Genomic DNA, 57,671 nt, shown 5'->3' with positions numbered 1-57,671 from the left:
TCAGAATCTCTCTCCGATTAGTCATAACGTTAAAACCAACTATTGTATCTTCATTCAAGGGTAACATTTCAAAGTCAAGTGTCCATTTCTCTTCTATTGTAAATGGCAGCTCTTTGGTAAATGTAAAGGCCGTCTTTTCTTTTACTGACTTCAAACAATAAAGCAATTTCTGTTTGCCGCTTTCAAATGAAACAATGGTGACAAAAGCATTGAATTTTTCATCTTGGTCAGACATGACCTCCCACCCCCGTAAAAATTTTGTTGAATCCGGAGCCTCACTTACGTTTACCACAAATCGTTCAATCTGATTGAGTAACGACACTTCCCGAAAATTCTTTTCATTATCATCGCCCTGGAGATAGTTCTCCCATTGCTGGAAGAGTGTTTCATATTTCTGGGCAGTCCCTGAAATAGAAAAGAACACCACAAGGAAAAAAAGAAAAAATAAACGATTAGGCATAAACCAATATTTTTAATTATCTATATTTTTAAATATTTTTGCACAACATTTATTTTTCAAAAAAAACGAATAATAGCATGCAAACCAACAAACACATAAAATCCGACAACAAAGAAAACAAAAAAATGTCTCGCTTACTAAGAATAGCTATTGGAATAGTAGTAGGTGGCACTTTAGGATATGCATACTATCATTTTATCGGTTGCACCTCCGGCAGTTGTCCTATTACAAGCAGGCCCTGGAACAGTACAATCGCAGGCATGGTTTTAGGATTAATCTGGACAATAAAGTAAAAACAATACTTGCCAAAAAGATGTTAGGCCTAGGATAATTTGAAATCCAATAGGTATGGCAATCCAATCATTATCCCTGAATTTCCTACCCTGATAATGTCAGTTTTAAATAAAAAGAAGGACACATTAACACCCAAAAAACGTTCTGCCCCCTGTTCAGACCAACGTATTAGAACGAAACAGGGACGACAGAACGCCTGCCATAAATAACAAATTAATAAGGATTTACTCCCAATTCAAAATAACCTTACCACAATTTCCTTCTTCCATGATGTCAAATCCCTTTTGAAATTCGTCAATTGGAAAACGATGTGTAATTATTGGAGAAATATCCAACCCCGACATCAACATCTGTTCCATATGATACCATGTTTCAAACATCTCACGTCCATAAATCCCTTTTAACATTAAGCCTTTAAAAATAATTGTATTCCAATCAACAACAGTAGAAGAAGGAAGTATGCCGAGCAAAGAAATCTTACCCGAATTGTACATATGGGCCAGCATTTGGTTGAAAGCCTTTTCCGATCCTGAACACTCCAATCCTATATCAAAACCGATCATTCCCAGCTCACGAATCACATCAGACAAATTTTCCTTCAGCGGATTAATTACTTTGGTAGCACCCATCTTACGTGCAATTTCTGCCCGATATTCGTTCATTTCTGTGGCCACCACATATCGGGCACCTGCAAACTTAGCAACAGCAACACTCATGCTTCCTATCAGGCCTGCACCGGTAACCAGAACATCCTCCCCTATCAATGGAAATGATAGAGCTGTATGCGTTGCATTTCCCAGCGGGTCCATGATGGCAACAATATCGTCCGGGATTTGCGAATTAATCTTCATCACATTATTGGAAGGAACCTTCACATACTCGGCAAAGGCACCATCTATATTAACCCCTATCCCAACAGTTTTCTCACAGATATGCTGCCTGCCCCTTCGACAGTTCCGGCAATATCCACAGGAAATGTGACCTTCACCGGTAACACGGTCTCCCACTTTCACATTGGTCACTTCTGATCCTACGGCAGATACATATCCCACATATTCATGCCCGATAATCATGGGGGTTTTGATGGTTTTTTGTGCCCACTCATCCCATTTGTATATGTGAAGATCCGTACCACATATGGCTGTTTTTGTTACGTTGATTATAACATCGTTATGACCTGGTTCAGGGATGGGAACCTCCTGCATCCATATCCCTTTTTCGGGTTTCAGCTTTACCAGAGCTTTCATTGTTTTCATCACTATAAAGTTTATCTAATTTATTGGTCTGATGGAACTCGCATGGCCCATCGCTTTTATAAACATCCTTATTAAGGCAATTGTCCCATATTCGATTACGCCTTCGACATTAGCACACTCTCTTTCCCCAAAGACATTAAGATAGAGTAGGCTCAGGTAGGAATAACCCGGATGACGATTTTTCAAACAGACCATTCCCAAGCGAATTACCCGGATCTCAGAAGAAAGAGATCCAGAAAGGAATGGCCAAAGTAAAATATCCTAATTATCCCGGATGTTCTGAGCTTTATCAATTGCTTAAATAAGCATTTAGGGAAATAACCTAGCCTTTAGCAAATGTAGAATCATTCACCATCTCAAAAAAAAACAATCATCATGTTTGACGTAAGAATAATGAACAATTATTCAGCAAGCTTCAGTTCTATTGGTTCCCCATCTAATTCAGCTTGATTGATACAACTAAGATATTTATAAAATTCAATTTGCGATCTCAGAGGAGAAGTTCCTTTCTTTGGTTTCTTCAATTTGTTATTTAATTCATTATCTAGGATTCTGGCAGCACTAGTATCTTTCCACTGAATAAGAAACATATCAATCAGTTGTTTTTTCAGCTTCTCATCATATACCGGACAAGCCACTTCAACTCTTCGGTCGAGATTGCGAGACATCAAGTCGGCCGAAGCAATGTATACTTTTTCTCTTTCGCCGGATCCTATGATGAAGAATCGGCTGTGTTCCAAAAAACGGTCAATAAGACCGATGCAAGGGATCGGCTCCACCTCTTTATCAAAATCAGGAAACAAAGAAAACATGCCCCGCACATTCAATCGCACATCCACTCCTGCTCTTTTGGCCTGATACAATTTCTGAATCATTTTATAATCAGCCAGATTATTCAGTTTAATCCACAACCGGGCATCCCCACCTTTTTGGGCTACCATAATCTCTTTATTAATCAGCTGGGTTAGCTTACGTCTGAGATAAAAAGGGGAAACCCATAGATGGTTATATCTGGATATCCGATAATTTCGGTCGAAGAAATTAAATACCGAGGCCACCTCTCGGGCGATACCGTCGTGAGCAGTCATCAACAGATGATCACTAAAAACCCTTGCGGTATCTTCATTAAAATTACCGGTTCCCACACATGCATACCGTACCAATTGATTTTCCTCTTTTCGTGTCACCAAGAAAAGCTTGGAGTGTACTTTCAATCCTTTGACGCCATAAATAATTTTCACCCCGGCATTTTGTAGCTTATTAGCCCACTTAATATTCGGCAGTTCATCAAAGCGGGCCTGCAGCTCCATCACTGCCGTAACTTTTTTCCCATTGCGTGCAGCATTAATTAAGGCATGCATCACATTGGAATGTTTGGCTACCCGGTAAATGGTAATTTTTAATTCCTTTACCATTGGGTCAATACTGGCCTCCCGAAGGAAATCAATAAAATGAAGAAATGAATGATAAGGAAAATGCAATAATATATCTCTTTGTTTCAAAACAGAAAAGACAGATTTTCCGTTGGGGTAATGCTCATGCCGGATAGGTGGCAAAGGATCATAAAGCATATCGGGTCCTCCAATTGTGGGGAAATCCATAAAATCCTTAAAATTATGGTATCGCCCTCCCTGAATGATAACGTCATCTTTGGTAAAATGCAATTTCTTCAATAAAATTTCCAGTAAGTCTTTGGGCATTTCTTTGTCATAGACAAATCTCACGGGGGGGGCATCCTTTCTCTTTTCCAAACTCTGGGCAATGGCGTTCACATAACTTTCGGAAATATCGTCGTCAATATCCAGTTCTGCATCTCGAGTAAGTTTAAATGTATAGGCTCCAAACTCATCAAAATCAAACATATAAAAAATATCTTCCAACTCAAATCTTATCACATCATCTAAAAGCATTATTGAAGTAGAATGCGAGTTAGAAGGGACAATAAAAAAGCGTCCTACCGCATCCACCGGAAGTTCAAGCAGTGAATAGACCGATTTGCCGGTACGACGATTTCTTAAAATAACCCCCAAATAAATAGCATCATCCTTCAGGTCAGGAAGATTACGTCGTTTGGATATAATCACGGGCATAAGTTTGGGCCTCACTTTTTGCTCAAAAATGCGTCGTACATAATCGCCCTGTTTTTCATTTAGCGACTTTTCATCCAGCATATATACGTTATGGCCCTCCAGCTCTCGAATAATTTGTTCATACACACGGCCAAATTCAAGCCCCTGTTCTTTAACAATTCGATTAATTTCAAATAGGGTTTTTCGCGGTGAAACACCGTCAATTTCTGCATCCTTACCCAACTTGGCCAAACGCTTCAAAAAGGCGACTCTTACCCTGAAAAATTCATCGAGATTATTGGAATATATCCCGAGAAACTTTATCCGCTCAATCAATGGCACTTCCTTTTTTGAAGCTTCCTGCAAGACACGCGCATTAAAGTAGAGCCAACTTAATTCTTTGGAACGATATTTTTTATAGAGCATAGATGTTGACCTTAAAACAATTCATAAAGAAAAACTAATATAGCCACAATTTGTTGATTTCACACACTAAAAATAAGTCAATAAAAATTTCATCCGAATAAAGTTTATCTAGGTTTTTTGACGAATGGAACGCGTATGATCTTAAGTTCATTCATATTCCGGGTATGAAAATGGGAATTTGTCATGCTCGTTTCATCCGAAAAAATTAAGTCCAAAGTGTTGGTTTGTAGGTGACATGCATAACAGGCCACATTCACACAACTCCAGGCCGGAAAGTGGGTGCATTCTCCAAATAATGAAGAACAGTTCAATCCTATTCTATATACATCAAACCCAGATGTTTGCTTCGATGCAGCTCAATCGCATGCCTCGATGCGACTCAATCACATGCTCCGATGTGATGCAATCACATGTTCCGATGCGATGCAATCGCAGGCCTAATTATCAACTTTTATTTACGGATTAAAAAAGACGGCATAATTCTACTCGCAGCTTCATGTTAAACAAATACACTTCAATGAAAAGAGAAAATTAAAGGAACCCCGAATGGCAAGAGAATAAGTAACCAATAAACATCAATTACAAAAACATGAATAGGCACATTCAAAAAGAATTTTGCCAAATGATATCCTCATTTTAGTGTTACGGGCAAAAAATCATCCAAAGGCACCAAAATAAGATTTAGCCAACAATAGTGAACATTTTTTCTAAACCACAGTTTTGTTTCTGAACTTTCAGGAAGCCTCGTTTAGGTCCCTTCTATGAAAGATTTTAAACTTTGGGCAACACCTAACACCATCAACTTAACATTACAACACTTAACTAAAGTGTTAGAAACGTCGACCCACACAAGTTTTGAATACCGATGGTTGATACTAAGTAAATCAGTAAAAACTCATTGATACGATTAAAAACAAATTCTAAATTTTTTTGCCATGAATAAAGTATCGGAAGCCAATAAAATTTCCACAAAACTACATGAAATCCTGGAAATAAAACATTTAACAGACTCCACCTTTATCATCAGAATGGAAAGAAATAATCTCAAATTCAAAGCAGGACAACACATCAACGTTGGTCCGGCCAACAGCATCCATACCAGAGAATATTCTATTTATAGTGGTGAAAATGATGATTATCTGGAAATTCTGGTCAAGGAAGTGACCGATGGGTTTATCTCTCCAGTTCTTAAAAAGCAAAAACCCGGTAACATGTTGGTGGTGGAAGAACCTGTAGGTTATTTTTCCCTCCCCTCCCAGATCGATCCCAATGAACAATTGTTGTTTATTGCAACCGGTACAGGCATTTCACCGTTCCATAGTTTTATAAAATCATATCCCGTCCTCAATTATCGTATTCTTCACGGTATTCGCAATACCACCGAAAAATACGAATCAGACTTTTATGCCCCTTCCCGATATGTGGCGTGTACCTCACGCCAAAAAAGTCAAGATTCCTATTTCGGACGGGTAACCAATTATCTCGAAGAAAACCCTATTGAAGGCAAGGTTCGTTGTTATCTGTGTGGTAATAGCAGCATGATCCATGATGTGTATGACCTTCTGGAAACGCAGGGTATTCCTTCGGAGAAAATACATGCTGAAGTCTATTTCTAACCGCGTTCTTTATTCTGACCAAAAACGAAGAAAAATCAATAAAGGAAAGGGCATTTCATAAATCTTTTTATAGGCGAGGCCAAAACTACCAAAAATGATTAAGGCCCTTAGATGGACAATAACCAACACCATCCAGGGCCTTAACTAATAGTTTTATATCCACTTATTCTTTTTGTTTGTGCTTTTCTTCGATCCATTTACGGGCATTTACAAAAGCCTCCATCCAAGGGGTTATGGCATCGTTGCTTCTTCCCTGCGGATAGTGACTCCACTGCCATGGAAAAACCGACCGTTCCAAATGAGGCATCATGGCAAGGTGACGGCCATCTTGCGAACATATGGCAGCTGCATTATAATCACTTCCGTTTGGGTTCGAAGGATATGCTTCATAACCATATTTTCCGGGAATATGATAGGCATTTTCCTCCATCGGCAGACAGAACTTCCCCTCCCCGTGAGCCACCCAAACCCCGATCTTAGAGCCGGCCAACGACTTCAACATAACTGAATGGTTCTCCTGAATAGTCATGGTTACAAAATTAGATTCGAATTTATGCGAATCATTGTGAAGCATTCTGGCTTTCTTTTCATGTTCCGGATTAATCAGATCAAGATTCACCATTAGCTGACAACCGTTACAGACCCCCAGACTCAAAGTATCGGGACGTGCATAAAAATTCTCCAGCGCTTTTTGAGCCTTTTCGTTATATCGGAATGCTCCGGCCCATCCTTTAGAGGATCCCATAACATCTGAATTGGAAAAGCCTCCCACAAAAACAATAAAATCAATTTCTTCTAAAGTTTCTCTTCCCGAAATCAGATCGGTCATGTGAACATCTTTTACTGCAAAACCGGCTTTATAAAGAGAATAAGCCATTTCCCGATCACCATTAACACCTTTTTCCCGAATAATGGCAGCCTTTGTGACCCTTTGAGGATTAATCAGAGCAAGCGATTCCAACGTACCTTGGAAATGAGCCGGGAACTGAAACTCCAAAGCTTGTTTTTTGTAATTATTGAAACGCTCTTCAGCTTTCTTCTCCCCGGATTGGTTGCGATCGAGCAAATAAGAAGTCCTAAACCAAACATCCCGCATATGGTCGATATCAAAGCTGAAGTTTTTGATTTTTGTCTTCACCTTCAAATGTCGCGTTTCAACCGGCCGACCAATCACCTCAAATCGGATACCTGCCTGCTCAAGCAAACCACCCACAGTATCCAGATCAGCAACCTGAATCACGACAGCAGGATTTTCGCTAAAAAGCAGCTTAACAGGATCTTCTTCCATCATATTGGAAAGATCCGCTTCCACACCATAATCTTTATTAGCGAAACACATCTCCAGCAAGGTGGTTACCATTCCACCCGCCGAAACGTCATGTCCTGCCAGTACCAATCCTTCCCGAACCAATTGCTGAATCGTTTCAAAGCCTTGACGGAAATAGTTGGAATCTTTTATCGTTGGAACTTCATTGCCCAGCTTATTTCTAATCTGGGCAAAACTGCTTCCTCCAATCTTCATGGTATCCGACGACAGATCAATATATATAAGGTAGGTATCGCATTCTTTTTTCAACACCGGCTTAACAATCCTGCGAACATCGTCTGTCTCGGCCGCAGCACTTATAATCACCGTTCCTGGGGAGATGACAGCTTCTCCGTCAGGATATTTTTGCGTCATAGACAAAGAATCTTTTCCGGTAGGAATGTTGATTCCAAGATCACAGGCAAAACGACTAACAGCATCCACTGCCTCATATAAGCGGGCATCTTCCCCACTATTTCGACAAGGCCACATCCAGTTGGCACTTAAACTTATTCCTTTTATGCCATGCGTCAGCGGAGCCCAAACAATATTTGTCAAAGCTTCGGCTACAGAAATGACAGATCCGGCTTTAGCATCGACCAATCCAATGCCCGGGGCATGGCCGATCGATGTAGCAACACCTTTACTTCCGGAATAATCGATTGTTGTCGCCCCCAGATCACTTAAAGGCAACTGGATTTCACCAACACATTGCTGACAGGCAACCTTACCGGTCACCGAACGGTCTACCTTATTTGTCAACCAGTCTTTACATGCCACCGCCTCCAGTTGAAGAACCATTTCGAGGTCATTTTCAACCTCATTAACATCATATTTTATATCCTCAAATTGTCTAGAAACCACCTCGTCTTTCATAACTGTTTTAGGTGGATTTCCGAACATATCCGCCAATTGCAGATCGATGGGTACATTGCCTTTATCATCCACAAAACGGAACTGCATATCACCGGTAGTTTGTCCCACCACATACATGGGAGCACGCTCCCTATCGGCTACTTTTTTGAGCTTTTCAACATCTTTTTCATGCAACACCAACCCCATCCGCTCTTGTGATTCATTCCCTACAATTTCCTTTGCCGACAAGGTAGGATCACCCACCGGCAACTGATCAAGATGGATGGTACCACCCGTTTCCTCTACCAATTCAGAAAGACAGTTTAAGTGTCCACCGGCACCATGATCATGAATAGAAACAATTGGGTTTTCATCGCTTTCGGCCATGGCACGAATGGCATTCATGACCCGCTTTTGCATTTCGGGATTGGAACGTTGAACCGCATTTAATTCAATGGAATTGGCAAACTCACCAGTGGCCACAGAAGAAACGGCACCACCTCCCATTCCGATACGGTAATTGTCCCCTCCCAGCACCACCACCTGATCACCTTTAGCGGGTGTATCCTTTAGGCTGTGATCTTTTTTAGCAAATCCGATACCACCTGCCAACATAATCACTTTATCAAAAGCAAATTTGTGATAATTTTCAAAATGCTCGAAAGTCAGGACCGATCCACAGATGAGTGGTTGTCCAAATTTATTTCCAAAATCGCTGGCTCCGTTAGATGCCTTTATTAAAATTTGCTCCGGTGTCTGATAAAGCCATGGTCGTTCCGGAAATGCCTTTTCCCACTTCCGGCCATCGCCGGGACGGGGATAACTGGTCATGTAAACGGCTGTTCCGGCCAAAGGAAGACTTCCTTTTCCACCGCCAAGTCGGTCACGTATTTCACCGCCGGAACCGGTAGCAGCACCGTTAAAAGGTTCCACGGTGGTGGGAAAGTTGTGGGTTTCAGCCTTCAGAGATAAAACGGTTTCAATATCCTTTTCAACAAAAAAATCAGAAGTATCCTGGCGCACAGGGGCAAATTGTTTGGCCAAAGGTCCCTGAATAAATGCCACATTGTCCTTATAGGCTGATACCAGATAATTGGGGTTTTTTTCAGAGGTTTTCTTTATCAATTTAAACAGAGAGCTTTGTTTCTCTTCCCCATCAATAATAAACGTCCCGTTGAAAATTTTATGACGACAATGCTCTGAATTTACCTGTGAAAATCCAAAAACTTCACTATCGGTCAATTTACGCCCCAGACGTCGACTCAAATCATTCAGATATTCTATTTCTTCATTGCTAAGCGCTAATCCTTCCTTCTCATTATATGCCTCAATATTTTCCACAAAAATAACGGGGTCCGGCTCTTTCGCGATATTAAAAACATCCTGATCCAAGCCATCGTACATGGCTTGTAACATGGGATCATATTGCGCCTTTGGGTGATCTGTGGCAAAAAATTCTTCGATTCGTTCAATGCCGGCAATTCCCATGTTCAAGGTAATTTCCACTGCATTGGTACTCCAGGGTGTGATCATTTCTTTTCGGGGTCCAACAAAGAAACCTTCCAGTTTTTGGTTTTCTAAAAGTCGTGCACCATCAAAAAGCCAAATTAATTTTTCTAAATCGGTTTTTGAGAGAGTAGTGCTGCTACCAACAGCTAACACGCGACGATTCTCGCCCTGGAAAAAATGTACCATTTGATCTTCAGTTTTATGCGGTTTATATCGTAGAAGCTGCAAAATTAAAACATTTCACGAATTAACGGTAGCAATTTATCATTTAGCGAGGGCAAATCCATACAAATTTAAGCTATTTCCACTTGCACCATCATTCATTTCGCAGCGAACAAAAAAGAGTAACTTCTTTGGGAAAAAGAAAAGTCCGGATGGGAAAACCATCTTCTGGTTATCTCATCCGGACCCATTTGGCCTATTATGGCCTATTTTACAAGCCCTAAATAATTCTAATCAACGAGTCTTCATCAATTTAAGCACCTATAAGACCAACAATGCTCCTATCTATTTTTATAATGAATGGCCTGTAATCCTTTCAACCGTTGTGTACTGGTTTCAGGCGTAATATCCCTTTGCGGGTTGGCCAACATTTCGTACCCAACCATAAATTTCTTAACGGTAGCAGACCGCAACAATGGTGGATAGAAGTGCATATGAAGGTGCCATTCAGGATGCTCTTTACCATCGGTAGGAGCCTGATGGATTCCAGCCGAATAAGGGAATGAAGTCTCAAACAAATTATCATACCGAATGGTTAATTGCCGGTAGGCATCTGCAAGACCTGACTTTTCGTATTCGGTAAGTTCGTCCAAACTGGCTACCGGCCTACGACTCACAATCATTGCTTCAAAAGGCCACACTGCCCAGTAGGGCGACAAGACCACAAAATGGTCATTCTTGTATATGATTCTCTGGTCTTTTTCCAATTCACGACTAAGATAATCACTTAACAAAGTCCGTCCATGTTTATCAAAGTAAGCTTTTTGCTTTACTTGCTCCTTGAGGGGTTCCACGGGGATAGAACTGCCTGACCAAATCTGCCCATGGGGGTGTGGGTTACTGCACCCCATAACAGCCCCTTTATTTTCAAAAATTTGAACGTAATTAATGAAGTCTTTTGCGCCCAGTTCCCTATATTCCTTTTGCCATACATCCACCACACCACAGACAGCTTCGTGCGACATTTCAGGAATCGTTAAATCGTGCCGGGGAGAGAAACAAATCACTTTACAAATGCCCTGTTCACTGGCGGCACGGAACAATTCGCCGTCATTTTCTTCCCCTTTAGGAGTGTCGGATAACAATGCAGAAAAATCATTTACAAAAGTATAAGTAGCTTTGTAATCGGGATTTTTCTCGCCTCCTACCCGATCATTGCCCGGACACAAATAACACTTAGGATCATATTGAGGTCGTTTTTCATCCTGACCTTTTTCCACCTGGCCCTGCCATGGACGTTTGGCTCGGTGAGGAGATACCAGTACCCACTCACCTGTAAGCGCATTATATCTGCGGTGGGGATGCTCTTCCATATTAAACGTTTGCATAACCTAATATCATTTAAAAGAAAATTACTGATTACATTAAGCGACGTGCACCATCTCCAACGTCAGCAATATAAAATTGAGGCTTTAAGCCAGTTCTCTTTTCATACGCAGGTCCCACCTGATGGATGAAATCATCGGTTTTGTTTTCACGAACAATGGAAACGGTACAACCACCAAATCCGGCACCGGTCATTCTCGATCCTATAACCCCATCGGCTTTCCATGCCTCTTCGGCTAAAGCATCCAATTCCGGACCCGTAACTTCATAATCATCACGCAAAGAAACATGCGAAGCATTCATCAACTGTCCAAACTCCTGAATATTACCTTCTTTAAGCGCTCTCATAGCATCCAAAACACGCTGATTCTCTGTTATAACGTGACGAGCACGACGAAGCAGAACATCAGACGATAGACGTTCAAAAATCTGATTAAAAGTATGAAAATCAATATCGCTCAAAGAGTGGTACTCCCCTGATTTATTAAGTTCTTTCAGCGCCTGCTCACATTCGGATCTCCGCTCGTTGTATTTGGAATCAGCCAGACCACGCCGTTTATTGGTGTTGCTGATCACAATTTTATATCCATCCAGTTTTAAAGGGACTGTACTCCACTCCATAGTATCGCATTTTAATGCCAGAGCATGATCTTTTTTCCCCATCCCCACGGCAAACTGATCCATGATACCACAATTTACACCTACAAACTGATTCTCTGCATTTTGAGAGATTTTGACCATCTCCATCATTTCCAGATTCCCTCCAAAAATATCATTAATCATCACCGAGGTTACCAACTCGATTGAAGCCGAAGAAGATAATCCTGCTCCATTGGGAATATTGCCGCTGTAGAGAAGATCAACCCCTTGATCCATAACCACTCCTTGTTTTTTAAACTGATCCATCACACCCAACGGGTAATTCATCCAGGCATCACCGGATAATGGTTGACTAATATTTTCAATAGATACTGTTTCCCTCCGCTCCAAATTTTCGGATGCAAAACGCAAAACACGATCGTCATTTTTGCTAACCAGCAAATAGGTGCCGTAGCTCAGCGCACAAGGAAAAACATATCCTCCATTATAATCGGTATGCTCACCGATAAGATTTACCCGACCGGGCGAAAAAAAGACCGCTTCCACAGGCTTCTTGTAAATCTTTTCAAAATTTGATTTTAAAGCATTTAAGTCCATATCACTATTTTTAATTTCCTACTGGTAGGTACTGGTAGGCAAATATAAACATTTCCTTTCTATTACAGACAATTTTGAAATGCAAAATAAAAAAAGGGTGGTATTCGGCAGCTATTCCTTCTCGCCAAATCATCCGGGAAAGCATCAACCTACAATTAATCCTTTTTCTGACAAGATTTTATAACATCGTAACTATGCATCACGAAAAAAAAGAAAGAAAAAATGCAAACCTAGCACTACAGTGACTGCCGAATATTTAATCTAGAAGGATTTTTAAGACAAACTTTTTTGTTGGCCATGATTAGTTGTGCAAGATTTTTTCCCATTTCCACAAAATCGGTCGACAAAGTGGTGATACCTCCTGCCACGATTTCCTTTAAGCCGGTGTCGTTGAGAGAAATAATACCCACATCCCTCCCCGGTCTCAACATTTTACTATTCAAATCTTTAACCAGTTTAACCAAATCCCTGTCATTAGGAAGAATATAGACATTGCCTTTTTCTACCGGAGGCTTAAAGGAAGAAAGAATCTTATAAGGAAAGCAATAACGGTCACAGAACATTTTAAACCCCGTTAAGAAGCCCTCCGGCTCTTTTCCGCCAGGAAATATCAATGTCAACTTTTTATACTTCCTCAACAAATCCAAACCTGCACACAAACCACGATACATATCATCATGAAAATCCTGAAACACACAAGGATATCGATCATGGAGATATTCCGGATTTCGATCCAACAAATAAACTCTTTCCTGCTGCAATTGATTCAATACCTCAAGAACATTGGGCAGGTTGGCGGGCATAATAACATAAGACGTATAACGCTCTTTGCGCTCTAGCACCAGCGAGGCAAAAACTTCCGGATTAAAATGATGAAAAAAGATATCCACCACCGCATTGTCTCCAAGGTGTTCAATAAAAGAATTAAACAGATCTTCCTTAAAGGCGTTGAATTCATCAAAAAGCAGAAAAATCTTTTCCTCCTGACCAATATCAACCGAATCCACATAATAACCCTTTCCGGGAATACTTCGAATAATACCTCTGGCTTTTAATTCATTATAAGCCATCAAAACGGTATCTCTCGACAATTTAAACGTACGGGCAATGTCATTAACAGATGGTAATTTATCCTGAGATTTCAATTTTCCGCTCCGAACAGAATGAAGTACTGAATTAATAATCTGGCGATAACGAGGTTCTCCCTTGTTTTTATCGATATTTATAAATCTTTTTACCATTAGCTAAAAATAACATTCACAATTATTTCCATTCATTTAAGAACCAGTGATTTTTTAATTATTCCTCAGACCACACTAATCACGAAAATCTGTTCCAGCATTGTCTTAATAAATTCTATAATTACAGTTTTTTTTATTTCGGGAACCATGCTGTAATCACATAATTAGGTTTATTCCCGTTGGCTACTTATTTTTGTCCCGTCATTCATTCAATTAATAGCTCTTTATGAAACATATTAATAATTCAGCCTAAAAAAGTGAATTTATCCAATTTTATTTTTGAATGGCAGTATTATATATTAAAAAACAAAAAAATATTACACTCAAATATTTAAATTATCAACTGATGAAAATCCATGAGATACCCCTTCCTGACTCCAACAACAATTATATAAAACTTTTTGAATTAAAGAACAGTTTAGGCACTACGGTTCAAATTACCAATGCAGGGGCATGCATCACCAGCATTAAAACGGAAGACAAAAATGCAAATTTTTCAGACATAGTCCTTGGTTTTGATCATCCCGAAGAGTATTTGAACCCCGACTATTTGAATAATTGTGTATTTCTCGGTGCAACTGTAGGTCGATTTGCCAATCGTATAGCAAAAGGTAAATTTGAGTTGGAAGGGAAAGCATTTAACTTGAAAACCAACAACGGTGAAAACCATCTTCATGGGGGTCCTACCGGATTTCACTCTCGGATCTGGGAACCCCGTATTAATAAAACAAGTTCAAAAGATATGCTTGTCATGACTTTGACTAGTCCCGACAATGATGAAGGTTATCCCGGCACATTAAAAGTAGAAGTAACATTTTTCCTTACGAATGAAAATGAATTAATCATTAACTATAAAGCAGAAAGTGATGCCCCCACACCTGTAAACTTGACGAACCACAGCTACTTTAATTTAAGTGGTAAAGAGACGGACATTCTGGATCATGAGGTAATGATTTTTTCCGATAAATACACTCCTAAAAAAGGGGATATTCCTACAGGTGAAATTGCTCCCACGCAAGATACCCCATTTGATTTTAAAGATTTCCACAAGGTAGGAGAACGATTGAACGAACTTCTGGATGACGCCTACGACCACAATATGATCATTAACGGTGAAGAAGGAGAATTAAGAAGGGCGGCCTTGGTAAGGGAACCGGATTCGGGACGTACCTTGGAAGTTTTTACCACCATGCCGGGTATGCAATTCTATATCGGAAGATTTCTGGACGGCACCTATAGAAACGGAACTCGTATGTTTGACAAATTTGCCGGCATGTGCTTTGAAACGCAATATTTCCCTGATTCTCCCAATTGGCCAGCCTTCCCTTCCTGTATTTTTGGCCCGGAAAGACCCTACAGACATACCACAGTGTTCAAATTTGGAGTAAATAAGTAAGAATCATGATCAGTATAATTGACTATTTCGAGGGGAAGGTTGAGAAATATCCGGAACATCCTCTTTTGTGGGAAAAAAAAGAGGGTAGATTTCAACCTTCCAGTTATCGCCAGATACATGAAAAAGTGGTATCTCTGGCCGCAGGTTTAGTCTCAGTTGGAATCAACAAAGGAGACAGAATTGCCTTATTATCAGAAGGACGTAACGACTGGCTAATCTCAGAGTTGGCTATTCTACGGTGTGGTGCTATCAATGTGCCACTTTCCACCAAGCTGGAAGCTGACCAGGATCTGGTATTCCGACTCAATCATTCCGAGAGCAGAATGGTTATGGTATCTGAATATCAGCTGCCTAAAGTCAGGCAGATCATTGGTGAGATCCCTATGATTGAAAAGATAATTGTCTTTGATGAAATATCTGACCTTTCTTTGAAGGAATGCTCACTATCAGAGTTATACTCCTCCGGAGATCGTCTGTTAGAATCAAATCCAGAAATAGTAGAGGCGAGAAGAAAGGCGATTCATTATAATGATATCGCCAATATATCCTACACTTCAGGAACCACAGCTCAACCCAAAGGAATTATGCTCAGTCACCGAAATTATACTGCCAACGTGGAACAGGCATTTAGTTATATTGATATCCCTGCTCACTTCCGAACTTTGGCAGTGTTACCTTGGGATCATGCCTTTGCTCATACAGCAGCCCTTTACGCCTTTATGTATCGAGGGGCATCTATTGCGTCAGTGCAAGCCGGCAAAACACAAATGGAAACCCTTAAAAACTTTGCTAACAATATTCAAGAAATACAGCCTCATGTATTAATGAGTGTACCAGCCATTGCCAAAAACTTCCGAAAAAACATTGAAAAAGGGGTTATGGCCAAAGGGAAAGTAACAAATGCCCTTTTTCGGGTAGCCATGAAATATGCCATTTGGTACAATGGTACCGGCAACAACAAAGGCAGGGGAATAAAGAAACTGACCCAACCACTATATAGTTTATTTGATCAAATAATATTTAAACCCATAAGAACAAAATTCGGAGGAAATCTTCGATTTTTCATTGGCGGGGGCGCACTCCTTGACATTGAATTGCAAAAATTCTTTTATGCCATTGGTATCCCTATGTATCAGGGGTACGGACTGAGTGAGGCTTCACCCATCATATCCGCCAACACGCCTGCCCATCATAAAATGGGTTCTTCCGGACCAGTAGTTAATAACCTGGAAATAAAAATATGTGATGAATCCGGGAATTCCCTGCCTCCGGGACAATCGGGAGAAATTGTCATTAAAGGGGAAAATGTAATGCTGGGCTATTGGAAAAATGAAGAGGCCACGCAAGAGACCATAAAAGACGGATGGCTTTATACAGGAGATTTAGGTTATTTGGACCAAGAAGGCTATCTATATGTCTTGGGTAGATTTAAAAGCCTTCTCATTGGTTCGGACGGAGAAAAATATAGCCCTGAAGGGATTGAAGAAGCCATTGTGGATTATTGCTCCATGATTGATCAGGTAGTCTTACACAATAATCAAAATCCTTATACAACCGGGCTGATAGTGCCTAGTACAGAAAAGGTAATAGAGTATTTTAAATCGCTCAGCGATAACTTAACAGAAGACCAAAAGCTGGAAAAAACATTAAAAGCCATTCAACACCAGCTGGCCCAATTTAAAAAAGGAGGAAAACTTGAAAACCTCTTTCCTCAACGATGGTTACCTGCTGCCACAATTGTACTCCCTGAACCGTTTACCGAAGCCAACAAAATGTTGAATAGCACCATGAAGATAGTTCGACGAAAAGTGGAAGAAAATTATTCTGAAGAAATAGAATACCTATATTCACCTCAAGGAAGAGAATTTTTATCCGACTGGAACAAGAAAAATTTGGCGAAATATTTGAAGTAGTCAACAAATTTTGGAATTTTACATGTAAAAAATATCGTCAACGAAATAACAATTTCTTTAATTTGTAAAAAAAGCGCATAATTTTGCCACCAAAATACCAAAATATGCGTAAGCTATTTTTGTATTATTAAAGTTTTTATCATTTTTACAGTCGGTTAACTATGCCAAACATTAACTGTTTCATGAACACAGTCCAAATAACAATAACTGTAATATTAGTATTGATGCTTTCGTCCGTAACAAGTAGCTCTGCTCAAAGACGAGGAGGGTTTAATCTTAGTGATGGCTTAAGTATCACTCCCAAAGGTGGGTATAACCTGTTTTTTGGTGACTTGGTCGATGAGTCACGTGGAAGCTTTTCAGTAGGAGTCATGGCAGATCGGGAAATATCTAATTCCCTTTCACTGAGATCCCAGCTGATTGGTGGCAAAATGCAGGGAAAACAAGTTTTTTCCACCTCAGGACTTGTCTATGCAGAGTTTGATAATATCTATACAGAATTTACTATTGGTGGCGCTTACAGGCCGTTAAACCACCTCTTAGGATATTTCCGCGAAAGAAGATTCCAACCTTATGTGCATCTTGGAGCAGGATTAGTTTACTTTAGCGCAACTGAATATTGGGGACCTGCAAGTCCCGGCACTCCAGGCGAGGAATGGCGCACAGCTTCTGGGGTGGCCCCAGTGGTTGCAATGGGGGGAGGCACTTCAATCTGGATTAGCCCTATAATAAGTTTAAATTTAGAATTAACTGGTTCTCTACCTTTCTCAGATCAACTGGATGTTCATGATGTTTGGTATGCAACTTATGAAGATTGGGAAAACAAGGTAAATGCCCAAACAACTAATCCAAACGATTTCTATTATACATTTACTGTGGGAGTATCTTTCCTAATCGAGAAAAGTGGATTTTCAAACAATTCGAAATACAATCGAAGATCCTACATCAAAACCAGGAACTATTACAACTCAAAAAACAAAAGGCGTTCTTTCAAAAGACCCAAACAAAAGAAATTCTTGTTCTTTTAATAGAATTATTTTCAATGACCATATCAGAGGTTAATCCTCTGATACAGTCATTTGGTGCTCTATTAAACCAATATAATGGACAAAAAAGCAATTTCACGACAGCATGAACAAAAATACCACTCAAGTTTTGTCTGACATATATTGTGATAAATATCTTCCGACTTCAACTAAAATAAAGGACATTCAAGTATCCCCAAAAAATTTCTGGGAGCAAAGTATTTATTTTTTTTGATTTAGTAGTTTTTCCAAGCGGAACATTTCATCCCGGTATTGGGCAGCCTGAATAAAATCAAGTTCTTTCGACGCTTTTTTCATAGCTTCTCTAGTTTGATGAATGGCTTTTTCCAGCTTTTCAATGCTCATATACGACAGGACAGGATCGGCTGCCACATCTATATTTTGATCTTCGGGCCCCGAATAACCAAAAGAAGTTTCTTTTTCAGTTTCAATTCCTTTTTCTGCAAAAGTACTACCCCGTTTTTTAACAATTGCAGCAGGGGTAATACCAAATTTCTCATTATAGGCCAACTGTTTTTCCCGTCTATAGTTGGTGGCATCAATGGTTTGTTTCATCGATTTCGTAATGGTATCGGCATACATGATAACCAAACCATTCAGGTTTCTGGCAGCTCTTCCCGCTGTTTGCGTCAAAGAACGAGCAGAACGTAAAAATCCCTCCTTATCAGCATCAAGAATAGCCACCAACGACACCTCCGGTAAGTCTAATCCTTCTCTTAAAAGATTTACTCCAACCAAGACATCAATAACTCCACTTCTAAGATCTTCCATAATCTTGACCCGATCCAATGTATCAACATCCGAATGGATGTATTCACATTTAATATCCAACCGTTGGAGGTATTTGGTAAGCTCTTCTGCCATTCGTTTGGTAAGCGTGGTCACCAACACCCGTTCATTGATTTTTATTCGTTCTTGAATTTCCTCCAGAAGATCATCTATTTGGTTTAAGCTGGGCCTCACATCTATTTTAGGGTCAAGAAGACCAGTAGGTCGGATGACCTGTTCTACAATGACTCCTTCACTTTTTTCAATCTCAAAATCTGCAGGGGTAGCACTAACGAAAATAGCTTGATTGATCATTTTCTCGAACTCATCAAACTTGAGAGGCCGATTGTCCAACGCTGCCGGCAATCGAAATCCATATTCCACCAGATTTTGCTTACGACTATAATCTCCCCCGTACATAGCACGTATTTGTGGCAACGTAACGTGGCTCTCATCTACAACCATCAAAAAGTCAGATGGAAAATAATCCAGGAGACAGAAAGGACGAGTGCCCTCTGCACGCCCGTCAAAATAACGACTATAGTTCTCTATTCCCGGACAATGTCCTAGCTCCCTTATCATTTCCAGGTCATAATTCACCCTTTCTTCCAGACGTTTTGCCTCAATATTTTTCCCAGCATCTTTAAGGAAGGCTACTTGTTTTACCAAATCATCCTGAATAGATCGAATGGCCTGATTTATTCTCTCTTTAGTCGTTACAAAAATATTGGCAGGATAAATCAATATATCGTTCACGGAAGAGATCGTCCCATTGTTAATCGGATCAAAAGTCTCAATTGCCTCAATCTCATCCCCCCAGAAGATAATCCGGCAGGCATGATCGGCATATGCCAGAAAAACTTCCACAGTATCTCCTTTAACCCGAAAATTCCCACGATTAAATTCCACTTCATTACGGGAATAAAGCGCATCCACCAATTGCCTTAAAAACTTATTACGACCAATATTCTGTCCAATTTTTAAAGAAATAACATTTGCATGAAAATCTTCAGGATTACCAATCCCATATAGACAAGAAACCGACGATACTACAATCACATCTCTTCGTCCAGAAAGTAATGCAGAGGTAGCACTAAGTCGAAGTTTTTCTATCTCATCATTAATAGATAAATCTTTTTCAATGTAAGTATCGGTAACAGGGATATAGGCTTCAGGCTGGTAATAATCGTAGTACGAAACAAAATACTCTACTGCATTCTCAGGAAAGAAATTCTTAAACTCACCGTACAACTGCGCAGCCAGAGTTTTATTATGGCTAAGCACTAAAGTAGGTTTTTGAACTCGTTCAATAACATTAGCAATGGTAAAGGTTTTCCCCGAACCGGTAACGCCCAGCAGCGTTTGACAAGGAACCTCTTTATTGATTCCTTCCACTAACTGATTAATAGCTTCAGGCTGATCACCAGTGGGATGAAATTCCGAAACAATTTTAAAATCCATAAAGCATAATTTATTACCATGTGCCCTCAAACACAAACTGAGCTGGTCCTTTTAACCAAATATTTTCAAACACGCCATCTTCTCGGCAGACGAAACTCACCTTCAGCTCGCCACCAGGAACCTTCATAACAAAACTGTCACTAGTCCCGTTGGAATTAACATGAGTCGCAATGGCTGAAGCAACGGCACCCGTGCCACACGACCAAGTTTCATCCTCCACTCCCCGCTCATAGGTTCGCATCACGACCTCACCGTTTTGGGGGCGTCCAACAAAGTTAACATTGACTCCCTCTGGCGCAAAACATGCATGATTTCTCCAATGACGTCCTTCCCGAAAAACATCAATGGCGTATGGATCGTCTACCATTATAACAAAATGAGGTGAACCAGTATCCAAAAACCATCCATCCATTTCCTTTTTTACTTCATGAACATCGGTCATTTTTAATGTTACCAATTGATCATCTACCAACGCTTCATGCATTCCGTCAACAGCTTCGAAAGAAAAGTATTGCCTTCTAGGTGCTACACCCAAATCGGCAGCAAATGCAGCTATACATCGTCCCCCATTACCACACATGGTTGCCTCTTTCCCATCGCTATTGAAATAACGCATGGCAAAAAGCCCCTTATCCGACTCTTCCAATAACATTAATCCATCGGCGCCAACACCAAATCGACGGTGACAAATTGACTCAATTAACTTATAATCAGACCCATTAAACTTTTCATCTCGATTATCGATCAAAACAAAGTCATTCCCTGTTCCATGATATTTAAAAAACTTTATATCCTTCATCCCTATAAATTATAATGAACATCCAAAACGAAAACAAATCTATGCGATAAATGTTAAATTATTATCCAATTATTCATGCCCCAAAGCTACAAATTGCCATGAGCAATCAAAAAGTAAAAGCTTCATCAATACCAAACTAGGATTAAAAAAAGTTAACTTTTTCAATATATTCAAGAAAGGCATATCATTTGATTGATCTCATACGTGAGTTTAATTGTAAACAAAAAAAATAAAAACATGAATACGAAAAAAATATTTACACTTTTTTCAGTGTCTGTTTTGAGCGCTCTAATAGCCGTAATAGGCTACACCTATTTTGTAAAACCCTCCCCTACTGTTGTGGAAGTACCTCGCGCCGTCTATCCTGCGGCACAATATACCTCCTTACCCTCGTCATCTGCGTCGCAGGGTCAACTACCAGATTTAACTATCGCTGCAGAAAAGTCTATTCATTCTGTAGTTCACGTAAAAACCGTCTCTACACAAACCACCAATTATTCAGGCAATCCGCTTTACGATTTCTTTTTTGGTCCTGGTATGCAAATGCCAAGACAGCAACCGGTGATGGGATCCGGTTCTGGTGTAATAATTACTACCGATGGATATATAGTCACGAATAACCACGTTATTGAAGATGCCACCAATATTGAAGTTACCCTTAACGACAACAGAACATTTAAGGCAAAAATGATCGGAACCGATCCTGCCACGGATATTGCCTTAATAAAAATAGATGCTACGGACTTGCCCTATCTGGAATATGGAAATTCGGACGGCTTAAAGATTGGTGAATGGGTTTTGGCAGTTGGTAACCCCTTCAATCTAACTTCCACTGTCACGGCAGGTATAGTAAGTGCCAAATCGAGAAATATCAACATTCTACGACAAGGACAAGGAACTTTGGGTATAGAATCTTTTATCCAAACCGATGCGGCCGTCAATCCCGGTAATAGCGGTGGAGCTTTGGTAAACACATCAGGCAAACTGGTTGGCATTAATACTGCGATTGCTTCCCAAACAGGATCATATACAGGATACTCCTTTGCTGTTCCTGTCAGCATCGTAAAAAAAGTGGTAGCCGATTTGATGGAATACGGACAGGTGCAAAGAGGGGTTCTAGGCGTCAGCATCAGAGATGTGAATAGCGAGCTAAATGAGGAGCTGGATCTTGGAACCAACCAGGGAGCTTATGTTGCAGAAGTTGTCAATGGCAGTGGTGCAGAGGAAGCAGGCATTAAAAAAGGTGACGTCATTGTTAGTGTTGAAAATGAGCTTGTAACAAAAGTATCAGAACTTCAGGAAAAAATCAGTCGTCATCGTCCGGGAGATAAAGTCAATGTTACAGTCATTCGAGATGGCAAAAAGAAAGATTTTATTGTCACCTTACGAAACATTTACGGGTCCACAGACGTTGTAAAAGCAGATAAACCATTTAATTTATTGGGTGCTTCCTTCGAAGAGGTTTCCAAAAAGGAAATGATGAGGCTAAGAATTTCCCATGGCATTAAAGTTACTAATGTATCAGCAGGGAAATTTCGTGAGGCAGGGGTACAGGAAGGCTACATCATCACTAAAGCTAACCGTGTTCCTATTAACAGTGTAGAAGATTTAAGGAAAGTTGTAGAAATGGTTGAAGAAGGGTTATTCCTTTCAGGGATATATCCTAATGGACAGGTAGCCTATTATGCAATCAATTTGGACTATTGATATAATAAGCCAAATCACGTATATTGCTTGGAATAGTTCAATAATTATTGTAATTTTGCGGCGAAATTTTTGGAGGGTTTATGAGACAATTAAAAATAACGAAATCTATCACCAACCGCGAAAGCGCGTCACTAGACAAGTATCTTCAGGAAATTGGACGAGAAGATCTTATTTCCGTTGAAGAGGAAGTGGAGTTGGCTCAGCGCATTAAGAAAGGTGATCAGGTAGCATTGGAAAAATTAACTCGAGCCAATCTTAGGTTCGTAGTATCTGTTGCCAAACAGTACCAGAACCAGGGGCTTAGTCTTCCCGACCTGATCAATGAGGGGAATCTTGGGCTAATAAAGGCAGCAGAAAAGTTTGATGAGACTAGAGGTTTCAAGTTTATCTCTTATGCTGTATGGTGGATTCGTCAGTCCATTTTACAAGCATTAGCTGAGCAATCGCGGATTGTAAGATTGCCATTGAACCAAGTAGGTTCATTGAATAAAATAAACAAAGCCTATTCAAAATTTGAGCAGGAACATGAAAGAAAACCTTCGCCTGAAGAATTAGCAGATCAACTGGAATTGCCTGCAGAAAAAGTTGCGGATACTTTACGTGTTTCGGGACGACATATTTCCGTAGATGCCCCCTTCGTGGAAGGTGAAGACAACAGCCTGCTTGATGTCTTAGTGAATAACGATTCTCCCAATGCTGATAAAACCCTTATTAATGAATCGTTATCTAGAGAAATAGAAAGAGCTTTGGCTACACTTACCGAAAGGGAAAGTGACATCATAAAACTGTTCTTCGGTATCGGTTGTCAAGAAATGACTCTTGAAGAAATTGGTGAAAGGTTTGGGTTGACTCGTGAACGTGTCCGTCAGATAAAAGAAAAAGCAATTCGCAGATTAAGACATACGTCCAGGAGTAAATTGTTAAAATCTTATCTGGGTTAAAAAAAATTTTAAGCTAAAAAAAAGGTTGTTCGTAAATTGGACAGCCTTTTTTTATATAAAAAACCGAATAAAAAAAAGAGAGACTTTCAATTGAAAGTCTCTTTTTTTTTAAAATCATAAAATCCAATTATGCATCAATATTAGCATATGTAGCATTTTGCTCAATAAATTCCCGCCTGGGAGGAACATCATCCCCCATCAACATACTAAAAATCCTGTCTGCTTCTGCAGCATTTTCGTAAGTAACTTGGCGCAAAAGGCGTTTTTCCGGATTCATTGTTGTCAACCATAATTGTTCGGCATTCATTTCTCCAAGCCCTTTATATCGTTGAACATGGACACTATCTTCTTTACCGTTGGCATACTTTTCAACAAATTCTCTTCGCTGTGCATCCGTCCAACAATACTCTTCAAATTTACCTTTCTTAAGGAAATAAAGCGGCGGTGTTGCTATATAAAGATAACCTCTTTTAATCAGCTCTTTCATATAACGGAAGAAGAACGTCATGATAAGCGTAGCGATGTGACTTCCATCCACATCAGCATCCGTCATAATCACAATTTTATGGTATCTTAGTTTGTCAAGATTTAACTCTTTACTATCATCGTCTGTTCCAATTGTAACGCCCAATGCTGTAAAAATATTTTTTATCTCTTCATTTTCGAAAACCTTATGTTGGAGCGCTTTTTCCACATTCAAGATTTTACCCCGTAATGGAAGGATCGCTTGGAAACGACGATCTCGTCCCTGTTTGGCAGTACCACCTGCCGAATCACCCTCCACCAAAAAGATCTCTGCTTTTTCAGGGTTTCGTACGGAACAATCGGCTAGTTTACCGGGCAATCCTCCACCCGAAAGTACACTTTTCCGCTGCACCAATTCCCTAGCTTTTCTAGCTGCATGCCGAGCAGTCGCCGCAAGAATTACTTTATTTACAATTGCTTTTGCTTCTTTCGGATTTTCTTCCAGATAATTGGCAAGCATAGTACTTACCGCCTGATCCACAGCCAAACTCACATCACTGTTTCCCAACTTAGTTTTGGTCTGTCCTTCAAACTGGGGTTCAGCAACTTTCACAGAAATAACAGCCGTTAGTCCCTCTCTGAAATCATCCCCACTAATATCAAATTTCAATTTGGAAAACATACCGGATTTTTCAGCCCAGGTTTTCAAGGTCCTCGTAAGCCCCCGACGAAAACCGGTTAAATGTGTACCTCCCTCAATAGTGTTAATATTATTCACATAAGAATAAACATTCTCATTAAATGAAGTATTGTAGAGAATGGCAATATCAACTGGGATATCATTTTTTACCGTAGATATGAAAATTGGCTTTTCAATTAATGGTTCACGATTTCCATCAATGAAACTAACAAATTCAACTAATCCATCTTCAGAATGAAATCGTTCCGATTTAAAATTTCCCTCTTCGTCTTTTTCTCTTTTATCGGTTAGCACAATCTCCAACCCTGCATTCAAAAAAGCTAATTCCCGCATCCTACCGGCAAGAATACTATATTTAAATTCAGTATTATTGAATATCGTGGAATCGGGCATAAAAGTTATGCCAGTCCCAGTTTGGTCAGAAGCCCCAATCTCGGCAATAGGTGATAGAGGTTTTCCTCTTTGATATTCCTGGCGAAAAATTTTACCATCCCGCCGAACTTCAGCTTTCAAACTGGAAGACAAAGCATTTACACATGAAACCCCAACACCGTGAAGTCCTCCGGAAACTTTATAACTGTCTTTATCGAATTTTCCACCGGCATGAAGAACAGTCATAACAACTTCCAAAGCCGATCTTCCTTCTTTTTCATGAAAATCAACCGGAATACCGCGACCATTGTCTAATACTGTAACACTCCCATCCTCATTAATGGTGACCTGTATAGAACTACAGTAGCCAGCCAGAGCTTCATCAATAGAGTTGTCAACAACTTCATACACCAAATGGTGTAAGCCTTTTTGACCAACGTCCCCAATATACATCGCAGGTCTTTTACGTACAGCTTCAAGTCCTTCAAGAACCTGAATACTACTTGCACTATAGCCGTTTACTTCAGCCCCCTGATTATTTTCATTTACCTTTTCATTCATTGTTAAAATGTTATTAATTAGAATGCTGTCAATTGATATTTTCCAGGCATTCAAAATTGCCATACAAATATAGCAAAACCAACGGTATTTACCGCCTATAAAGACAACTAATTCAGGGAGGCAAACATTTTTAAACCACTAATTTACAACCCATTAAAATTATTTACCTTTTTTATCCCCTGAACAAAAAACAAATGCAATAACAAAATAGGGTAATTCAAGAATAGATAGTAACAAGAAGACGTCGAGGACTGGCGAAATTTCGGAATTCGCAAAGATAAATTCCTTGCCACGTTCCCAAAGCTAAGCGATGATTAACCACTGGAATGGTAAGCGATACTCCAACCATTGAACTCTTGGCATGGGCAGGCATGTCATCCGGTCCCTCTAAAGTATGACTATAATCCGGATCATTTTCTTTTACTAGTTTATTAAAAATGGTTTCAAAATCCTTTCTCACTGACGGATCAGCATTTTCATTAATGGCAAGTGCTGCAGAAGTATGCTGCAAAAAGATATTCACCAACCCTTTTTCAGGTAACTGTGGAAGATCAGAGGTTATAAATCTGGTTACCAAATGAAAACCACGTCCCATTTTGGGCAGAGTAATATTTATTTGTTGAACCATTTTACAAAAGAATTATATTAAAGAGTAATTTTGGAGAACTCATTTATTTTTCAAGTTTAATTTGCACCTAATTGTTTTATTACACGTCGAAAACAAATAATTCTCCAGAATTAAGAATGTTGTTCTAAATTTTAAATCTCAAATTTTCTGATTCCCAAACGTTGGGATTCACTACAGGCAATCCTTTCATCCCTTGAAAAAAATCAACAATAATCGCTGCCACCTGACTACTCATTTCTGTTCGTGCTTCACGAGTAGCACTCCCCACATGAGGAACTACCAATACGTTAGACATATGTAATAATTCTTCAGGCACTTCCGGTTCATTGGCAAACACATCTAGCGCCGCACCAGCAATTTCTTTATTTTTTAAAGTGTCAATTAATGCTTCCTGATTAACCACAGCTCCACGCGAAGTATTCACTAAAAAAGCTGATGGTTTCATCAGTTTAAGTTCCGGGTAAGAAATCAATGACTTGGTTTCCGGAGTTAACGGTACATTGAGGGAAATAAAATCAGAATTGCGTAATAAATTTTCCAAATCAGTATACCTAGCGTCATATTTCTCTTCAACATCAGGAGCAAGTTTATTTCTGTTATGGTAAATAATATCCATACCAAACGCCAATGCCCTTTTTGCAACAGCTTTACCGATAGCGCCCATTCCAATTATCCCCAAGGTCTTATTTTGAAGAGTAGTTCCCCAATTATTAAGGACCCCCCAATCACATATCTTTTTGGCGCGTAGTCCACGATCAAATTCAGAAATTCTTCTCGCAACATCAATCATTAATCCCATGGTCAACTCAGCAGTCGGCTCAGTCACTGAATCTGGTGTGTTGGTAACGACAATGCCCAATTGAGTTGCCAGCGCCACATCAATATTGTCGGTTCCTGCACCATAATTGGCAATAAGTTTCAGTCGTGTCCCCAATTTCATTACTTCTTGATCCACCGGGTTTCCAAAAACTGAAACAGCGCCATCACATTCTGGAATGCGAGAAACAAGCTCCTCTTTAGTAAAGCCATCATTGTCAGGCCAAATCAATTCAAAATCCGAACTAAGTTTTTTTAATGGCTCTTCAGGAATCCTGTGAGATATTAAAATCTTCTTTTTCATCAGTATAAAAATTGGTTAATCCATTGGTCTGATGGATCTAGCATGACTCAGGGTCTATACATACTCTTTTGTGACAATCTCACTTTGTCATGCAGGTTTCTTTGTCATCATTAATCATTTTAATTCCAATTGTTCTTAACAAATAAAAATCATAAATATGACAAACAAATTCACGAATTTCCATAAACCAAAATCAAATTATCCTGCAAAATACTTAAATGCATCAAATATCAATATAGCAGGCCAAACCAATGCTTTGAAAAAACCTAACACCCCCATCCAAAAACCCGTAGCCTGAGAAATAAAAAATACAGCAGCTCCAATAACTCCCAAACCATAAACTGCATCGCCGGAATGTGATCCACATTTAGATTGTTTGCTCATAACATTTTCTCATTAATTGCACTAATTACTAATTTTACAATTATCACTCCTAACCATCATTCTCAACTGCCAATTAAACGCCGGGACGCAATTTTAAAAATTTCCCATCACCTTCACTTTGCAGTTTTCATCTTCGCGCATTAAACTTCCGGCAAAAAGCGATTAATTTTACCATCACTAAATAAAAATCCATATTATTTAGATTGTTTCCCAAATATACATCATATTCCTATAATCTTCTACACCGTTTTCTTGTAATTTAGAACGGCAAATCCGAATAACGTTATTGCAAGGATTGAAATGCCCACAACTTGCCGCCACAAATCATTCAGCCCGGCTCCTTTTAAAAGAATAGCACGCATTACATCAATAAAATAGTACAAGGGATTTATCAAATTTATCTTTTGGCCCCATTCGGGCATATTATCCACAGAAGTAAAGATGCCACTCATTAGGATAAATACCAAAAGAAAAAAATAACTCACAAATGTGACCTGTTGCTGTGAGGTAGAAAATGTAGAAAGTAATAACCCAAGCCCCAAGAGCCCAATCAAATAAAGTGTAGCTATTCCAAAGACCAACCACAGGCTCCCCTGAATTGGTATATGATATACCACACGCCCTATTATCAACCCCAGAGCCAGCTCAAAAAGCCCTATTACTAAAAAAGGAAGTAATTTGGCCACAATAAATTGCCACTTCTGAACTGGTGTCACATTTATTTGTTCAATGGTTCCCATCTCTTTTTCCCTGACAAGATTCATGGCCGACAAAAACATTCCGATCACCGATATCAATACTACCAGAATCCCGGGCACCATAAAATATTTATAGTTTAGATCTGGATTGTACCAATAAGAATATGTGTTCTGAATACTGCTACCCATAGGGAGGCCAAAAGTCTCTGTTCCATAGTTTACACCAAGCTGTGCTACAAAATTTTGCAAATATGCATAGCCCAATTGTGCTTGCTGGGAATTGATCGCATTGGCCAGCAACTGAATGCTTATCGGCTCTCCGATCATTAACGACTTCTCAAAGCCATCGGGGATAACAACCACAAGATCTGCACTTCCTTTTTCTATTTTCTCCTTAGCGAAGGATACGTCAGCATTAATCTGCTCGACAACGAAAAAAGGAGAAGCATCCAACTCAGAAATGAGTCTCCGACTCCAAGGAGAATGATCCTGATCGGCAACCGTAAGTTTCAGATTTTTCATCTCGAAAGTGGCCGCATTCACCAAAATAAGCAATTGCACAATGGGAATAACGATTATCAATCTCAGAATAGTCTTATTGCGATATATCTGAATGAATTCTTTCTGCAGCAAATAAAATAATATCCTCATCAAATTATCATTAAATTTTATAACGAAAGCAATAGAATGCTACCACATTAGCTAACAACACATTTCAAACATCCAACTAATTATAAATAAAAAAAAACCAAGTATAAAATCACGATAACCGTATCTTAAAGTTCTTAATACTTAAAAAGAGAAAGGCAACAAGAAAAGACCCCATAATCAACAATTCTTTCCAAACAACCCCAAAATTCCCTGCTTGAAACATGACGATCTTAACCGCCTTAATATAATAGCGTGGGGGCATTATATTACTTAACCACTGAAGCAACGAAGGCATATTCTCTATAGGATAAATAAAGCCGGATAATAAAACGGTAGGTAACAAAAGCGCAAAAAGTGAAATAAACATAGCCACCATCTGACTCCCGGCAACCGTGGAAATGAAAATACCTAACGACAAAGAAAGCATGATATAAACCAGATTAATCAGGGCTAACAAGGTCCAACTACCTTCCATGGGGACTTTAAAAATTAAAATTCCTACAGCCAGAATACTCACGGCATTTAAGAAAGATAAAAGAATGTATGGGGCAACCTTCCCCAAAATTATTTGCCATGGTTTGAGCGGTGAAATAAGAAGCACTTCCATTGAGCCATATTCTTTTTCTCTTGTAATAGAAATCGACGTCATCATTGCCGAGATTAATATAAGGATCATAGCCATTATTCCCGGCACCGACATAAAAACCCCTTTTAATCCCGGATTATAGAACATTCTGGGTTCAATTGTTATCGGATTAACATGGATGGCATTCTTAATTTTTAACTCCGAGCCATAGACAGATATGATTCCTCTGGCATAATTGACCAACATCTGTGCAGTATTTGCTTCAGAAGCATCGGCAATAAGTTGTATTTTGGCCCCATAGTGTGAAGCAACATCGTTCCCAAAGCCAGGGGGAAATATCACGACCATTCTAACCTTTCCCTGTCGCAATGCAACCTTCACTTCATCTTCGTTATGGAAATACTGTTTCAACGTAAAATACCCGGATGATACCAAACGGTCGGTTAGTTGGCGGCTGGTAAAATCATTGGATTTATCGTAAACCCCTATTTTTGCCTCATTAATTTCGGTAGTAATAACATAACCAAAAATAAAAATCTGTGCCAAAGGCATAATTAACAATACAATCAATGTCCTTTTATCTCGAATAATATGAATGGTCTCTTTTTTTACAAAAACCCATAACTGTCCCATCTTAAAACGTTTAAAAAATAAAAACTAATATTTCCTAAGGACTACACCGAATCTTTTTAGTTTCACATCATAATTATCATCACCAACCAAATCTTTCCACTTCTTCATCCCAAGATTATGACCTGGTAAGTTTTAAAAACACATCATTCATGGTTTGGCATTCAAACTGTTCTTTAAGTCTTCGGGGGGTATCTATTGCTTTTATGCTGCCGTTAGCCATCATGGTCACTCTATTGCAATATTCTGCCTCGTCAAGATAATGAGTGGTTACAAAAACGGTAATTCCATCCTCTGCGGCTTCATAAATCATTTCCCAAAATTGACGTCGGGTTATGGGATCCACACCGGAGGTCGGTTCGTCCAAAAAAACAATTTTCGGCTGATGGATAATTGCTACCGAAAAAGCCAATTTCTGTTTCCATCCCAGAGAAAGCGTTTTAATCAGTCGTTTTTTTTCTTTCAATAATCCAAGTTTTCGAAGCATTTGCTCCGAACGAATTTGAATTTCTTTGGCCCTCAATCCGTAAATGGCTCCAAATAATCGGATATTCTCATAAATTGAAAGATCTTCATAAAGCGAAAACTTCTGGCTCATATACCCAATATTCCGTTTTACCATCTCAGGATGCGTCTTTACATCATAACCTGCAACCATCACCTTTCCCGAAGTAGGAACCGACAGACCACAAAGAATTTTTATAGCCGTAGTCTTTCCGGCACCATTAGCACCAAGAAATCCAAAAATCTCACCCTGCTGCACATGAAATGTAAGACGATCATTGGCTGTGAAATCACCAAACTTCTTAACCAAATCAATAACTTCTATGGCTTTTCCCATGGTTTCATTTTCGTTCATCCGCATAAAATTTTGCGATATTCACAATTAATCATGCTTGTTTCATTTATGTATAGTTGTCTTAATGAATTATCCCATTTTTGCACTTATCCCTTAAGTATCCATGAATTACAAGCTGTAACAGGAGGTTTCGACACAAATACATTCCATTGATTTTTAAGCATCAACATTATTATTCATTAACGACATAAACCGATCTTCTATATTGGGTTGAAGAATTCTTATTTTCACCTGAGAAAGGTCATTTTCGGTCAAAAAACGCATCAGATCCGACCGATAATCTTTACCGTCTTGGAAGGTCAAATGCAGCTCTTCCCCAAAAGGATAGACAGACGCCACCTTGTGAAACGCCTTACAATGCAACAATAACTGGTACATATTATCTCCTGAAACTCCGAATAATGGGCCCTCAAAACCACCGGAAACCTCATCCGGGGTTGCAATATCAAGGATCCTACCTTTCTGGATCAAGGCCACCCGATCGCATAAAGAAGCCTCATCCATGTAGGGCGTTGAGACTAAAATTGTGATTCCCGATTTTCTGAGTTTTTGTAACATTTCCCAAAATTCGCTTCGTGATACGGCATCCACTCCTGTTGTTGGTTCATCCAGTACTAGCAACTTTGGTTTGTGAATCAGTGCACAGGAAAGTGCTAACTTCTGTTTCATTCCACCCGACAGCTTCCCGGCCGGTCGTTTTTTAAATGGCTCAATCTGTTGATAGATTTCTTTTATCAGGTAATAATTCTCTTCTACTGTTGTAGCAAAAACAGAAGCAAAAAAATTTAAGTTTTCTTCCACTGTGAGATCTTCATATAAAGAAAACTTTCCCGGCATATAGCCTACCATTCTCCGGATTTCTTTATAATCGTCAACCGGATTTTTCCCCCATAAACTCAACTTTCCTTCATCGGCCAGAAGAAGAGAAATAATAATCCGAAACATGGTGCTTTTTCCGGCTCCATCCGGGCCAATCAATCCGAAGAGTTCGCCATCATTTACTTTAAAAGAAACAGCGTTCAAAGCCTTCAATCCGCCAAAACTCTTCGAAACATTTTCCACTTTAATCATTACTCAGAAAATTTTAATGACTTTCCATCGGATTATCATTATTGCTAAAAGAAAACCTCCCCCGGCATCCCAATTTTAATTTTTCCGTCGGAATTGGGGACTCTTATTTTAATGGCATATACCAAATCAACTCTCTCTTCTTTTGTTTGAATAATTTTGGGCGTAAATTCTGCGGAAGAAGATACCCATGAGATCACTCCCTTTCTTCGGTGGTCGTTATTTTTATCCTTATCAAAGCCTATCTCTATTTCCTGTCCCAACTGCACATCATCTAGCTGAGAACCCGAAATATAGGCTCTCAAAATCAACTCATTGGTATTTGCCATTTTTAAAACCGGCTTACCAAAAGTGATCACCTCTCCGGCTTCGGCATATTTTTGCAAAACAGTTCCTGAGAATGGAGCCACCATTTTGCACCTGGCCAATTTCTCTTTGGCAGCATTTATTTTGGCCTCCACCACCCTCTCTTCTGCCCTGATCGCTAAAGCCTGAGACTGCATCTGCTCCAACTCTTTCTGCGCGATTTTAAATTGGCCAGTTACCTCATCATACTTTTGGGCAGAAAGGGCCTTTTCCTGAAACATTTTGGTAACTCTGTTAACTTCTTTTTGGATTACCTTCAAACGCTCTTTTTGGACTTCTACACTTTTCTGAAGCTGTACCAACCTCGCTTCCGCACTGCTTTTAGATGCCAACAATTGATCCAACTCAATCCGTGGAAACGTGGTATCTATTAAAGCAATTACTTTTTCTTCCTCTACCAAATCACCTTCTTTCACGTCGAACCATTGAATCTTACCTGCGGCCTCTGAACTAATAACCACTTCCTCTGCCTCAAAATTACCATAAGCATCGGCCCGTTCATTATTCCCAACACATCCCGAAAGAATAACAGCAATACCGAATCCGCCTATAATATATCCGAGCCACTGTATGTTACAGATTGTTTTATACCATGAAATCATATTCCCTATTTTATATTTTAATTATCGATTCCTTAAACCTTCATTCCATTAATTGCTAAAACTATTTTTTTAACTCTTGTCCACCGGTAAGATATTTCAAAGCCATTCCCTGCAAATACTCCAACCTATGAATACCCTTGTTGAGTCGCGCATTCATTACTGCATTTAAATCAGAAACGTAGTCGGCAGAAGTAACCATTCCGTTCTTCAGCTTCTTCTCACTTTCCAAGGCCACCTTCTCCCGAAGGGCAACTATATCCTGATCCAATTCAATCATTGCAAGGTATTGACTAATCTCACCGTTAAGCTGAGTATGAATTCTCTGCTGATTAACAGAAAAGGTTTCCTTTTTCAAATCAACCAATCCGGCCTCATTTAACAAACTCATTTTCTGTCGCTTCGCCTGTTTCCAATCCCATGGATTCCATTTCAACCGGATACCAATCATCATAAATGAATCAAACTGATCTTTCAACATATTATATCCAGGATTTCCGTATCCCCCCTGAGCGAAAGCAGATAAAACAGGCCTTCGATTATTTTGAACAAGCAATGCTGCCATCCCTGTCTTCTTTTTTTGCAGCTCAAACAAACGGTATTCAGGCCGAATTTCGGGAACAAGAAAATCGGAAGCTTCGGGCTTAGAAAGCTGTTTAGCAGAAGTTATTTCTCTTCCCACATAAGAAGAAAGGTTATCTAATAACGCGCCAAGACCATACTGAAGAGCCACTTGTTGCTGTCGTGCCAAGAGCTCTTCAGCTTCAAGGGTATTAACCTCAGCGCTACTAATCATTCCGTTATCCAATGCCGAATGCAATTCATTTATTCGTGACTGAAGCGTTTCGATTTTTCTCTGCACCTGTAATTCTTTTTCTTCCATCATCAAAATCTGAAAAAACAGATTAGTCACTCTTTGCTTGACTTCATAAATCTGAATCTCTATATTTTGTTGTTCAATTCTTCCGGAAATCTCCTCCATCTGGCTTTGGGTTTGGATACGACCTCCATCATAGATTGCCTGACTCACATCCAGAGCTATTTTATACTGATCTTTTGGCGCGGAGGGTATATCAAAACCAGGCATTGCAGCTCCCGTCTCCAAATGTGTCACATTACTTTGCCAGGAAGCCTGTCCTGAAATTTCCATTCGTGGGAACCATTGAACACGTACATTCTTGATATTGGTCTCAGTGATATGTTTAAGCAGTACTTTCCCTTTAATTAATGGATAATGATTTCGTGATAGTTCCCAACAGTCGTTCAAAGAATAGGGTTGCGCAATCAAAACATTAAGCCAAACCCCCAACACCAATGTCATGCAAAACTTTATCATATTGTTTTTATTTCATTATTATCGTTTCTTTGCAAAATCTCCCTCCGGATATATGGATAATATATTAAAATGCACTCTACAAATATTATTCGCACTTTCCTACTACCTGCACTTTTCATTCTGACATTAAATAATAAATTATGTAAACGTTTTACTAACAAAAACACTCCGGCAGATAAATTCATATACCGTTTTCCTCCTATTCTTCAAAAAGTGACCATATTCTTCATTAGACTCCCAAAACATGTTGCGAATTAATGGCCTTGCTATAAAAGGAAAAATGGAAAGACCTACCACATTAATTATTAATTCGCGAGGATCCATTTTCACAATTTCCCCTTTATCAATTGCAGTTTGAACTATCTTAATAACCTTTTCGGGCTCCAATCCGGAGGAGAGTAACAACTCTTTTATTCGATCCGGCGATCGATTGATTTCTCCGACCACAAAAGCTGCCAAAAAGGGTTTATCTTCCAAAATATCCATATAGCCATTTACCAACGTAGTTATTAGATCACGAATATCTACAACCTCTTTTTGAGTTTCCCTTTGAATAGAAGGCCAAAATTGACTGAAGGCTTCCTTAAAAATCCGATCAAATAATTTATCCTTACTTCTGAAATAATAATGAAGCAACGCTTTATTAATGCCTGCTTCATCAGCAATTTCCTGCATTCGGGCACCCTCATACCCTTTTTTCTCGAAAACCCTATTCGCCGCATTTAAGATTCTTTCTTCTGTATCTGGACTCTTATCCTTTTTGTTTTTCACCATTTCGTTTAACTATTACATTTAACCAATTGGTCAAATTTAGTTTGTTTTTTATTCAAAGCCAACTTTATTTTAAAAAAAAGAGAAATTTACTTTCCGGAAGAAACTGGACGAGCCACTAAAACACCATTTATATGCTTCCGTTTACGGACATATTCCCCTAACCCTGTTTCGGAAATGGTCACTTCATTTCCAACCGTCGAAGCATGAATAAAAGATAGTTGTGAATCAACATGGTAAGCAAGCCCCACATGCACTACATCTAAACCCTCAATAGAAGTACACAAAGCTATTACATCCCCATCTTGAATAGAATCGGACAAAGATTCAATTTTTTCTTCGGAGACATACTTGAATGACAACTTAGAAATTCTTCCCTCATGAATTTTCATTTGACTCACCAAACTAGAATCTTCTGCAAATTTGGGATATAGATCTGCATGAGCAGACATAAAATCCACATTCACAGACAATACTTTATCCCCAAATCCATTACTAACCACCTTCACAAATCCCATTTCCTCATTGTCGTACAACCAATCAGTAAAATAGTGTAACCGAGAGGCATACCCTTCGATCTCACCTTTTCGGTAACGAATATCTCTCAACTTTTCATAAAAGTATGGTAGTGAAGACTGATCCGATTTAATACAAAGAGACAAAGCAAGAACATTCTCTACAAAAGTAGTGCAATCAAACTCTCTAAGATTTATCACCAATTGTTCGGGACCTGATTTCTCAAGAGTATGTGCAACATACGGACTTCCAATAAAAAATTTACCAACATTCAGAATAACATCCTGTAAAGATTGACTACCAATATTATTCGCAACGGACCAATCCATCAGTTTTTTAAAAATGACTGAATCTTGGTGCGTAACCTCAACCTCCTGGGGACTCTCTTCTTTCTCTATAACCTTCACATCCCCTTTTCCTGTCCCTTTTAAATGACAGCCCTCTAGGACAAAAGAAATCATTAATAAAAACAAAATGCCAAATTGAAATACTTCCTTTCTCATAACTTCAACCTAAATAAATTATCCATGAAGATATGCAAATGTGTCAGGGAATGAACATTCCACTATGATACGGGTTTTGCTATCTAACAACCAAAAGTATAAGAATATCCCTCTATCAGCAAACAATCTACCCCAAAAAACAGTTATATCAAGTTCGAAAATGGAGGAAATACCATTTTTATGGAATGGTACTCGAACAAAGGTCTTCATTCGAGAGTTAATTTTAGGATAAAAAACTGAAAGCACTTTTATGAACACAATAGGAAGCAGCATCGACACAAAAACGGAACATTTCAAACGCAACTATGAACTGAACAAAACACTATCCAACAAACTGGAAAACAGAGTAGAACAAGTGAGAGAGGGAGGACCAATAAAATTAAAAAACAAACACACATCCAGAGGTAAACTTTTGGTCCGCGAAAGAATTGAAAAACTTTTGGATCCTTTTACTCCTTTTCTGGAACTCTCACCTCTTGCGGCCTGGAATCAATATAACAATGAATTTCCTTCCGCCGGAATTGTGACCGGCATTGGCAGGATACACCAACATGAAGTCATGATTATTGCCAATGATGCCACCGTTAAAGGGGGTACTTATGTACCGGAAACCATAAAAAAACATCTTAGAGCACAGGAAATTGCCAAGGAGAATCAACTTCCTTGCATTTATCTGGTTGATTCCGGAGGAATATTTTTACCGTTACAGGCAGAAGTTTTCCCCGACAAAGATGATTTTGGTCGCATCTTTTTCAATCAAGCTCAATTGTCGGCAGCAGGTATTCCACAAATCTCAATAGTTATGGGTTCCTGTACAGCGGGAGGTGCCTATATTCCGGCCATGAGCGATGAAACCATCATCGTCAGAAACCAGGGAACCATCTTTCTCGCCGGGCCGCCACTGGTAAAGGCTGCCACCGGAGAAGAAGTATCTGCAGAAGAACTGGGTGGTGCAGTAGTACATACAAGCATCAGCGGAGTGGCAGACCACTTAGCAGAGAACGACGAACACGCTATTGAAATTTGTCGTAATATTTTTGAATCCTTACCGATTAAAAAAAAGAGTAACAAAGCCTCTTCCAAAGTGGACGCCCCACTCTACCCTATCGATGATTTATATGGCTTAATTCCCAGAGATCGTGAGCCCTTCCCGGATATTCGGGAAATAATCGCCAGAATGGTTGATGGAAGTCGTTTTCATGAATTTAAAGAAGAGTACGGAAATTCATTGGTCACGGGATTTGCACATATCCATGGTCACACAGTTGGAATTTTGGCCAATAACGGAATTTTGTTCTCTGAATCAGCATTAAAAGGAACCCACTTTATTGAATTGTGTAATCACCGAAACATCCCCATGGTTTTCCTACAAAACATCACCGGTTTTATGGTAGGTAAAGAGTATGAACATGGTGGTATTGCCAAAAACGGTGCTAAAATGGTTCATGCCCTTGCCAATTCGGTGGTACCCTTTTTTACAGTCATCATTGGTGGTTCTTACGGAGCCGGGAATTATGCAATGGGAGGCAGGGCTTATAATCCACGATTGCTTTTCATGTGGCCCAACGCCAAAATTTCTGTAATGGGTGCTCATCAGGCGGCACAAGTATTAACCACTTTAAAAAAATCCAGAAAGGCAGACAAAGATAGTATTGTTAATCATGAAGAACTAAAACTCATCGAAAAGCAAATCCTTGATAAATATGAAACTGAAAGCTCCTCATGGTATAGCACTTCAAGATTATGGGATGACGGCATTATTGATCCGATTGATACTCGAGATATTCTGGGAATAGCATTGGAAGTGACAGCAAACACACCTCCCCAAACTCCCAGATATGGAATTTTCAGAATGTAACTCTTATAAAACAACGGATTGTCCTTAAATAGATTCGCTAAGAAAATTCAATAATTTTCAGACAAATATAAAAAAACACTTTACCACCACTATTGGAAATTCGACAATGAACTACGACAAAAACAAATAACCATCATGACCTGTTTAATAAAGAAATATGCGCAGAATATATGTTTTCTTGAGCTTAACAGACCTGCAAAAAAGAATGCTCTCAATAAGGAAATGATCCTTCATTTAATAGACTTCTTTTCAGGCACGGCCGAAAACGATCAATTCAGAGTTGTTGTATTAATGGGAAATAACCGATTCTTTTCTTCTGGCGCTGATCTTCAATGGATGAAAGATGCAGCTAACCAGTCGGAAAAGAAGAATATTGAAGAAGCAGCTCTTTTCACCCAACTCTATTCCACCATCTATCATTATCCCAAACCTATCATCTCATGTGTTGAAGGTGGGGCATACGGTGGTGCCATCGGACTGATGACCTGTTCCGACATTACCGTTACAACACCTGACTCTTCCTTTGCCTTTTCTGAAACCCGATTAGGCCTTGTTCCCGCCACCGTTGCACCATGGATCATTAAGAAAACCGGAACAGCATTTGCCAAATGGGCATTTCTAACCGGGAAACCCTTTTCGGGAGAAGTGGCACAGAAAAACAATCTGGCCCAATTTCTTTTATCCAATGACGAAATCATTCCCAAGACCAGAGAGTTGGCCGGCATCATTGCTCAAAACGGCCCTGATGCCATAAAAGAAACCAAACTATTGCTGAACACTATTGACGATAGAATTGTTCCCATTGACGATGATTTGAACAGCTATTGTGCCGATGCAATAGCTCGTGCCAGAACTTCTGACCAGGGACAGGAAGGAGTCAGTGCCTTTTTTGAACGAAGAAAACCATTCTGGAACAAAAAATAATGAACAACAATATTACCAAAATATTTATTGCAAACCGTGGCGAAATAGCTTACCGAATCATTCGTACCGCTTCCCGCCTTGGAATTTCAACCGTTTTACCGGTAATAAAAGAGGAGACAAAAACATTGCCGGCAAAAGCTGCAGATGAAATCCACATACTCGACAGCTCCCAACTCCACGAAACTTATCTAAATGGTCAATATATGATTGATCTGGCCAAAAAATATGGAGCTGATGCCATTCATCCCGGATACGGTTTTTTATCTGAAAATGCACAGTTTGCCAAACTAGTGGAAAATTCAGGACTCACGTGGATCGGTCCTTCTCCACGGTCAATGGCGGTTATGGCAAACAAACTTAAAGCAAGAGAATTGGCTATCGAATCTAGCGTTCCGGTCACAAAGGCAATCTCCGGGAAAAAACAAAAAATACTCGATAATCTCCATGCTCTCCAATTCCCCTTACTCATCAAAGCAGCCGCCGGAGGAGGAGGAAAAGGAATGAAAATAGCACATAATGAAAATGAGCTTATAACACAGCTCGAAAATGCCGAAAGAGAGGCTCAAAACTATTTTGGAGACAACACCATCTTCGTGGAGGAATACATTGATAATCCAAGACATATCGAGGTACAAATACTGGGTGATCATCATGGTAAGGTCATCCATCTATATGAAAGAGAATGTTCCATCCAGAGAAGATTTCAAAAAATTATGGAAGAAGCTCCATCTTCCTTAGTCAATGAATCATTGCGACATTCATTGACCTCTGATGCACTTAAACTCGCCCAAAAAATAGGCTATTACAATGCGGGGACGGTGGAATTTTTGGTCGATAAAAAGGGACAGCACTATTTTTTGGAAATGAATACCAGACTACAAGTTGAGCACCTGGTTACCGAAGCAATTACCGGCATCGACCTAGTAGAAGAACAAATCAAAGTAGCGCAAGGTCTTCCCATTTCCTTTGAGCAAAAAGGGATAACTAAAAAAGGTCATGCTATCGAAGCAAGAATCTATGCAGAAGATGCACTCAACAATTTTTTGCCGTCACCGGGGGCAATTAGCTATGTACAATGGCCAAATTCAAATAAGGCACGTATCGACTCATTTTTTGATTCGCCCACTGAAGTTCAACCCGGCTTTGATCCCCTACTTGCCAAAATGACGGTCTGGGGAGATTCCAGGGAAGAAGCCATTCAACGCTTGTTGGATAGTCTCAAAAACACAACGCTTGTTGGAATCCCTACCAATCTTCCCTATTTACGCGAATTAACAAAAACCAATGCATTTCTGTCAGGAGATACAACCACGCATTTCGCCACTATTCATAAAGATTTCTTGCAAAAAGCCATTCATCCCAACGGATCTGAAAAGACTGAGCTTCTGCTGGCTGCTTATGCGGTATGGATTACCCTTTACAGAAACAAAGAAGATCAGAAAAATGTATGGAATAAATTGGGTCACAGACGTTGGGGGAACTCCTATAATATAGCTTTGTCACATCAAAATTACACCATTAAAGCAAGGAAGAGTAATAGTGGTAACGCAATAGAATGGTCCCTCAATAACGGTAAAAAAGACAACATCCATAACATTGAATTTGGAGCCAACCAAATGCGTTTTTTTTACAAAAAAAAATGGCGGAAATTATCTTGGCATATCTCGGAGCACAGCGACTTGTTATTCAATATGGATGGACATACCTACAACCTTCTACCTGCATTCCGAATCAATAATACTCAACCTTTTACCAAAGACAAAGAAACATACGGGAACAACGACAACCGAGTTATTGCCCCCATCCCCGGTAAAATTTCGAAAATTTTAATTACCAATGGTGATACAGTAACCAACAACACCCCTGTTGCCATTCTGGAGGCTATGAAAATGGAAAACACGCTTCATGCCCAAACAGACGGAATCATTAAAACCATAAACATAAAAGAGGGTGAACAGGTGAAGGCAGGACAAATATTGGTAGAAATTAAAAAAAGTTCTAAGGAGATTATGCCAGAAGAAATCCATAATAATCAATAAGATAATAATTAAGTAATAATTGTTTTATTCTATCAATTATGATATTCACATCAGAAACTCACGAAAACTATCGAAAAAAAATCAGAGAATTTGCTGAAAATGTTATAAAACCCGAGGCTGAACAACTGGACCGGGAAGAACGTTTCTCCCCGGAACTAACAAAAAAAATGGGAGAAACAGGCCTTTTGGGCATAACCCTACCCAAAAAATATGGTGGTCAGGAACTGGATACGCTTGCCTATATTATTGCTGTAGAAGAATTGTCCAGAGTAGATGCTTCACAGGCCGCCACCGTGGCTGCACACAATAGTTTGGGCATCGCTCCCATTTATGAATATGGCAATAAAGAACAAAAAGAAGAGTGGTTACCAAAACTCACCACAGGAAATCATCTCTGGGCATTTGGATTGACAGAAGAGACAGCCGGATCGGATGCCCGTGGCACAAAGACCAAAGCGATACGCGACGGGGATCATTGGATAATCAATGGCACCAAACGGTTCATTACGAACTCTTCTAATGAGTTGACATTGGGCGTTACCATTCAGGCAATGACTACCGACGAAAACGGCAAAGAGAAGCTCAGTGCCATATTGGTTGAAAAAAAGACCCAGGGCTTTCAATCCCAACGGATGACCGGAAAAATGATGTGGAGGGCCTCCGATACCGGCCGAATAAAATTGGAAAATTGCAGAGTCCCCTACTCAAATCTATTGGGGAAAGAAGGTATGGGCGCACGCTATATGCTCAAAACACTGGATGCGGGACGCCTATCCATTGCGGCCATGGGCGTAGGACTTGCACAAGGTGCGTTCGAAATGGCTCTTACCCAAGCCAAAAAAAGACACCAGTTTGGACAGCCTATTTCCAAATTCCAAAGCATTAGCTTCAAACTGGCCGATATGGACATGAAAATTGAACTGGCCAGAAACACCCTATACAAGGCTTGCCTCCTCAAAGACCAAGGCAAATCTTTCGCCAGAGAGGCAGCTATCGCCAAATTATATGCTTCAGAAATTGCACGGGAAATAGCCGATGAAGCCGTTCAGATTTACGGTGGTTCAGGATTGTTCAAAGATAATCCGGTAGAGCGGTTCTACCGAGATCAAAGGTTGCTACAGATTGGGGAGGGCACCTCTGAAATTCTTAGATTTGTTATTGCCAGACATATGGGAATAAAGTAACACAAATATGGAGAAGGTAGTGGCGAATAACAACACAGACTTAACAGATAATAGTCCCGGAGAAACTGTATTACGACAAAATAATGATAGAAATTTAGACCGATAATCAGAAATAACCGCTTAGCAGTGACATTAATTTGATAAGATGAGCGACCGAAAAAAAGATCACATTAATATGGCATTGTCGTCCCGTACCCAAAAGGACAACGCCGACCTCAGATTTCATTATGAGCCTTTGTTGGCAGCACACCATAACGGCCGGTTCAAGACCTTCTCCTTTGCCGGGAAATCCATGAAGCTGCCCATATGGGTCAGCAGCATGACCGGCGGAACACAAATGGGTGGTATCATCAATCGAAATCTGGCACGAGCATGTGGTGAATTTGGGATGGGGATGGGACTGGGATCGTGTCGCACACTTCTTGATTCTGATAAACACTGGGCTGACTTCAATGTCAGAGAATATATGGGAGAAGATACTCCCCTGTATGCCAATCTCGGCATTGCACAAATCGAAAAAATCATTGCCCGAAATCAGGAAGAAAAAGTTGAAGAGATGGTCCACCGACTCAATGCCGATGGTCTGATTATTCATGTCAATCCTTTTCAGGAGGCCTTTCAACCCGAAGGTGATACCATTCATGTTCCACCCATTGAAACCATCGAAGCATTTCTATCCCGAACCAACCTTCGTATTATTATAAAAGAAGTAGGTCAGGGAATGGGCCCGGAAAGTTTGCGACGACTTCTTTCTCTTCCTCTTGAAGCCATAGAATTTGGCGCATTAGGAGGTACAAACTTTTCAAAGCTGGAAATTAATAGAATCAAAGAGAAAAATCCAGCCCATCTTGGACTCTTCGATCAGTTTGTTTCCATGGGGCATAGTGCCGAACAAATGACGGCTTTTGTCAATGAAATAACCGCAAAATATCCGGTAAAATGCCGGCAACTAATTATCTCCGGAGGAATCAGAAACGTGACAGACGGTTATTATCTCACGCAGATCAGCTCATTAAAATCGGTGTTTGGAATGGCCTCTGCCTTTATGAAATATGCCATGGAAGACTATCAAACACTCAAAAACTATGTGGAACAAATGCAAAAAGCGCTAGGAATAACCATGCAATATCTTGTTCCGGTAGTCAACCCCGTTCGCAAAACAGGATTTTAAGAACTTTATAAATATTAATAATGATGAATTCCGTTCTTCAAGGTTTCTCAAAACTTTCACGGAAAGAAAAAATAGAAAAGCTACTTGATGCTTACCATTTACCATCCGATTTTCCTAATCGGCTGGCCTCCTATCGTCATGCCGCGCAACAGGATTTGTTTGACGATTTTTCTGAAAATACCCTCTCCAACTATTTTCTCCCCTTTGGTGTTGCTCCTAACTTTAGAATCGATGACCAATGGTACGTGGTCCCCATGGTTGTGGAGGAAAGCTCGGTTGTAGCAGCAGCAAGCCGCGCAGCTTCTTTCTGGGCAAAGAATGGGGGATTTAAAACCACCATTCACGGCACACTAAAAAAAGGACACATTTGGTTTAAATGGAATGGACCGGGAAAAAGCCTTAATGCACTCTCACAGAAGTTGAATCAGACCTTACTGGATGCCGTGGCACCAATAACTGCCAACATGGAAAAACGCGGAGGAGGCATTAAAGAAATCTCCATTATTCCGCTACCAGACCAGCCATCGATCTACCAATTGGAAGTGCTCTTCGAAACTGCCGACAGCATGGGGGCCAACTTTATTAACTCATGTCTGGAGGAGATGAAAGAACCGCTCAAAAAGTTTTTTCATTCGCACGATGCTTTAAAACAATACGGTGAAATGGAGATCATTATGGCCATTCTATCCAATTTCACCACCGAATGTTTGGTTACGACAAAAGTAGAATGTCCGATATCGGCCCTGAAACCATTTGCAGCGAATCTTTCTACAGAACAATTTGCCGAGAAATTTAAACTTGCCATGGATATTGCCGGATGGGATACTTCTCGGGCCGTCACACACAATAAAGGTATTTTTAATGGTACCGACGCCGTCGTAATAGCCACCGGGAATGACTTCAGAGCCGTAGAGGCTGCAGGCCATGCCTGGGCCGCCAGAGGTGGGCAATACCGTTCCTTGTCAAAATGCAATATCAGCGCCGACAATATGTTTCGCATGGAGCTCACCATGCCTATGGCTCTAGGTACAGTCGGCGGATTAACACGTCTCCATCCACTGGCAAAACTGGCCATTGAGATGCTCGGAAATCCGTCGGCTAGGAAACTGATGAGCATTGCAGCCTCCGCAGGTTTGGCTAATAACTTTTCGGCAGTAGCATCGTTGGTAACCACAGGCATACAAAAAGGCCATATGAAACTACACCTCAGCAATTTACTCAACACTGAAGAGGCATCTCAGGAAGAGAAATCCGCGGCAGAACAATACTTCCAAAATAAAACCGTATCTGCTAAAGCGGTCAAAGACTTTTTAATTAATCGTCGACAACAAATTAATTCATGACCTGTACCATTCGCTCCAACGGAAAACTGCTTTTGTCCGGGGAATACTTGATCCTTTTCGGTGCCACCGGCCTGGCTGTTCCCTTACAACATGGCCAATCCTTGACGTGCAGGACCATTTCGGGGGATGATCTGATATGGCAGGCGACACACACTGAAGGCATATGGTTCTCTGCTCACTACACGTCTGATCTGGCAATAAAAAATGCGACCAACATACAATTGGCAGAAAAACTTAAAAACATACTAATAAAGGCAATCCGTTTAAAGGGGGATCCAAAAATTTTATCGGGCAAAGAGGTGAATACTCACTTGGAATTTTCCCCTTCATGGGGCTGGGGAAGCAGCTCAACACTCATTAGCAATATCGCACAATGGTTAAACATCGACCCCTACCTTCTTCTCGCACAAACATTTGGCGGATCAGGATACGATATAGCCTGTGCAACAGCACAAAGCCCTCTTTTCTTTCGATTGAAAGATAAGAATATGCCGGTAATCCAAGAAACAACGTTCACCCCCCCGTTTCTGGACCAACTATGGGTTGGATTTCTTAACCGGAAACAAAACTCCAAGAATGCCATTCAACAACATTTAAAAGATATTTCGAAGACAGAAAAAAAACTGGAACGAGCTACGCAAATAGCTCATCAAATGGCCATAGAGCCGTTGCCGGAAAATTTCATGGAGCTTATGGATGAGCACGAATCCATCATCAGCAAAATCACGGGATTAATGCCTCTAAAACAATTGTATTTTTCCGATTTCATAGGAACAGTGAAATCACTCGGGGCGTGGGGTGGCGACTTTTTTCTGGCTCTTTCTCTAATGTCGGATGTTGCCACCAAAAAATATTTTCAATCCAAAGGTTTCAAAACAATATTCAAATTTCAAGATATAATTCTAAACCAATAATATGAACACCACCTCATCGGCATACACCTCTACCTGGCAATCACCTTCAAACCTGGCCATTGTAAAGTATTGGGGTAAAAAAGAGCTACAGCAACCGATCAACCCTTCGGTGAGCTTTTCCTTGTCAAAAGCTGTAACCACAACCACCGTTTCTCTCACACCCACAAAAAGCAGCGGATTTTCATTTTACCTTAACAATGAAGAAAAGCCGGCCTTTCGTCCTAAAATTCAAAAGTTTCTCGATCGGATACGCTCCCGCATTCCTCTTATTGATCAGTTCCATTTAAACATTTACAGTTCCAATACTTTTCCCCATAGTTCCGGCATTGCCTCATCGGCCAGTGCTATGTCAGCGCTTGCCTTCTGTCTGGCAGACCTCCAACAACAAGTAGCCGGCGAAAAAAACCTCTCTATTCAGGAAGTCTCCTATCTCTCCAGAATAGGCTCCGGAAGTGCCGCCAGATCTGTTTACGGGGGATGGAACCTTTGGGGACATTTACCGGAAATACCGGAAAGTTCAGATTTTCATGCCATACCTCTCCCCATTAAGATACATCCCCTTTTTAAAACCCTTCAGGATGATATTCTTATTGTTTCCGATCAACGAAAAAAAGTAAGCAGCACTGCCGGTCATGCCTTGATGCATGACCATCCTTTTCGAAATGGGAGAATCAAACAGGCTCACAATAACACATTACTATTGCTAAAACATTTGGAAAACGGCAACTGGGAAGGATTCAGCACCATTGCAGAGAACGAAGCCATGTCGTTGCACGGGCTGATGATGAGCAGTCATCCTTCCTTCACTCTCATGCTGCCGGCAACATTATCTCTTATCAATGAAATTAAAGAATTTCAACAAAATAGTGGACTGCCTGTTACCTTTACCCTCGATGCCGGGCCCAACATCCACTTACTCTATCCCCAGAATGTAAAAAAAGAAATTGTAAAATGGGAAAATCAAAAATTAAAACCCTTATGCGAAAAGGGAACCATAATCCACGACCATATAGGTGACGGTCCCCAAAAGATCTCGCAACAGAAATAATCAATGAACCCTGAACCGGTAAATCTATTTGTCTATTTATTTTTTCTTAATGTTGAAACCAATCGATTATGCAGACTGAAGCAGGAGAGCTATTTTATTCCAAAATAATGCTTTTTGGGGAATACACCATCATTAATGGATCAATGGGACTAACCATTCCTTATTCCCATTTCAATGGTCAGTTGGCTTTCCCCAACCAAAAAAGTTATACCGACCTGGCTTTTGCACAGCGTAGCAACCAACATCTGTATGAATTTTGGTATTACCTACATACTTTATCCGAAAACCAGGAATTACTCTGCGATTTTGACACTGAAAAATTAAAGGAAGATCTGGATCAAGGCCTATATTTCGAATCCACCATTCCGGAGGGTTACGGACTCGGCAGCAGTGGAGCACTGGTAGCAGCCTTTTTTCAACGATACGTCACTGACGCCCCGCACGAAAAAAGGCTTGTATCTCCCCAAAACATCAGGATCCTTAAAGAGCAGCTGGCGCAACTGGAGACATGGTTTCACGGTACCAGCTCTGGAATTGACCCCCTCATCTGTTACATGAAACATCCTCTTTTGCTGAAAGATTTGGACCATATCGAACCAGTGGGTCTACCGGGCTACCATAAAAAACAATCCGATGGAATCTTTCTCATCAATAGTGGCAAACCCGGCAAAACAGCACCTCTGGTACAGGGATTTATGAATCAATACAATAATGACGCATCATTTCACAATTTCGTTGAAAAGGATCTAACAAGGGTGAACAATTCCTGTATTAACAATATGATTGAAAACCAAAAAGAACAATTCTACGAGACTCTTAAAGAGTTGTCAACCCTTCAGGAACAATTCCTTAGGAAAATGGTTCCTCATTCTATCCATGATTTATGGATGGAAGGCATCCGGTCGGACGACTATTATCTAAAGCTTTGCGGTTCAGGCGGCGGTGGCTATATCTTGGGATTTACACCTAACATTCAAAAAACGAAACATTTTTTTGAAAGTAAAGGTTTGGAAATCATACCCGTTTACCATGACATTAAGAATGCATTGTTCTAATTCATATCGTTTCCAAAGATTTATCTAATTTTATCCGGCCTTACAAGCGGATCAATGACACGTATAAACGACCGGATCTTAGCTATTTGCCATCTGCACTTAATTCGTAATAGCTGTTTTCGGAATTCTAAAAAATTGAATTATGCCATTACTAAAAATCAGTACCAACAAATCGGTAGATGTTGCAGCGAAACAAGTATTTTTGAAGATTGCTTCCAAGAATTTGGCTGAGCTGCTGCAAAAGTCAGAGAAATATGTGATGACCCGTTTCGATGCGGAAGGACCCATGACCTTTAACGGAACCGATGAAGCAACCGCCTATTTGGAGATAAAAAGCATTGGATTAACGTCTCAGCAGATCAACCTCCTTACCAAGGCAATGGCAGAGCTGGTGCATCAGGAACTAGACATTGACCCGGCTCGCATTTATATTGAGTTTTCGGATGCACCTGCCAACCACTGGGGCTGGAACAAAACAACATTCTAATCCGACGGCAAAAGTGCTGGGAAGAAATTCCATGGCAAAAATTACAATCATTTTTGGTGTGGGATTTTTTCCTGTCCATGCTCGTTTCATTACCTTTGACCAATCAGAAAAATCGGATTATGTTCCTGCTTGGGGTATTTACTACCAGTATACCATATTGCCTGTTTGTAGGGTTCTATCTCTTCGGTCTGGCACTTCGCATTCCGGAACAGTCGGACCACATGGAGGATAAATATAACCCTTCCGAGATTACCGGATATAACCACCACTATACCCGGGAGAACATGGCCTCCTATGATATAAATTTCCTCAAGCATCAACACTCCTTAAAACAGTCCATACAAAAAACTTTTTCCACTCTCTGTGTCATACAGTTTTTCTATTTATTAAGATTAGCCCCGCCGCTAAATCACATTTTACCCTCTTCTCCATTTTTGAGTATTAATGCCATCAGACCGCCTCCATGCCGATGATACCGTGAGAAAGTCCAAGATACGGGGAGACCACAAAACAAAGCCATTCCCCAGAATAAATTAAAGCATTAAAAAAACTTTTTCCCAAAAACGAAAACCAAGTGGTGCGTTATCTGTTACGACCATATACTCTTTCCCTTTCGGGGAATTGAGTAATTTTGCCCGACAGCGCAGCGCTTCCAAAATATTTTTTATGGATTTTGGATGCTTTTTTAAACCAATTTTAAATATACCACAAAGATGATTAGTCAAAAGTTATTGGATAAATATAACCTCCCCCTACCGAGATATACCAGCTATCCACCCGCCACTTTTTTCCATGAAAATTTTAACGGTCACGATTTTATTGAGGCCATAGAAGAATCAAACCATCATCAACCCGAGGCGGTTTCACTCTATCTTCATATTCCTTTCTGTTCCAAATTGTGTTTCTATTGTGGCTGTACCACCCACATTTCCAGAAACAATGATCTCTACGATCAATATATCGACGCCCTGATCAAAGAAATTGATCTGATTGCCGGACGCATAGATTCTTCACGACCGGTTACGCAGGTTCACTGGGGCGGGGGAACACCCAATGCATTGAACATTGATCAGGTAGAAAAAATAATGAGTGCCATTTACCGGCATTTCAAGTTTTCACAACACGCAGAAATAGCCATGGAATGTAATCCTGCTTATCTCTCTGTTCAATACATTGAACGATTATTAAAAATGGGATTCAATCGCATCAGCCTCGGCATTCAAGATTTCAATGAGAAGATTTTGCTCACTGTCAATCGCGATCCTTCAGCCATGCCGGTTAAGGATATTATTGATCAGCTTCATGCGGCAGGGGCATCGGCCAACCTGGATTTTATTTATGGGCTACCCTACCAGACCCCGGACTCTTTTAGGGATACCATTCGTCATGCAGTGGAAGCTCATCCCGACCGGATTGTTACCTTCTCCTATGCGCACGTACCTTGGGTTAAAAGTCATCAGAAAACACTCGAAAAAAACGGTATCCCGGGGCCGGAAGATAAAATGCAAATGTTTTGGAATGCTCGTCAGGAAATGATCAATGCCGGATATATCCCCATTGGAATGGACCATTTTGCTTTGCCCGACGACCAACTAAGCATTGCCCTTAGCAATAAAACTCTTCATCGTAATTTTCAGGGCTATTGCACCAAAGAAACCACCGGGCAGGTCTATGCCTTCGGAATGTCGGCCATCAGCCAGCTTCATAATGCTTATGCCCAAAACACAAAAAACATTCCCCATTACATTGATGCCGTTAACAATGGAGAACTTCCAATCGAAAAAGGATACAAAACCGATAACACCGACATTGCCGTTCGCGAGGTCATCAACCAAATAATGTGCAACAACTATCTCAACTGGAACGAAATCGCCAACCGTCTGAACATGACTTCTCAACAACTGAAATCTGTTACTCACTTTGACGTTGATCGGCTTCAGGCATTGGCCGACGACGGACTGGTGGTTTTCAACAAGGATGAAATCAATGTTTCAGAATCGGGGCGATTCCTGATCAGAAATATCGCAGCTTTGTTTGATCCTAAACTGAATACCGGGCAAAAACGTTTTTCAAAAACCATTTAAAATTGAAAGTAGGATTTATGCATGGATAGATTTCACCCAACTAAAGACCCCATTAATACACAGCCATGTAAATTCCTTTCGACCAATAATTTAAATTAATTTTACACGATTGAAACGAGCATGAACAACTAAGTTTGTCACAATAAGAAGGTGTATAAACTAATGGTCATGCGAGTTCCATCAGACCAATGGAGTAACCAATTTTTATACTGATGAAACGAGCAGTCATCATAGGAGCCGGACTTACCGGCCTCACCACAGCATGGAATCTAAAAAAATCGGGATGGGAAGTGACCATCCTTGAAAGAAGTCCAAGAACAGGAGGGGCTATTCATACCCACCGGGAAAAGGGGTTTGTATTTGAAAGCGGCCCCAATACCGGCGTTATATCGCATCCCGAAGTGGCCGAACTATTCGAAGAGCTAGTGCCTGAGATAACGGTTGAACCGGCCAATGAGGAAGCCAAAAGAAGGCTGATCTGGAAAAACGGTCGATGGCACGACCTTCCTTCCGGACTCAAAGATGGCGTTTCCACGCCTCTTTTTTCCTGGAAGGATAAATTTCGCCTTCTGGCCGAACCGTTCCGTAGACCGGGAAAGGATCCCAATGAGACGCTTGACCGAATGGTGAAACGCCGCCTGGGAAAATCCTTCCTCGACTATGCCGTTGACCCTTTTATACTGGGTATATATGCCGGTGATCCCTCCCTTTTGGTCACCCGATATGCGCTCCCAAAACTCTACAACCTGGAACAAAAATACGGGAGCTTCATTAAGGGAAGCATTAAAAAACAAATGGAATTAAAAAGGCAAAAAAAAGAAAATCCCGACCTTTACCATTATCATAAAAAAGCGACACGTGAAATGTTTTCCATGTCGGGAGGGCTGGATCAATTGATTAAGGCTCTTACCCATAAATTTTCAAAAGATGAAATTCATCTGGAATGTTTAAACCTTAGGGTATGCCCCATTAATGGCCGATATATTATACGCTACAACCAACTGGGAGAAGCCAAAACCATTGAAAGCGATGCCGTAATCACCACCACTGGCGCCCACGAAGTGCCCTCTATCCTCCCTTTTCTGAGAGACGACGAAAAACAAAAAATTAACAATCTGATTTATGCACGCGTCGTTCAGGTCGCTGTAGGATACAAGGAGTGGCGAGGGATCCCCCTCAAAGCCTTCGGGGGATTGGTACCTTTTAAGGAACATCGAGATATCCTCGGCGTTCTTTTCCTTTCTTCTTTTCTGAAAGAGAGAGCCCCTAAGGGGGGTGCCATGCTATCCATTTTTCTGGGAGGAGTAAGAAATCAGGAGGTGGTGGATCGATCCGACGAAGAAATCCGAAACATTGTTTTGCCGGAACTCAAAAAGATGCTGTTGGTTCCGGAATGCCAACCCGATCTGTTACGCATTTTCCGCCACCATCATGCCATCCCTCAATATGGTCTCTCCACCGGCGATCGACTGGAAGTGGTGAATACCATTCAGCGTCATTTCCCGGGCTTATTGGTTGGAGGAAACCTCCGCGACGGAATAGGAATGGCCGACAGAATACGCCAAGGAGTCACCATGGCCAAAGAATTAAATGAGCAATTTTCTAAAAAATCAACACTCTGAAAAACAACAACAATAACCAAAAAAGAGATTTTATTGATAATATTTTTCTGCAAAACGTTTTGAGATTTCGATAAAACACCTAATTTTGCAACCGCTTTGACAGAGAAACACACGGTTTCAGAATATCGCAAAGTATTTTTATAGTTTTATCGTTTAGGAGAGATGGCAGAGTGGTCGAATGCGGCGGTCTTGAAAACCGTTGACCTTCACGGGTCCGGGGGTTCGAATCCCTCTCTCTCCGCTCATAAAAAAACAGTTAGAAATAGAAGCTTGTAAGTCACCACTTACAGGCTTTTTTCTTTGTGCATGGCCTATAATTAGTATTGAAAATGAAAGAGTTTTGTTCTTTATAAAAAAGACCAAACGATTGAAAAATGGCATAGAGGACTCAGCTACTCATTCGCGTTGACTTCACTTCATTCTTTCAATACCTATGATATAAATTCAGGACCGTTGTCCATGTATATCCTTTGTGGCTTACTCCGATTTTATCAAATGGTTCAACACACACATGCTTTGAGGCCTTGATTGAATTATCCGGCTTTATATACAAGGCCTCCCGGTTCTTTTCATCCTTGATGTTAATGGTCTTTACTTTTCTGCCGTTTTCTATGCATCTGCACATAAAGCATCCATGCCTCTTTATCTTTGACGCCATTTATAAGGACTTTCCCCGATTTCTTTTTAAGGCGTGTAGTGTCCGGGGAAGTTTTGTAGATTTCGTCCTGAACATTGCAGCGCCTCGGAAAATTCTCTGAAAATTGCGTCCTTCTTCAAACAAAGGCAGAAAACAAAATTATCTCCAAATGGTTTACCATACGCCCGATTATGTAGTTTTGCAAATGAGACAAGGAAAAAATCCGCAAATAAAACTGAAATATGGACGTAATGTCTCAAATTATTTTTTTATTTGTCATTTGAATAAGGGTTAAAATATCAGCATAATAACCTATAAAGGAATATCGTGATGCAAATATCCATTAACGAAAATGCTCCGGTTTCAGAATGGCGGCAAATATTTATCAAGGCTTCCCCGGAAAAAGTTTGGGAAGTATTAAGCGCCATTAACGACTGGCCCAATTGGCAATCGTCCGTCACCCACGCCCGGATGGAGGGACCCTTGGCCGAAAATACCATTTTTAGATGGAAGGCAGGCGGGGTTCGGTTTACGTCTCGCCTTCATACTGTTGTTCCCGGTCAAATGCTGGGATGGACCGGAAAGACCATAGGAGCATCGGCCATTCATAATTGGTACCTTGAACCAAGAGACAATGGCACCCTGGTCAGGGTGGAAGAGAGTCTTCAAGGCTTCTTGCCCTCATTGATGAAGAAATGGTTCACAAAGGACCTTAAAAAAGGAATGAAGAAAAGCCTGAAGGAATTAAGAGCAGCATCGGAAAAAACCCCGAAATAAGGTGCCATCGCCGGACAACGTGTTACGCAAACTTCCCCTTTAGCGGGCAACGAGCCAAAGACATTTTTTCTTTTCCTAAAACAATGATTTTGTCAATGGCAGTGAAGATCCGCAGTCATGCATAGCCCATTTTTACACTCTATTACGATCTAACTCTTTAAAATCTTGACTTTTTATTTCAACTTCGATTAAAAAAACCACCCCTACCCCCTTTTCTGCATTGCGCCTCCGCGTTTTACCTCCAATTAAGTGTTGGGATAAACTTATACCGAATGTCGGGATAAGGTTATACCAGATTTCGGGATAAGGTTATCCCAGGTGTTGGGATAAGCTTATACCAGGTGTTGGGATAAGCTTATACCGGATGTTAGGATAAGCTTATACCGGATGTTGGGATAAGCTTATACCAGGTGTTGGGATAAGGTTATCCCAGGTGTCGGGATAAGCTTATACCGGATGTTAGGATAAGCTTATACCGGATGTTGGGATAAGCTTATACCGGATGTTGGGATAAGGTTATACCAGATGTTGGGATAAGGTTATACCAGGTGTTGGGATAAGGTTATACCAGGTGTTGGGATAAGCTTATACCAAATGTCGGGATAAGGTTATACCGGATATCGGTACAATAATCGCCTTAGGCTGCCTTTGTCGATCCAGACCGACAGGGGTTGCCAATATCCCGGGAAGGGGCTTCCAATATTCTCGAAAGCCGCTTCCAAAATTCTTGAAAGCCGCTTCCAAAATTCTTGAAAGCCGCGTTTGAAAACCTTAAAAGCCGCTTTCGAAAATCGTGAAAGCGGCTTCCAAAGTTCTTGCTTAAGGATTGAAAGCATTTCGCATAAGTTATCTCATCATCATTGTGAATTTTTAAACCCCAACGTCCTAATCGCGCGATTGGTAATCCTGTATAAATTCCGGTTCTTTTCACTTAGCCAAGAATTACAACTCATCGGCTTTTCTGCCGGCTATACCCCTATCTCTTCCTTTGGATTTGTTTTTAGGTTTTCAAATCCATTGTTTCTTTTCCGGGCAGCAAAAAGCCTTTCACAAAGAGAACTGGCAAAGCGTTGACATACCTCTTATACTGTTGTTTGTAAAATTGAGCGTAATGAGATGACCTCCACTGTGGAGGCAGCAAAAAAAGATGAGACATAGGATTTGGAGTTCCTGGTTTGTATTTCCTGAATTAAGTGACCAACTGTGTTGAAGACCTGCTAATTAATTGAAATAAAATATGAATTATTTTGAGTTACGAAAATTATATCGGACAGGGGTAAATTTACATTCCCGTTACATCATTGCTGCTTTGTGTTCTGAAAAATATTTTTTAATAGATTCTATTCTTAAAAGTTTCTCTCTTTTCTCCGGTTCGAGTTTTACTTCTTTATTTCCTGTAACTAAGGACTCTAAAGGTATCCCCAAATATCTATTTAAAAGAGTTATCATTTTTAAAGTCAATGGCCGTTTCCCATGTAAAACTTCTGACACTCTGGTTTTTCCTCCAAATAATGGAGCTACATCAGTTTGTTTTAAATTCATTTGTTCCATTCTAAACTTGATGGCTTCTATTGGGTTTGGTGCTTCTACCGGATAATGTTCTTGCTCGTATTTTTCTACAAGTAAAGATAAAAGCTCCATTTCTTCACCTTCCGGACTATTAGGTTCTATCGCATTTTCATTGCTGTTTATCAAAGTGTAAATGCGTTCACAAGCTTCATTGTATTCTTGCTCTGTTTTTAATATTTTAGTTTTCATAACTTACTGTTTTTGCGTCTATTTTATCGTATTCCTTATGAGTTCCAAACCAAACAACAAAGACTATCTTTAACTGATATTCTACATCAACAATCAGGCGATAATCATTGCCCTTAATATTGAACACTACTCGTTTTGAACTTATAATACTAGCATTGCCATATTTCGCTTTTAGTTCATTTGCACTGTTCCATGTTGAGAACCTAACCTCGTAAATCCAAGCCTTTACAGAATCTTCAGCCTGTTGATATTTGCTTTGCTTGCAATACTCGATTAATGTTGATTCTTTTATTATTCTCATACTTCACAAAGATAGCAAAAGTTACCCTATTTGGTAACTTTAGTTTTTTTTATTTTAACGGATGATATTTCTCCAACTCTTTCTGCAAGTCCTCCAAATTATCGGCTTCTTACCTCCCTGTACTTCTAATTATTACACCCAGCCATGAGGCTATCCCGGTTCAAAATGTCTCACCTATTTCGGAGGTCTTGTGACAGTTTTAATGATGGATACCATGTGATAGTAATCACCAAGACCATGTGATTATAATGATGGACACCATGTGATTATAATGATAGACACCATGTGATAGTAATGATAGACACCATGTGATAGTAATCACCGAAGGGTCAACCCCCCCCAAAAAAGATCAGACAATCGTAAAAACTCAGGAAAATGCGGATTAACGCAATGACCGATTGGCACCTGCAGCAAATAAAGAACAATCAGTTGACGGATGTAACCCCCGATGAATATCTGGCATTGCTTACCGATCATGAATGGGAAGACAGACAAAACAAGAAAATACAGCGATTACTTAAGCAAGCCGGTTTTCGCCAAAAAGCATCCATCGGTGATGTAAATTATCAAGCAGGCAGAAAATGGGATAAAAACATGTTTCAAAGACTTTGTCTCTTGACTTTATTAAAAGAAATGAAAACCTGATTTTCACAGGGCCCTCCGGCGTTGGGAAAAGCTATCTGGCCCAGGCTATAGGACACCATGCTTGTATGATGGAATATAGAGTGTATTATGCTATTACTTCACGATTATTTAAGCGCTTTAAACTCTCTAAAGTGGATGGCACTTACATGAAAGAACTTAACAAACTATCAAAAGTGGATCTTTTAATTCTCACGACGAAGTTCTAATGCATTTTTCGGGTTTAATAACGTTCAAACAGCCAATTTGTTATTCATACTTATTTGTGAAATTTTCTTTTTATGGAGGTTTTATTTGATTATTCATAATCCTTATTTTCTTACAACTGGTGTAATCTCCCGATCTTTAAAGGATTCATAATTATTTCTTATCCGTTCTGAAAATTGTTTTAATTGTTCAATACCTTGTTTCGCCTCTTCTTCACTAATCCTAAAACTTCTTGAGAAATCTACAGCGCTAACATGAAATACTACGTTCATGATAAATCCCTCGTCAGTTTCATAGAGAATAAAATCCCAATTGCTTCTTGCTAATTCGTTCAATACTTTCATTTTACAAGTCTGTTACTGTATAATCAATATCTAACTGCATGCCATCTGTCTTAATGACAGCCTCATTTATTCCTCCAGAAGTCTTTCCTCCCGGTATCCATTCTGTATTTGCTCCAAATTCATTACCAGAAGGCATATCTATTTTATTCGTTGGCTTAAAATCAATTCTTACTAAAGATCCATTTTGCAACTGCTCTACTGGCACACCTAATATTTTAGCCTGCTCAGCAACTGGTAAACTAAGAATCTCATCCATTTCGGTATTTGGAAATACAAACTCTGTTTTTCCTGCATCTGGCTTTCCAACACCATAAGTCTCAAAATCTGATTTAGCCACAAGCCTAGAGCCTCCTCCCTCAAACTTACTTAGATGGTTTTCAATGTAATCTGCATCAAGGTACTCACTTGGGTCAGGCCGAGAACCTTTTGGCTTTGCCAACGCTTCCAAAGCCCCTGTATTCTGCCTTAAAGCATCATCAGCACCTAAGTTATCCATTTTCTTCCATGCCTCCACCAATCCACCATCAAATTTTGCCACATCATCTATCTGACGAACATCATCCAGAAATTTACCTTTATGGGTGATCCCCATTTCATCTACTGTGTTCAGTACAGCCTTCAACTGATCACTATCGGTGATCCTCATGGCAAGCTT

45 protein-coding genes, 1 tRNA gene and 1 pseudogene (1 of these 47 running past the window's edge) are annotated in these 57,671 nt (G+C 40.1%); 22 read left to right on the top strand and 25 right to left on the bottom strand.

The window, feature by feature from the left end; translation table 11 throughout:
• Window positions 1–460, bottom strand: the 5' portion of a protein-coding gene (locus ACT29H_RS08610) for a hypothetical protein (protein WP_444821216.1). The gene continues 749 nt to the left of window position 1, outside the view; only the first 460 of its 1,209 coding nucleotides appear in the window; its start codon is at window positions 458–460; the stop codon falls past the left edge of the window.
• Window positions 461–537: 77 nt separating this feature from the next.
• Here ACT29H_RS08610 and ACT29H_RS08605 point away from each other — a divergent pair, with 77 nt between their 5' ends.
• Window positions 538–753, top strand: coding sequence for a DUF6132 family protein (locus tag ACT29H_RS08605; RefSeq protein WP_444821215.1), 216 nt, complete (start codon window positions 538–540; stop codon window positions 751–753).
• A gap of 225 nt (window positions 754–978) precedes the next feature.
• Here ACT29H_RS08605 and tdh read toward each other — a convergent pair whose 3' ends face one another.
• Both tdh and ppk1 read right to left on the bottom strand, forming a co-directional pair.
• Window positions 979–2,010, bottom strand: a complete 1,032-nt coding sequence (tdh, locus tag ACT29H_RS08600) for an L-threonine 3-dehydrogenase (protein WP_444821214.1) — start codon at window positions 2,008–2,010, stop codon at window positions 979–981.
• A 401-nt stretch (window positions 2,011–2,411) separates the two neighbouring features.
• Window positions 2,412–4,505 (bottom strand): polyphosphate kinase 1, encoded by a 2,094-nt coding sequence (gene ppk1, locus ACT29H_RS08595; RefSeq protein ID WP_444821213.1) that lies wholly within the window; start codon window positions 4,503–4,505, stop codon window positions 2,412–2,414.
• A 935-nt stretch (window positions 4,506–5,440) separates the two neighbouring features.
• Here ppk1 and ACT29H_RS08590 point away from each other — a divergent pair.
• Window positions 5,441–6,121 (top strand): FAD-binding oxidoreductase, encoded by a 681-nt coding sequence (locus tag ACT29H_RS08590; RefSeq protein ID WP_444821212.1) that lies wholly within the window; start codon window positions 5,441–5,443, stop codon window positions 6,119–6,121.
• Window positions 6,122–6,284: 163 nt separating this feature from the next.
• Here ACT29H_RS08590 and purL read toward each other — a convergent pair whose 3' ends face one another.
• The 4 genes from purL to ACT29H_RS08570 form a co-directional block, all read right to left on the bottom strand.
• Window positions 6,285–9,977: a phosphoribosylformylglycinamidine synthase gene (gene purL / locus ACT29H_RS08585; RefSeq protein WP_444821211.1), complete on the bottom strand. Its 3,693-nt coding sequence runs from the start codon at window positions 9,975–9,977 to the stop codon at window positions 6,285–6,287.
• Between the two features lie 317 nt (window positions 9,978–10,294).
• Complete coding sequence (locus tag ACT29H_RS08580; RefSeq protein ID WP_444821210.1) at window positions 10,295–11,341, bottom strand: UDP-glucose--hexose-1-phosphate uridylyltransferase; 1,047 nt, start codon at window positions 11,339–11,341, stop codon at window positions 10,295–10,297.
• 31 nt (window positions 11,342–11,372) lie between these two features.
• Window positions 11,373–12,536, bottom strand: a complete 1,164-nt coding sequence (locus ACT29H_RS08575; RefSeq protein WP_444821209.1) for a galactokinase — start codon at window positions 12,534–12,536, stop codon at window positions 11,373–11,375.
• 236 nt (window positions 12,537–12,772) lie between these two features.
• Window positions 12,773–13,777, bottom strand: coding sequence for a GntR family transcriptional regulator (locus ACT29H_RS08570; protein WP_444821208.1), 1,005 nt, complete (start codon window positions 13,775–13,777; stop codon window positions 12,773–12,775).
• Between the two features lie 346 nt (window positions 13,778–14,123).
• On the opposite strand from ACT29H_RS08570, the gene ACT29H_RS08565 reads away from it, so the two are divergent.
• From ACT29H_RS08565 to ACT29H_RS08555, 3 genes are all read left to right on the top strand, one after another.
• The gene (locus ACT29H_RS08565; RefSeq protein ID WP_444821207.1) at window positions 14,124–15,173 is read left to right on the top strand and encodes an aldose epimerase family protein; all 1,050 of its coding nucleotides are present in this window, start codon (window positions 14,124–14,126) and stop codon (window positions 15,171–15,173) included.
• A gap of 5 nt (window positions 15,174–15,178) precedes the next feature.
• Entirely contained in the window at window positions 15,179–17,086 is a 1,908-nt protein-coding gene (locus ACT29H_RS08560; RefSeq protein WP_444821206.1) for an AMP-dependent synthetase/ligase, read from the top strand.
• Window positions 17,087–17,268: 182 nt separating this feature from the next.
• Entirely contained in the window at window positions 17,269–18,114 is an 846-nt protein-coding gene (locus tag ACT29H_RS08555) for a hypothetical protein (protein ID WP_444821205.1), read from the top strand.
• Between the two features lie 219 nt (window positions 18,115–18,333).
• On the opposite strand, the gene uvrB is transcribed toward ACT29H_RS08555, so the two are convergent.
• Window positions 18,334–20,361, bottom strand: a complete 2,028-nt coding sequence (uvrB, locus tag ACT29H_RS08550; RefSeq protein WP_444821204.1) for an excinuclease ABC subunit UvrB — start codon at window positions 20,359–20,361, stop codon at window positions 18,334–18,336.
• 13 nt (window positions 20,362–20,374) lie between these two features.
• Entirely contained in the window at window positions 20,375–21,160 is a 786-nt protein-coding gene (gene dapF / locus ACT29H_RS08545; RefSeq protein ID WP_444821203.1) for a diaminopimelate epimerase, read from the bottom strand.
• 237 nt (window positions 21,161–21,397) lie between these two features.
• Here dapF and ACT29H_RS08540 point away from each other — a divergent pair, with 237 nt between their 5' ends.
• Window positions 21,398–22,867, top strand: a complete 1,470-nt coding sequence (locus tag ACT29H_RS08540; protein WP_444821202.1) for a Do family serine endopeptidase — start codon at window positions 21,398–21,400, stop codon at window positions 22,865–22,867.
• An 80-nt stretch (window positions 22,868–22,947) separates the two neighbouring features.
• Entirely contained in the window at window positions 22,948–23,808 is an 861-nt protein-coding gene (locus ACT29H_RS08535; RefSeq protein ID WP_444821201.1) for a sigma-70 family RNA polymerase sigma factor, read from the top strand.
• Window positions 23,809–23,935: 127 nt separating this feature from the next.
• Here the strand turns inward: ACT29H_RS08535 and gyrB are convergent, their stop codons facing one another.
• The 12 genes from gyrB to ACT29H_RS08475 all read right to left on the bottom strand — a co-directional run bounded on the left by gyrB (window position 23,936) and on the right by ACT29H_RS08475 (window position 36,621).
• The gene (gene gyrB / locus ACT29H_RS08530) at window positions 23,936–25,906 is read right to left on the bottom strand and encodes a DNA topoisomerase (ATP-hydrolyzing) subunit B (RefSeq protein ID WP_444821200.1); all 1,971 of its coding nucleotides are present in this window, start codon (window positions 25,904–25,906) and stop codon (window positions 23,936–23,938) included.
• A gap of 217 nt (window positions 25,907–26,123) precedes the next feature.
• Window positions 26,124–26,534, bottom strand: coding sequence for a secondary thiamine-phosphate synthase enzyme YjbQ (locus tag ACT29H_RS08525; protein ID WP_444821199.1), 411 nt, complete (start codon window positions 26,532–26,534; stop codon window positions 26,124–26,126).
• Between the two features lie 124 nt (window positions 26,535–26,658).
• A complete protein-coding gene (locus tag ACT29H_RS08520) occupies window positions 26,659–27,654 on the bottom strand; it encodes an NAD(P)-dependent oxidoreductase (RefSeq protein WP_444821198.1) in 996 nt (331 codons plus the stop codon).
• 198 nt (window positions 27,655–27,852) lie between these two features.
• On the bottom strand, window positions 27,853–28,038 hold the full coding sequence (locus ACT29H_RS08515; protein WP_444821197.1) for a hypothetical protein: 186 nt from the start codon (window positions 28,036–28,038) through the stop codon (window positions 27,853–27,855).
• Between the two features lie 239 nt (window positions 28,039–28,277).
• Window positions 28,278–29,387 carry an ABC transporter permease gene (locus tag ACT29H_RS08510; RefSeq protein WP_444821196.1) on the bottom strand — a complete coding sequence of 370 codons (1,110 nt, stop codon included), beginning with the start codon at window positions 29,385–29,387 and terminating at the stop codon, window positions 28,278–28,280.
• Window positions 29,388–29,496: 109 nt separating this feature from the next.
• Complete coding sequence (locus ACT29H_RS08505; protein ID WP_444821195.1) at window positions 29,497–30,606, bottom strand: ABC transporter permease; 1,110 nt, start codon at window positions 30,604–30,606, stop codon at window positions 29,497–29,499.
• Window positions 30,607–30,721: 115 nt separating this feature from the next.
• The gene (locus ACT29H_RS08500) at window positions 30,722–31,462 is read right to left on the bottom strand and encodes an ABC transporter ATP-binding protein (RefSeq protein ID WP_444821194.1); all 741 of its coding nucleotides are present in this window, start codon (window positions 31,460–31,462) and stop codon (window positions 30,722–30,724) included.
• 156 nt (window positions 31,463–31,618) lie between these two features.
• Window positions 31,619–32,533 (bottom strand): ABC transporter ATP-binding protein, encoded by a 915-nt coding sequence (locus ACT29H_RS08495; RefSeq protein ID WP_444821193.1) that lies wholly within the window; start codon window positions 32,531–32,533, stop codon window positions 31,619–31,621.
• Between the two features lie 44 nt (window positions 32,534–32,577).
• Window positions 32,578–33,498 (bottom strand): HlyD family secretion protein, encoded by a 921-nt coding sequence (locus tag ACT29H_RS08490; RefSeq protein WP_444821192.1) that lies wholly within the window; start codon window positions 33,496–33,498, stop codon window positions 32,578–32,580.
• 61 nt (window positions 33,499–33,559) lie between these two features.
• Window positions 33,560–34,831 (bottom strand): TolC family protein, encoded by a 1,272-nt coding sequence (locus ACT29H_RS08485; protein WP_444821191.1) that lies wholly within the window; start codon window positions 34,829–34,831, stop codon window positions 33,560–33,562.
• Window positions 34,832–34,969: 138 nt separating this feature from the next.
• Window positions 34,970–35,605 (bottom strand): TetR/AcrR family transcriptional regulator, encoded by a 636-nt coding sequence (locus ACT29H_RS08480; protein ID WP_444821190.1) that lies wholly within the window; start codon window positions 35,603–35,605, stop codon window positions 34,970–34,972.
• Between the two features lie 86 nt (window positions 35,606–35,691).
• Window positions 35,692–36,621: an N-acetylmuramoyl-L-alanine amidase-like domain-containing protein gene (locus ACT29H_RS08475; protein ID WP_444821189.1), complete on the bottom strand. Its 930-nt coding sequence runs from the start codon at window positions 36,619–36,621 to the stop codon at window positions 35,692–35,694.
• A gap of 250 nt (window positions 36,622–36,871) precedes the next feature.
• On the opposite strand from ACT29H_RS08475, the gene ACT29H_RS08470 reads away from it, so the two are divergent.
• The 14 genes from ACT29H_RS08470 (at window position 36,872) to ACT29H_RS08405 (ending at window position 53,764) form a co-directional block, all read left to right on the top strand.
• Window positions 36,872–38,479 carry a carboxyl transferase domain-containing protein gene (locus tag ACT29H_RS08470; protein ID WP_444821188.1) on the top strand — a complete coding sequence of 536 codons (1,608 nt, stop codon included), beginning with the start codon at window positions 36,872–36,874 and terminating at the stop codon, window positions 38,477–38,479.
• 135 nt (window positions 38,480–38,614) lie between these two features.
• Window positions 38,615–39,403: an enoyl-CoA hydratase-related protein gene (locus tag ACT29H_RS08465; RefSeq protein WP_444821187.1), complete on the top strand. Its 789-nt coding sequence runs from the start codon at window positions 38,615–38,617 to the stop codon at window positions 39,401–39,403.
• Complete coding sequence (locus ACT29H_RS08460) at window positions 39,403–41,442, top strand: acetyl/propionyl/methylcrotonyl-CoA carboxylase subunit alpha (RefSeq protein ID WP_444821186.1); 2,040 nt, start codon at window positions 39,403–39,405, stop codon at window positions 41,440–41,442. The genes ACT29H_RS08465 and ACT29H_RS08460 overlap by 1 nt, the downstream gene beginning before the upstream one ends.
• A 38-nt stretch (window positions 41,443–41,480) precedes the next feature.
• On the top strand, window positions 41,481–42,626 hold the full coding sequence (locus tag ACT29H_RS08455) for an acyl-CoA dehydrogenase family protein (protein WP_444821185.1): 1,146 nt from the start codon (window positions 41,481–41,483) through the stop codon (window positions 42,624–42,626).
• 145 nt (window positions 42,627–42,771) lie between these two features.
• Window positions 42,772–43,797, top strand: coding sequence for an isopentenyl-diphosphate delta-isomerase (locus ACT29H_RS08450; protein WP_444821184.1), 1,026 nt, complete (start codon window positions 42,772–42,774; stop codon window positions 43,795–43,797).
• Window positions 43,798–43,817: 20 nt separating this feature from the next.
• Window positions 43,818–45,140, top strand: coding sequence for a hydroxymethylglutaryl-CoA reductase (locus ACT29H_RS08445; protein ID WP_444821183.1), 1,323 nt, complete (start codon window positions 43,818–43,820; stop codon window positions 45,138–45,140).
• On the top strand, window positions 45,137–46,054 hold the full coding sequence (locus ACT29H_RS08440; protein ID WP_444821182.1) for a GYDIA family GHMP kinase: 918 nt from the start codon (window positions 45,137–45,139) through the stop codon (window positions 46,052–46,054). Before ACT29H_RS08445 ends, ACT29H_RS08440 begins: the two co-directional genes overlap by 4 nt.
• 1 nt (window position 46,055) lies before the next feature.
• Window positions 46,056–47,102: a diphosphomevalonate/mevalonate 3,5-bisphosphate decarboxylase family protein gene (locus tag ACT29H_RS08435; RefSeq protein ID WP_444821181.1), complete on the top strand. Its 1,047-nt coding sequence runs from the start codon at window positions 46,056–46,058 to the stop codon at window positions 47,100–47,102.
• Between the two features lie 68 nt (window positions 47,103–47,170).
• Window positions 47,171–48,157 carry a mevalonate kinase family protein gene (locus tag ACT29H_RS08430; RefSeq protein ID WP_444821180.1) on the top strand — a complete coding sequence of 329 codons (987 nt, stop codon included), beginning with the start codon at window positions 47,171–47,173 and terminating at the stop codon, window positions 48,155–48,157.
• Window positions 48,158–48,299: 142 nt separating this feature from the next.
• Complete coding sequence (locus tag ACT29H_RS08425) at window positions 48,300–48,644, top strand: phenylpyruvate tautomerase MIF-related protein (RefSeq protein WP_444821179.1); 345 nt, start codon at window positions 48,300–48,302, stop codon at window positions 48,642–48,644.
• A gap of 713 nt (window positions 48,645–49,357) precedes the next feature.
• Entirely contained in the window at window positions 49,358–50,728 is a 1,371-nt protein-coding gene (gene hemN, locus ACT29H_RS08420) for an oxygen-independent coproporphyrinogen III oxidase (protein ID WP_444821178.1), read from the top strand.
• Between the two features lie 212 nt (window positions 50,729–50,940).
• Window positions 50,941–52,350, top strand: a complete 1,410-nt coding sequence (hemG, locus tag ACT29H_RS08415; protein ID WP_444821177.1) for a protoporphyrinogen oxidase — start codon at window positions 50,941–50,943, stop codon at window positions 52,348–52,350.
• 156 nt (window positions 52,351–52,506) lie between these two features.
• A tRNA-Ser gene (locus ACT29H_RS08410) sits at window positions 52,507–52,591 on the top strand.
• Between the two features lie 726 nt (window positions 52,592–53,317).
• Window positions 53,318–53,764, top strand: coding sequence for an SRPBCC family protein (locus ACT29H_RS08405; RefSeq protein ID WP_444821176.1), 447 nt, complete (start codon window positions 53,318–53,320; stop codon window positions 53,762–53,764).
• Between the two features lie 1,293 nt (window positions 53,765–55,057).
• On the opposite strand, the gene ACT29H_RS08400 is transcribed toward ACT29H_RS08405, so the two are convergent.
• Together ACT29H_RS08400 and ACT29H_RS08395 are read right to left on the bottom strand one after the other, a co-directional pair.
• Window positions 55,058–55,522, bottom strand: a complete 465-nt coding sequence (locus tag ACT29H_RS08400) for a helix-turn-helix domain-containing protein (RefSeq protein ID WP_444821175.1) — start codon at window positions 55,520–55,522, stop codon at window positions 55,058–55,060.
• A complete protein-coding gene (locus ACT29H_RS08395) occupies window positions 55,512–55,823 on the bottom strand; it encodes a type II toxin-antitoxin system HigB family toxin (protein ID WP_444821174.1) in 312 nt (103 codons plus the stop codon). The genes ACT29H_RS08400 and ACT29H_RS08395 overlap by 11 nt, the downstream gene beginning before the upstream one ends.
• 375 nt (window positions 55,824–56,198) lie before the next feature.
• Here ACT29H_RS08395 and ACT29H_RS08390 point away from each other — a divergent pair.
• A pseudogene (locus ACT29H_RS08390) lies at window positions 56,199–56,674 on the top strand (ATP-binding protein).
• Between the two features lie 102 nt (window positions 56,675–56,776).
• Here the strand turns inward: ACT29H_RS08390 and ACT29H_RS08385 are convergent.
• The gene (locus tag ACT29H_RS08385; protein WP_444821173.1) at window positions 56,777–57,016 is read right to left on the bottom strand and encodes a hypothetical protein; all 240 of its coding nucleotides are present in this window, start codon (window positions 57,014–57,016) and stop codon (window positions 56,777–56,779) included.
• A gap of 1 nt (window position 57,017) precedes the next feature.
• Window positions 57,018–57,671: hypothetical protein (locus tag ACT29H_RS08380; RefSeq protein ID WP_444821172.1), on the bottom strand; the 654-nt coding region annotated here is incomplete at its 5' end.

Origin of the sequence: Thermophagus sp. OGC60D27, assembly GCF_052400625.1 — a bacterium.
Taxonomy (GTDB): Bacteria; Bacteroidota; Bacteroidia; order Bacteroidales; family Marinilabiliaceae; genus Thermophagus.
The sequence above is the reverse complement of the archived record's forward strand: the minus strand, read 5'-3'. Positions and strand labels throughout refer to the sequence as shown.

Excerpts from the sequence above, each read along its gene's own strand:
- ACT29H_RS08605 (WP_444821215.1), top strand. The coding sequence starts at position 538 with ATGCAAACCAACAAACACATAAAATCCGACAACAAAGAAAACAAAAAA.
- tdh (WP_444821214.1), bottom strand. The coding sequence starts at position 2,010 with ATGAAAACAATGAAAGCTCTGGTAAAGCTGAAACCCGAAAAAGGGATA.
- ppk1 (WP_444821213.1), bottom strand. The coding sequence starts at position 4,505 with ATGCTCTATAAAAAATATCGTTCCAAAGAATTAAGTTGGCTCTACTTT.
- ACT29H_RS08590 (WP_444821212.1), top strand. The coding sequence starts at position 5,441 with ATGAATAAAGTATCGGAAGCCAATAAAATTTCCACAAAACTACATGAA.
- purL (WP_444821211.1), bottom strand. The coding sequence starts at position 9,977 with ATGGTACATTTTTTCCAGGGCGAGAATCGTCGCGTGTTAGCTGTTGGT.
- ACT29H_RS08580 (WP_444821210.1), bottom strand. The coding sequence starts at position 11,341 with ATGCAAACGTTTAATATGGAAGAGCATCCCCACCGCAGATATAATGCG.
- ACT29H_RS08575 (WP_444821209.1), bottom strand. The coding sequence starts at position 12,536 with ATGGACTTAAATGCTTTAAAATCAAATTTTGAAAAGATTTACAAGAAG.
- ACT29H_RS08570 (WP_444821208.1), bottom strand. The coding sequence starts at position 13,777 with ATGGTAAAAAGATTTATAAATATCGATAAAAACAAGGGAGAACCTCGT.
- ACT29H_RS08565 (WP_444821207.1), top strand. The coding sequence starts at position 14,124 with ATGAAAATCCATGAGATACCCCTTCCTGACTCCAACAACAATTATATA.
- ACT29H_RS08560 (WP_444821206.1), top strand. The coding sequence starts at position 15,179 with ATGATCAGTATAATTGACTATTTCGAGGGGAAGGTTGAGAAATATCCG.
- ACT29H_RS08555 (WP_444821205.1), top strand. The coding sequence starts at position 17,269 with ATGAACACAGTCCAAATAACAATAACTGTAATATTAGTATTGATGCTT.
- uvrB (WP_444821204.1), bottom strand. The coding sequence starts at position 20,361 with ATGGATTTTAAAATTGTTTCGGAATTTCATCCCACTGGTGATCAGCCT.
- dapF (WP_444821203.1), bottom strand. The coding sequence starts at position 21,160 with ATGAAGGATATAAAGTTTTTTAAATATCATGGAACAGGGAATGACTTT.
- ACT29H_RS08540 (WP_444821202.1), top strand. The coding sequence starts at position 21,398 with ATGAATACGAAAAAAATATTTACACTTTTTTCAGTGTCTGTTTTGAGC.
- ACT29H_RS08535 (WP_444821201.1), top strand. The coding sequence starts at position 22,948 with ATGAGACAATTAAAAATAACGAAATCTATCACCAACCGCGAAAGCGCG.
- gyrB (WP_444821200.1), bottom strand. The coding sequence starts at position 25,906 with ATGAATGAAAAGGTAAATGAAAATAATCAGGGGGCTGAAGTAAACGGC.
- ACT29H_RS08525 (WP_444821199.1), bottom strand. The coding sequence starts at position 26,534 with ATGGTTCAACAAATAAATATTACTCTGCCCAAAATGGGACGTGGTTTT.
- ACT29H_RS08520 (WP_444821198.1), bottom strand. The coding sequence starts at position 27,654 with ATGAAAAAGAAGATTTTAATATCTCACAGGATTCCTGAAGAGCCATTA.
- ACT29H_RS08515 (WP_444821197.1), bottom strand. The coding sequence starts at position 28,038 with ATGAGCAAACAATCTAAATGTGGATCACATTCCGGCGATGCAGTTTAT.
- ACT29H_RS08510 (WP_444821196.1), bottom strand. The coding sequence starts at position 29,387 with ATGAGGATATTATTTTATTTGCTGCAGAAAGAATTCATTCAGATATAT.
- ACT29H_RS08505 (WP_444821195.1), bottom strand. The coding sequence starts at position 30,606 with ATGGGACAGTTATGGGTTTTTGTAAAAAAAGAGACCATTCATATTATT.
- ACT29H_RS08500 (WP_444821194.1), bottom strand. The coding sequence starts at position 31,462 with ATGAACGAAAATGAAACCATGGGAAAAGCCATAGAAGTTATTGATTTG.
- ACT29H_RS08495 (WP_444821193.1), bottom strand. The coding sequence starts at position 32,533 with ATGATTAAAGTGGAAAATGTTTCGAAGAGTTTTGGCGGATTGAAGGCT.
- ACT29H_RS08490 (WP_444821192.1), bottom strand. The coding sequence starts at position 33,498 with ATGATTTCATGGTATAAAACAATCTGTAACATACAGTGGCTCGGATAT.
- ACT29H_RS08485 (WP_444821191.1), bottom strand. The coding sequence starts at position 34,831 with ATGATAAAGTTTTGCATGACATTGGTGTTGGGGGTTTGGCTTAATGTT.
- ACT29H_RS08480 (WP_444821190.1), bottom strand. The coding sequence starts at position 35,605 with ATGGTGAAAAACAAAAAGGATAAGAGTCCAGATACAGAAGAAAGAATC.
- ACT29H_RS08475 (WP_444821189.1), bottom strand. The coding sequence starts at position 36,621 with ATGAGAAAGGAAGTATTTCAATTTGGCATTTTGTTTTTATTAATGATT.
- ACT29H_RS08470 (WP_444821188.1), top strand. The coding sequence starts at position 36,872 with ATGAACACAATAGGAAGCAGCATCGACACAAAAACGGAACATTTCAAA.
- ACT29H_RS08465 (WP_444821187.1), top strand. The coding sequence starts at position 38,615 with ATGACCTGTTTAATAAAGAAATATGCGCAGAATATATGTTTTCTTGAG.
- ACT29H_RS08460 (WP_444821186.1), top strand. The coding sequence starts at position 39,403 with ATGAACAACAATATTACCAAAATATTTATTGCAAACCGTGGCGAAATA.
- ACT29H_RS08455 (WP_444821185.1), top strand. The coding sequence starts at position 41,481 with ATGATATTCACATCAGAAACTCACGAAAACTATCGAAAAAAAATCAGA.
- ACT29H_RS08450 (WP_444821184.1), top strand. The coding sequence starts at position 42,772 with ATGAGCGACCGAAAAAAAGATCACATTAATATGGCATTGTCGTCCCGT.
- ACT29H_RS08445 (WP_444821183.1), top strand. The coding sequence starts at position 43,818 with ATGATGAATTCCGTTCTTCAAGGTTTCTCAAAACTTTCACGGAAAGAA.
- ACT29H_RS08440 (WP_444821182.1), top strand. The coding sequence starts at position 45,137 with ATGACCTGTACCATTCGCTCCAACGGAAAACTGCTTTTGTCCGGGGAA.
- ACT29H_RS08435 (WP_444821181.1), top strand. The coding sequence starts at position 46,056 with ATGAACACCACCTCATCGGCATACACCTCTACCTGGCAATCACCTTCA.
- ACT29H_RS08430 (WP_444821180.1), top strand. The coding sequence starts at position 47,171 with ATGCAGACTGAAGCAGGAGAGCTATTTTATTCCAAAATAATGCTTTTT.
- ACT29H_RS08425 (WP_444821179.1), top strand. The coding sequence starts at position 48,300 with ATGCCATTACTAAAAATCAGTACCAACAAATCGGTAGATGTTGCAGCG.
- hemN (WP_444821178.1), top strand. The coding sequence starts at position 49,358 with ATGATTAGTCAAAAGTTATTGGATAAATATAACCTCCCCCTACCGAGA.
- hemG (WP_444821177.1), top strand. The coding sequence starts at position 50,941 with ATGAAACGAGCAGTCATCATAGGAGCCGGACTTACCGGCCTCACCACA.
- ACT29H_RS08405 (WP_444821176.1), top strand. The coding sequence starts at position 53,318 with ATGCAAATATCCATTAACGAAAATGCTCCGGTTTCAGAATGGCGGCAA.
- ACT29H_RS08400 (WP_444821175.1), bottom strand. The coding sequence starts at position 55,522 with ATGAAAACTAAAATATTAAAAACAGAGCAAGAATACAATGAAGCTTGT.
- ACT29H_RS08395 (WP_444821174.1), bottom strand. The coding sequence starts at position 55,823 with ATGAGAATAATAAAAGAATCAACATTAATCGAGTATTGCAAGCAAAGC.
- ACT29H_RS08385 (WP_444821173.1), bottom strand. The coding sequence starts at position 57,016 with ATGAAAGTATTGAACGAATTAGCAAGAAGCAATTGGGATTTTATTCTC.